This window comes from Streptomyces sp. ISL-11, from assembly GCF_018614525.1.
In the GTDB taxonomy this organism is placed as follows: Bacteria; Actinomycetota; Actinomycetes; order Streptomycetales; family Streptomycetaceae; genus Streptomyces.
Genome location: NZ_JAGGOL010000031.1, coordinates 1 through 41,296, shown reverse-complemented (window position 1 = coordinate 41,296; position 41,296 = coordinate 1). Strand labels below are relative to the sequence as shown.

Here is a 41,296-nt window from a genome sequence, read left to right as displayed (position 1 = left end):
ACGCCATCGGCGACTGCGCCGAACACCCGCGCGCCGCCCCCGGAACGGCCGCCAACGCCTGGGACCAGGCCGACGCCCTGGCCGCGTACCTGGCCACGGGCAGCGGCCGCTACGCCGGTACGCGCGACCTCCTGCGCCTGCGCACGCCCGGCTTCGACCTGCTCACCCTGGGGACGCTCGACCGCGCCGGTACGCGCGTGACGCTCGCCGACCCCGCCCGGGGCCGGCTGGCCGAACTGGCCGTCCGCGACGGGCGGCTGACGGCCGCCACGCTGGTCGGACTGCCGCGCGCCATCGCCGCCGTCACCCAGCTCCACGACCGCGGCCTGCCCGTACCGGAGGACCATCTCGCGTTTCTGCTCGGCGTCCCGTCCACGCTCGGCGGCCCTGTCGAACTCCCGGACGACGCCGTAGTCTGCCGGTGCAACAACGTCACCAAAGCCGCCCTCCGGGCCGCCGTCCGCGACGGCGCCCACGACCTGCCAGCCCTCGCCACCGCCACCCGCGCCACCACCGGTTGCGGCTCCTGCACCGCGACCGTACGCGCTCTTTGCACCGAGGTACGCACCCCATGACCCGCACCCTTGTCATCGTCGGACACGGCATGGCCGGCCACCGGCTCGCCACCGACCTGCTCGCCCGCGACACCACCGGCACCTGGCGCGTGACCGTCCTCGCCGAGGAGCCACGGCCCGCCTACAACCGCGTGGGCCTCTCCGGTTACCTCAACGGCAGGACCGAGGCGGCCCTGAGCCTGGCCCGTCCGGACTTCCTCGCCGACCCTCGCCTCGACCTGCGCCTGGGCACCCCGGCCGCCGCGATCGACCGCGCCTCCCGCACGGTGAAGACCGCCGACGGCACCGTCGTCCCCTACGACGCGCTGGTGCTGGCCACCGGCTCCCGCCCGTTCGTCCCGCCCGTGCCGGGCCACGACCTGCCCGGCTGCTTCGTCTACCGCACCATCGACGACCTCGACGCGATACGGGCGGCCGCCGAGGGCGCCCGGGGCCGGTCCGGCGTCGTGATCGGCGGCGGGCTGCTGGGCCTTGAGGCCGCCAACGCCCTGCGCCTGCTGGGCATGCGCCCGCACGTCGTCGAGATGGCGTCCCGTCTGATGGCCGTCCAGCTCGACCAGGGCGCCGGCGACGTACTGGCCGAGATGATCGGGGAGCTGGGCGTCGACGTGCGCTGCTCGGCGGTCACCGAGGCCGTCGAGGCGGGCCCGGACGGCTCGGTGGCCGCCGTGCGACTGGCCGACGGGACGGTCATCGAGACCGGGCTCGTGATCTTCTCCGCCGGGGTGCGCCCCCGCGACGAGCTCGCCGAGCCGGCCGGCCTGGCCCGCGCCGAGCGCGGCGGCATCCTCGTCGACGGGCGCTGCCGCACGGAGGACGAGCACATCTGGGCCGTGGGCGAGTGCGCGGCGGTCGAGGGGCGGTGCTACGGGCTCGCGGCGCCCGGCTTCCAGATGGCCAAGGTCGTCGTCGATCAGCTCCTGGGCGACGGGGACTCCGTCTTCCCCGGGGCCGACATGTCCACCAAGCTCAAGCTGCTCGGTGTGGACGTGGCCAGTTTCGGGGACGCCCATGGCACCACGCCGGGCGCGATGGAGTTCGTACGGGCCGACAAGGAGGCCGGCACCTACGCCAGGCTGGTGCTGGCCGAGGACGGCCGCACGCTGCTGGGCGGTGTCCTGGCGGGCGACGCCCGCCCGTATCCGATGCTGCGGTCACTGGTGGGGCGCGAACTGACCGCGCCCGTCGAGCAGCTGCTGGCCCCGAAGGGCTGACCGGCCCGGCCGGTTCCGCGTCAGTGACTGAACAGCCGCGCGCCGCGGAGCCGGCGCTCCACCGACGCGTACAGCAGGCTCCATGAGGTCTGGAGCCACTCCACGCCCTCGTCCTCCAGCTTCCGGACGACCGAGCGGTAGGAGATGCCCAGCTCCTCCAGCCTCTCCCACACGAAGCGGCCCGCGTCGTGCGCGTCGGTCAGGGTGTCGCCGCGCAGCGGACAGAGGTGGCCGGCCTTGCCGAGCGTGGCCAGGGACACGGCGCTGGCGGTGCCCCAGGCCACGAACCGCTCCACGTAGCCCGTGGAGCACGGGCCGGACCGCCGGGGCGTGGTCGCGGTCCACATCACCGTCTGCGGGCGCGCCCCGGCGCCCGCCAGGCCCCGCCAGCGCTCGCCGTCCAGCCGCTCCTCGTACATGCCGTAGACGAGCCGGGCGCTGGCGAGCGCGGCTTCGCCTCGCAGGGCGCGCGACTCCTCGGTGCCCAACTCCTCCAGCCTGGTGTCGACTTCGGCGTCGAGCCAGCTGATGGGCAGCGAGGCGAAGGAGACGATGTCCGACAGGTCGTGGCCGGCCGCGCGGGCTCGCTCCAGGCCCTCGAAGTAGGCGTCGACGACCTCGCCGTAGCGGCGCACCGAGAAGATGCCCGTCGCGTGGACGCCGATCTTGCGGCTGAGACACTCGCTGATCGCCTCCAGGCCCTCGGGGGTGGCGGGGATCTTGGCGAGGACGTTGGGCCGGTTGACCGCCCGCACGAGCGCGCCGGCCTCCGAGGCGACCAGGTCGGCGTCGTGCGCGAGCCAGGGGTTCACGTCCACGGAGACATAGCCCTCGCGGCCCGCGGTGGACTCGAAGACCGGCAGCAGCTCGTCGCAGGCCCAGCGGGTGTCGTAGGCGGTCAGGGCCCGGATCGCCGCGTCGGGAGGGACGTCGCGGTAGGACAGGAAGAGCAGCTGGTCGAGGTAGTCGGAGTCGCCGGCCTCGACCGCCGTGGCGAGCGCCGCGACGTTCGACGTGACCCCGCGGATGCCCTCGTGCGCGACGAGCTCGGTGAGGCGGCCCGAGGCGAGCAGATTGCGGCAGACGCCGTCCAGCCAGGGCGAGACGCCCTCGGCGGCCAGCCGGTGCAGTTCGCCGCTCACGGCCGTCAACTCCCGTTCTGTCATGGAATGGTCACGTCTCCTGTGCAGGAAAGGGCAGGGGGTTGGATTCAGGATAAGGAACGTCCAGGATCCGAACCAGAGGCACACCGCGCCGCATTCCACTTCTCGTACACCGTGCGCGACCATAGCCGCCGCGCGCCCGTCGGTTGTGCGACATCACACCGCCAACTTGATGGATACCCACCCTTTTGACGAAGTTCCGTGAACTCCTCGGCCCGCCCTTGGCAGTTTCACCGGTACCCCAGCAGCATCTGGTACATCCAGTCGGCCGGCGCCCCCGTTCTCGTGAGGGCGAGCCGCAACTGTCCACGCGCCAAGGGGCATTACTTCCATGATCAAGCTTGCCGTCATCTACTCCTCGTCAACCGGGAATGTCCACCGGCTCGCCGAGGCCGCGGCCACCGCCGCCGAGAAGGCCGGCGCCGACGTCCGTCTCCGGAAGGTCTCCGACCTCACCAAGGAAACGATCGTCCCCGGTAATGACGCCTGGAACGCGGCCTGGACCGAGCACGTCGCCGCCACCGAGCACATTTCCGAGGCGTCCCTGGACGACCTCGCGTGGGCCGACGCCGTCCTGTGGGGCACCCCGGGCCGCTACGGCCTTCCCTCGGGCCCGCTCAAGCAGTTCATCGACACCACGCTGCCGCTGCACAGCCGGCGGGGCCTGGTGAACAAGGTGATGTCGTCCTTCACCTCCACGGCGACGCTGCACGGCGGCCAGGAGAGCACCCTCCTGGCACTGAACAACGCCTTCTACCACTGGGGCGCCATCATCGTCCCGCCGGGCGTCGCCGACCCGATCCAGCTCGCGCCCACCAACGGCAACCCGTACGGCGTCAGCAGCGTCTCCCGCAACGAGCCGGGCAACGTCGACGACGACAACCTCGCCGCCATCGCCTACCAGTCCCGCCGCGTCGTGGAGATCACCACCGCGCTCCGCAAGGGCCTCGAGGCCGCCTGACATGAGCGTCAGCGATCGACGGCCGCACCCGCCGGGCACCGTGGTGGCACACACCACCGCCGGCGCGGTCGCGGGCGAGCGGACCGGCGGGATCACCGTCTTCCGCGGCGTGCCCTACGCACAGCCGCCGGTGGGCCCGCTGCGCTTCGCCTCGCCCCGGCCGCCCCTGCCCTGGAGCGGCGTGCGGGACGCCACCGCCTTCGGGCCGGCGTCCTTCCAGTCGATCGTGCCCGGCAGCGGCGAGGACTCCCTCCACGCCAACGTCTGGACCCCGCACACCACCGGTTCCCGGCCCGTCCTCGTGTACGTGCACGGCGGCGGCTGGGAACGCGGCGCGGGCCACCTGCCCACCTACGACGGGGCCCGCCTGGCGGCCCGTACCGACATGGTCGTCGTCACCTTCAACTACCGCCTCGGCGCCTTCGGCTTCGGCCTCCACGAGGACCTCACCGACCCGCTGACCGGCTCCTGCGCCAACTGGGGGCTCCAGGACCAGGCGGCGCTCGTGCGCTGGGTCCACGACAACGCCGCGGCCTTCGGCGGCGACCCCGCGGCCCTCACGCTGTGCGGCACCTCGGCGGGCGGCGCGAGCGTGCGCCAGCTCGCGCTGCTGCCGGAGACCGGCGCGCTCGTCCGGCACCTCGTGCCGATCAGCGCCTGCCACATCTGGGCGCCGGCGAACTCCCTGACGCCCGAGGACTCCCGCACGGTCTACGAAGCCCTGGCGAAGGATTTCGGCACGACCGTGGCGGGGCTGCGCGACGTCCCGGCGGGTGCGCTCAAAGACGCATGGGAGCGCTTCTTCTCGGGGCCGCCGACCGGCCGCCGGGTGGAGAGCGGACGCGAATACCGGGGACCGGTCGTCGACGGCCGCTGGCTGCCCGCCCACGACGTGGACATGCCCTCGCCCGCACATCCCTCGCTCGTCGTCCACACCCGCACCGAGGGCTCCTTCTACACCTGCCCGGAACGGCCCACCGCACCCACGGCCCCGGCCACCGAAGCCGAACTGCGGGAAGCCGTGCGCGACGTCCTCCTCAAGGGCACCGCGAAGGCCGACGACGCGCTCGTCGACGCCTGTCTGCGTGCCTACCGGGAAGCCGCCGCGGCGGAAGACCTCCCGGCGGACCCGCTCTCCCTCTGGACGGAGATCTGGGGCGACCTGCTGTTCCGTTTCCAGATCCTGCGACTGGCCGGACGGCACGCCCGCACCGGACGCTCCCCGCAGTACGTGATGGAGTTCGCGCACCCCGTCCGCCCGCCCTATTTCGGCACCCCGCACGAGGCCACGTCCAAATTCGTCTTCGGCACCCACGGTCTGCCCGAGAACGTCGCGGAATTCGGCGACGGACCACTCGAAAAGCGGATCTCCGACACCTTCATGGACCTTGTCGCCTCCTTCGCCCGTACCGGCGCCCCCCGCAGTGCGTACGCACCCCAATGGCCGGCGTTCTCGCCGGAGCGGCCCAGCACGTTGATCGTCGGCGGTGATCGTGTCGCGCAGGTCGCCGCAGCACCCAAGCTCAGGCAGCTGCGGTTCTGGGACGACGCGGGTGTCGTCCCCTGTCCCTGACCCCCCACTCCCGCACGTCACCGCCTGTACGAGCGACCGCCCTGGAGACTTTCGTGAACAACGCCGTACTCGACGCCCGGCCCGAACCCGCCCTTCAGCAACCCGACTGGGGCGACGCGGCCCCGCAGGTCCAGCGCGTGCGGCAGGAGCTCGCCGACCGGCCCGCGCTGGTGCGCGCCGCCGACATCCGCACCCTGAGCGCCCACCTCGCGCACGTGGCGCGGGGCGAGTCCCAGGTGGTGCAGGCCGGTGACTGCGCGGAGGACCCGGCGGAGTGCACCTCGGGCTACGTCGCCCGCAAGGCCGGGCTCCTGGACACCCTCGCCGGCGTCATGAAGATGATCACGCACAAGCCGGTGGTCCGGGCGGGCCGCATGGCGGGTCAGTTCGCCAAGCCCCGCTCCAACCCCACCGAGCGGGTGGCCGGCGTCGAACTGCCCGTCTACCGCGGCCACATGGTCAACAGCCCCGAGCCGCACCCGGAGCGCCGCCGCCCCGACCCGCAGCGCCTGCTCTCCGGCTACCTCGCCGCGAGCGAGGCCATGACCCACCTCGGCTGGCTCAACCCGGCCCGCCGCTCCGGCATCTGCCCACCGGTGTGGACCAGCCACGAGGCGCTGCTCCTGGACTACGAGCAGCCCATGGTCCGCCACGACGAGGAGGGCCGCGCGTGGCTGACGTCCACGCACTGGCCCTGGATCGGCGAGCGCACCCGCCAGGTCGACGGCGCGCACGTCGCCCTCCTGGCCGAGGTCGCCAACCCCATCGCCTGCAAGGTCGGTCCCACGATGGACGCCGACGACCTGCTCGCCCTGTGCGAGCGGCTCGACCCGGCCCGCGAGCCCGGCCGGCTCACCCTGATCGCCCGCATGGGCGCCGCGAACGTCGCCGACCGGCTGCCCCCGCTCGTCGCGGCCGTACGCGCCGCCGGGCACCCGGTGAGCTGGCTCACCGACCCCATGCACGGCAACACCCGGGCGGCCGCCGACGGCCTCAAGACCCGGCTGGTGGAGACCGTCGTCCGCGAGGTGCGCGACTTCCAGACCGCCGTCCGCTCGGCCGGCGGCGTCGCGGGCGGCCTGCACCTGGAGACCACGCCCGAGGACGTCACCGAGTGCGTCCAGGACGAGTCGGCGCTCGACCGGGTGGGCGACAAGTACACGAGCTTCTGCGACCCCCGGCTCAACCCGCGGCAGGCCATCGCCGTGGTCTCGGCCTGGCGGGGCTGACACCGACCCGTAGCAACGACCCGAAGGGGAGGCTCCCATGGAGAACAAGGTGGCCCTGGTGACCGGGGCCGCGAGCGGCATCGGCGCGGCCGTCGCCCGCACGCTGGGCGAGAAGGGCGTACGGGTGGCCGCGGTCGACCGCGACGCCGCCGCGCTCGGGGAGAGCGTGGCGAAGCTGACCGCCGACGGCATCGCGGCCGAGGGCTTCGTCTGCGACGTGACCGACGAGCGCCAGGTGGACGACACGGTCGCCGAGGTCGAGAACCGCCTCGGCCCCGTGGACTTCCTCGTCAACGCGGCCGGTGTGCTGCGCGTCGGCGAGGTGCGGGACTTCACCTCCGAGGACTGGGCGGCGATCTTCGCCGTCAACGTGGGTGGCGTCTTCCACCTGTCCCGCGCCGTGGTCCGCAACATGATCGGGCGCGGGCGCGGCGCGATCGTGACGGTGGCGTCGAACGCGGCCGGCACGCCGCGCCAGGCCATGGCCGCCTACGCCGCGTCGAAGGCCGCCGCGTCGATGTTCACGAAGTCGCTGGGCCTGGAGGTCGCCCGGCACGGCATCCGCTGCAACGTCGTCGCGCCGGGCTCCACCGACACCCCGATGCTCAGCTCCATGTGGACCGAGCGGACCACCGAGCGGACCACGATCGAGGGCAGCACCGAGACCTTCAAGGTCGGCATCCCGCTGGGCAGGCTGGCCCGGCCCTCGGACATCGCCGACGCCGTCGCCTTCCTGCTCTCCGACCGGGCCGCGCACATCACCATGCACGACCTGACCGTCGACGGCGGCGCCACGCTCGGCCGCTGAGCCGGGCGCCCGCGCCCCTCTCCATTCGTTACGCAGCGAACCCCGAAGACGAGGAAGTTCCATGCCAGGCATCCCCCCGATCGAGCCCTACCCGATGCCGACAGCGGGCGACCTGCCCGAGAACACCGCCGGCTGGACCGTGGACCCGGCCCGCGCGGTCCTGCTCGTCCACGACATGCAGCGCTACTTCCTCAAGCCCCTGCCCGGGGAGCTGCGCGAGGAACTGGTGCGCAACGCGGCACAGCTGCGGGAGACGTGCGCGGGCCAGGGGATACCCGTGGCCTACACGGCGCAGCCCGGCGGCATGAGCGAGGAGGAGCGCGGGCTCCTCAAGGACTTCTGGGGCCCGGGGATGCGGGTGGACCCGGCCGACCGGTCGGTGGTCGACGAGCTGTCGCCGGCCCCGGGCGACTGGGTGTTCACCAAGTGGCGCTACAGCGCCTTCTTCCGCTCCGACCTGCTGGAGAGGATGCGCGCGGCCGGCCGCGACCAGCTGATCCTGTGCGGGGTGTACGCGCACGTGGGCGTGCTGATGACGGCGGTGGACGCGTTCACCAACGACATCCGCGTCTTCCTGGCCGCCGACGCCGTCGCCGACTTCTCCGAGACGCACCACCGGCTGGCGCTGACCTACGCGGCGGAGCGGTGCGCGGTGGTCGGGACGGCGAAGGAGTTCGTCGCGGACCTGGGAGGTGCGTCGGTATGACAGCGGCCGAGACGCGTTCCGGCGACGACCTGCTGACGCGGGTGCTGGCCGGGCGGCAAGCGGCGTTCGCGCTGATCCACCGCCCCGACGCCACCGGGGCGGGCACCCTCGACGTGCTCACCGGGGACGTCACCACGCCCGCCACGCTGGCCGGCATCCCGCTGCGGGAGGACGGTACCGCCGGCCACGAGGTGCTCGTCGTCGTCCCGTACCGGCAGATCGCCGAGCGGGGCTTCGCCTGCGCCGACGACGGCGCCCCCCTGCTCGCCATGGCCGTCACCGAGCAGACCACGGCGCCGGTGGCCGACGTGCTGGCCCGTGTCCCCGACACCCGGATCGAGCTCACGGGCGAGGGCTTCGACGTGGACGACGCGGCCTACGCCGACACCGTGCGGCAGGTGATCGCGCGGGAGATCGGCGAGGGCGAGGGCGCCAACTTCGTCATCAAGCGCTCCTTCACCGCCGAGATCGGCGACTACGGGCCCGCGCACGCCCTGACGTTCTTCCGCCGCCTGCTGGAGCGGGAGTCCGGCGCGTACTGGACGTTCCTCGTCCACACCGGCGACCGCACCTTCGTCGGCGCGACCCCCGAACGCCACATCAGCGTCCGCGGCGGCCGGGCCGTGATGAATCCGATCAGCGGCACGTACCGCTATCCGCCGGCCGGGCCGAACCTGGCGGAGGTGATGGACTTCCTCGCCGACACCAAGGAAGCCGACGAGCTCTACATGGTCGTCGACGAGGAACTGAAGATGATGGCCCGCATCTGCGCCACCGGCGGCCGCGTCACCGGCCCGTACCTGAAGGAAATGGCGCGCCTGGCGCACACCGAGTACTTCATCGAGGGCACCACCGACCGCGATCCGCGCGAGATCCTCCGCGAGACGATGTTCGCCCCGACGGTCACCGGCAGCCCGCTGGAGAGCGCCTGCCGCGTCATCGACCGGTACGAGCCCGCCGGCCGCGGCTACTACAGCGGCGTCATCGCCCTCATCGGCCGTGACGACGACGGCACGCGGAGCCTGGACTCCTCGATCCTCATCCGCACCGCCGACATCGACGCCGCCGGCCGGGTGCGCATCGGCGTCGGCGCCACCCTCGTCCGCCACTCCGACCCCGACTCCGAGGTCCTGGAGACCCGGGCGAAGGCCGCCGGGCTGATCTCCGCGCTCAAGGACGGCGGCGGCGGCCGGTTCGGCCGGCACCCCAGCGTCCGCGCCGCCCTGGCCGAGCGCAACAGCACCATCGCCGGCTTCTGGCTCGCCCCCACCGCCGACCGCCGGCACAGCCGGCCGGTGCTCGCCGGCCGCCGGGTACTGGTCGTGGACGCGGAGGACACCTTCACCTCCATGATCGACCACCAGCTCCGCGCCATGGGGCTGAGCGTGACCGTCCGCCGCTTCGACGAGCCGTACGCCTTCGACGGCCACGACCTCGTCGTCATGGGCCCCGGCCCCGGCGACCCGCGCGAGACCGGCCACCCCAAGATCGCCCACCTGCGCGGCGCGATCGACACGCTCCTCGACGAGCGCCGGCCCTTCCTCGCCGTCTGCCTGAGCCACCAGGTCCTCAGCCTGCGGCTCGGCTTCGACCTCGTCCGCCGCGACACCCCCAACCAGGGCGTCCAGCGCGAGATCGACCTCTTCGGCGCCCGCGAGCGCGTCGGCTTCTACAACACCTTCGCGGCCCGCGCCGCCGACGACAAGGCCGACTGCGGCCCCAGCGGTGTCGTCGAGGTCAGCCGTGATCCGCACACCGGCGAGATCCACGCGCTGCGCGGCCCGCACTTCGCCTCCATGCAGTTCCACGCCGAGTCGGTCCTCACCCAGGACGGGCCCCGCATCACCGGCTCGCTGCTGGCCGGCCTGCTGACCGGAATGCCGGTCGCCTGACCACTTTCGTACGCCTTTCCTTCCTCCGAGGAGCCAACTGATGCTGCCGATCACCGCCAGCGACACCGGCCTGTACATGGGGCTCGTGGCCGAGCGCGCGGCCGCCGAGCACGCCGGCACGCTGATCACGCTCGACCACGAGCTCGCCCTGCTGCCGGGCGTGGGCCCGGAGCTGACCTTCGCCGAGTTCGCCGACCACATCGACGACATCGCCGCCCGGCTGTGGGCCGCCGGTGTGCGCGCCACCGAGCACGTCGCGATCTACAAGTCGTCCGGCTTCGACATCAACATCGTGTCGTCCGCCGTCTCGCGCATCGGCGCCGTGCCGGTCCAGCTCTCGCCCGGCCTGGACGGCGCGAGCGTCCTCGCGCTCCTGGACCGCCTCGGCCGGCCCTACCTGGTGACCGACCTGGCCAAGCTCGACGGCCCGCTGGCCGACCCGAGCCTGCCGGGCCTCGCCAAGGAGGTCCTCCTCGTGGCCGGCTCGCGCGAGGGCACGGTCTCGCTGGCCGGCCTCGCCGGCTCGCCCCGGCAGGAGGCCGTGGTCCTGGGCCTCGACGAGCCCGCGCTCATCACGCACACCTCCGGCACCACCGGCCTGCCCAAGCTCCTGGTGCACACCCCCCGCACCCTGCACGGCCGTTACCGCCCGCAGGCGAAGCTGTTCGACATCGTCCGCAAGCACGAGACCGTGGCCCTGCACGTGTCCTACGTGCACTCCCGGATGCCGCTCGCACTGGCGGTGCTGCTGCCGCGCGGCGTCCCGTTCCTCGTCGTGGACGACGCGGACCCCGAGAAGGTCGCCGAGCTCTTCGGCCGTACGCGGCCCGCGTTCATCGAGTCCGCGCCCAACTCCTTCATGGAGTGGGAGGAGCTCGCGGACGACCCGCGCAAGCCGTTCGCCAACGTGAAGTACTTCAGCAGCACGTTCGACGCGATCCACCCCGGCACCATGCACCGGCTGCTGCACGCCTCCGAGCGCCACCACCCGGTCTTCTACCAGATCTACGGCCAGAGCGAGACGGGCCCGCTGGTCGGCCGCGGCTTCACCCGGCAGACGGCACTCGGCGCGGACGGCCGCTGCCAGGGCTACGCGTTCCCCGACGACACGAAGTTCCGCCTCGTCGGCCGCGACGGCAAGGCCCCGTCCAAGGAGCACCCCGGCTACATCGAGGTCCAGGCGGCGGGCCGGGTGCTCACGTACTTCGGCGAGGCCGAACGCTACGGCAAGCAGGTCGACGCCGACGGCTGGTGGCGCGGCATGGACGTCGGCTACCGGACCGAGGAGGGCTGCCTGCACCTGCTCGACCGCGAGGTGGACGTCGTCCCCACGATCCACAGCACGCTGGAGGTAGAGGACACGGTCCTGGGCCGCCTGGCGGAACTCGCCGAACTCGTCCTCCTCCGCGGCCCCGACGACGAGCCGCTGCCGGTCGTGTGCACCCGCAACGAGACCCCCCTGGACCTCGACCGCTGGCGCACGGCCGTGGCCGACTTCCCGCCGATGGCGGACCCGGTCCAGATGCCCCTGTCCGAACTCCCGCGCACGGCGACGATGAAGGTCCAGCGCATAGAGCTGACCCGCCGCCTGCACGAACAGCTGAAGCGGCGGGGCTGAGGGGCCGCTTGTCCCCACCTTCCCGCTTGTCCTCAAACGCCGGACGGGCTGGATGTCCAGCCCGTCCGGGGGCACCTCCCAGCGGTAGCTGGGGGAGATTGAGGACCGGGGTCCGGGGCGGAGCCCCGGTTCGGGAAGGGGCGGGTAGGGGAAAAGCAACCGCCCCCACAACCAGCCGCACCGGAGAGAACAGGAACACCCCCATGCCCACCGACATAGACGTACTGGTCGTCGGCGCAGGCCCCACCGGCCTACTCGCCGCCTGCGAACTCCTCCGCCGCGGCATCCGCACCCGCCTGATCGACCGCGCCACAACCCCCATGCACGTCCCCAAAGCCCTCTCCCTCTGGCCCCGCGTCCTCGACATCCTCGAAGACCTCGGCGTCGCGGACGAGGTCCGCGACGTCTCCGTCCCCGTCCGCGCCTTCAGCTATTTCTCCGACAGAAAACCCCTCGCGTCGTTCACGTTCACCGACGACCTCGCCGCCCGCCAGCTCCCCCAGCCGGAGACCGAGCGCATCCTCACCGAGCGCCTGCGCTCCCTCGGCGGGAAGATCGAGCGCGGCGTCCGCCTCCTCGCCCTCGACGACGTCGACTTCTCCGGCCGCATCGACGCCACCGACGGCGTGACGGCGATCCTGGAGCACGGCGACGGCCTCGTGGAGCGGGTCCGGGCACCGTTCGTGATCGGCGCGGACGGCGCCGGCAGCTCCGTGCGCGGCCAGCTCGGCATCGGCTTCGAGGGCACGACGTACGAGATGGCGTTCGCGCTGGTCGACGCGCACATCGAGGGCTATCTGCCGCCGGACGAGATCATGTACTACCAGGCGCCCAGCGGCACGCTCGTCATCGTGCCGCAGCCGAACGGCGTGCACCGCTTCCTGTCGGTCATGCCGGACGGCGGCGGCGAGGTCAGCGTGCCGATGATGCAGGCGCTCCTCGACGCACGGGGCCCGCGCGGCGTGCGGATCACCGAGCCGGTGTGGCAGACCGTCTTCCGGGTGCACGCGCGGCGGGCGCAGGAGTTCCGGCGCGGGCGGGTCTTCCTCATGGGCGACGCGGCGCACGTGCACAGCCCCGCCGGCGGCCAGGGCATGAACAACGGCCTCCAGGACGCCCACAACCTCGGCTGGAAGCTCGCCGCCGTCATCCGCGGCGAGTCGCCGTCGACGCTCCTCGACTCGTACGGGCCGGAGCGCTCGGAGTCCACGCGGCGGATCGTGCGGGACACCGACATCCAGACGCGCGCGTGGATGTTCAACGGCCCGGCGCAGGTCCTCGCCCGGGACGCGGCATTCCGTTTCCTGGACCGCTCGCACGTGGTGTCCCGCTTCTACACGCCCGTGATGGCCGGACGACGACTGTCCTACGCGCCCGAGCGCGACACCCAGCGGCCCGCCCGCTGGTCGGCGTGCCGGCTGCGGGGCAGGCTGCCGGGCGGCGCGAAGGTCGGCGGGACGTTCCCGCGCCGGGCGGCGCTGGCGGCGGGCGCGGCCGGACCGGAGACGGACCCGAACCGCTGGGTACTGGCCCTGCGCGCCCCCGCCGACGACGGTGCGTGGATGCGCGAGATCGGCCATATAGCAACCCGTTGGCCGCAGTTGCGGGTGCTGCGCCTGCCGCGCGGCGTGGTCGAGACCGGTGCGTTCTGCGGCCGTCAGGGCTACCACCTCCTGCGGCCGGACGGCCACATCGCGGCGCACGGCCACCGGGACGACCTCGACCGCCTGGAAGCGGAACTGGCCGCGGTCCTGCTCAGCCCCTCGAAGCGCTGACGGAGGCAAGGATCAGGCCACGGCAGGGGGGCGCCGAAACCGGTGAACGCCCCTGCCAGGCAGTCGTTTTGCCGTCCCGCATATCGCTATAGCATCGCGGCATGCGAATGAGCGAGGGTGTGGAATGGGCCCTGCACACCTGCCTGAACCTTGCTTGGGTCGGCCCGGAGAAGGCGGTACCGGCGGCCCGGCTCGCCGCCTTCTACGACCTGCCGCCGGCGTATCTGAGCAAGCAGTTGCAGGCATTGGTGCAGGCCGAAATCGCCTCCTCCAGTTCCGGCCCCAAGGGCGGGTTCCGGCTCGCCCGCGAGCCGGAGATCATCACCCTCATGGACATCGTGACGGCCATAGAGGGACCCGAGCGGGCGTTCCGCTGTTCCGAGATCCGGCGGCGCGCCCCGCAGAGCCTGGCGACCCAGGGCTTCCTTCACCCCTGCCATGTCGACTGGGCGATGCGGGAGGCCGAACTGGCCTGGCGCCGGGAGCTCGCCGCGAAGTCCCTCGCCGATGTCCAGCGGACCGTCCTGCGCAGCTCTCCGGGCATACCGGAGCACACCCGCCGCTGGTTCTCCGAGCACTGAGCCGCCTGCGGCGGCGAGCGCCCTGCGGGCGCGTCCTCGATCTCCCCCAGCTACCGCTGGGGGTGCCCCCAACGGGCTTGATTTGCGGCTGAGCTCAGCCAATATCAAGCCCGTCCGGCGATTGAGGACACCACCCGCGCAGCGGTGGTGCACACGCCCCGGCCCGCACCCGCCCGTGTCACGCCCGCCCCCGCCCTCCCACCTCCCCCGACTCCGCAAGCGGCAGCGCCTCGCACAGCGCGTCCAACGCCCCCGCAAACGCATGCTCCGGCGGCGTGCCATAGCCGACGACCAGGCCGTCGTAGGGCGGCTCGCCGCTGTCGGCGTGCCGGTAGAGGGACAGGCCCTCCAGCGCGAGGCCCTGCCAGGCGGCCGCCTTGACCACCGACGCCTCGGTGCCGGGCGGGAGTTCCAGCACGGCGTGCAGTCCGGCGGCGATGCCCGTGACCCGTACGTGCGGCGCCCGCTCGCCGAGGACCTCGATCAGCTGGTCGCGGCGGCGCCGGTAGTGCCGGCGCATCCGGCGCACATGGCGGTCGTACGAGCCCGAGTCGAGGAAGTCCGCGAGGGTGAGCTGTTCCAGGGCGCTCGCCCACGGCTCCCGCTCGCCCTTCGCCTCCACGACGGCGTCGACGAGCCCGCCGGGCAGGACCATCCAGCCCAGCCGCAGCGCCGGCGAGAGGCTCTTGCTGACGGAGCCGATGTAGACGACCCGGTCGGGGTCGAGGCCCTGCACGGCGCCCACCGGCTGCCGGTCGTAGCGGAACTCCCCGTCGTAGTCGTCCTCCAGCACCAGTCCGCCGCCGGCCCGCGCCCAGTCGACGACGGCCGAGCGCCGCTCGTGGTGCAGCGGCCCGCCGGTCGGGAACTGGTGGGCCGGCGTCAGCAGGACCGTTTCCGCGCCGGTCGCGGCGAGTCCCTCCACCCGCGCGCCCCGGTCGTCGACCGGCAGCGACACCGTCTCCAGCCCGGCACCGGACAGCAGATGGCGGTAGTGGCCGAGCCCGTACGCCTCCACGGCGATCGTGCCCGTGCGCACCGAGCCCAGCAGGCGCAGCGCCCCGGCGAAGCCCGAGCTGATGACGATGCGGTCCGGGTCGGCCCGTACGCCGCGCGCACGGGCCAGGTACTCCGCGACCGAGCGGCGCAGCTCGATGCGGCCGCGTGGATCGCCGGGCCCGAAGGCGTCGTTGGGCGCCGCCGTCAGGGCGCGGCGGGCGGAGGCCAGCCATGCGGAGCGGGGGAACGCCGAGGCGTCGGGGGTGCCCTGCACGAGGTTGTAGGCGGGGCGGGAGGCGCGGGAGGGTGCGGTGGGCCGGCGCGGCCGCTGGTCGGCGAGCTGGGCGCGGCGGGCCACGTACGTGCCGGAGCCCTGCCGGGCGTTGAGCCAGCCCTCGGCGACCAGTTCGGCGTACGCCTCGGCGACGGTGTTGCGCGCGAGGCCCAGGTCGGTGGCGAGGGAGCGGTAGGGGGGCAGTCTCGTGCCGGGGGTGAGCCTGCCGGTGCGGATGGCGTCGCGCAATGCGCCCATCAGCGCACCGCGGCGGCCGCCCGGCGGTGAATCGGGGAGCTCCAGGTGGAGATCACTGCCCAGGCTCCCCCCCGGATCAGCGCTCGCATTGACCTTCGATTTCACCCGGGAATTGCACCACACTCCGGACCGATTGGCTGCCTAAAGTCATTCTCATGACGGTTCCCGAGCTCGACCAGCGCATGAACTTCACGAAGGCGGCACCGAAGGTCTTCAAGGCGATGATCGCCCTGGACACGGCCGCCCGCGCCGGACTCGACCCGACCCTCATCGACCTCGTGCAGATCCGTGCCTCGCAGCTCAACCACTGTGCGTACTGCATCGACATGCACACCAAGGAGGCGCGCAAGGCCGGTGAGAGCGAGGAGCGGATCTACCAGCTCAACGCCTGGCGCGCGGCAGGGCTGTTCACGGCGAAGGAGAAGGCCGCACTGGGCCTGACCGAGGCCGCCACGACGCTGGCCGACGGCGAGGTGCCGGACGCGGTCTACGCCGAGGCGGCCCGCCATTTCGAGGAACCGGAACTGGCCCAGCTCATCGCGCTGATCTTCACCGTCAACGCCTGGAACCGCATCGCGGTCCCGACCCGGAAGATTCCCGGTACCGAGTGACCGGCCGCTTCTACCGGTCGGCCCACGGCCTTTACGGCCTTTACCGGTCGCCCCACCGCTTTTACCGATCGCCCCATCGCTTTTACCGGACGGCCGCCCGCTTTTCCTGTCGGACGTCCGGCCGCTCCCCTTACTGACCTGCTCGTGGTCCCCGCGATGCACCGGGCGCGTCAGGCGCCCGGCTCCCGCCTCTCCCCGGCCGGTCACCACCACGGTGCCCGGCGGGCGGGCCGCGGCAATTCCCCCGATCACCGCTCGTGATGAAGGTTGTGAGGACTTGACCACTGTCGAATCATCGACCCCGGCCACCGACCACGGAAGATCACCGGTCAAGGGCTGGTTCGCCGTCGCGGCGGTCACCCTGGGCATCTTCTGCCTGATGACCTCCGAGCTGCTGCCGGTCGGCCTGCTCACCCCCGTCGGTGACGCCCTGGACGTCTCCGAGGGCACCGCCGGCCTGATGGTGACCGTCCCCGGCATCGTCGCCGCGCTCTCCGCGCCCGTCGTCACCGTGGCCACCGGCCGCATCGACCGCAGGCTCGTCCTCGGCATCCTGGTCGGCATGGTGGGCGCGGCCAACCTCGCCTCCGCCTTCGCCGACCACTTCGCGATCGTGCTGGCCGCCCGCTTCCTCGTCGGCATCGCGGTCGGCGGCTTCTGGGCCATCGCGGGCGGCATCGCGCTGCGCCTGGTGCCCGAGGAGCAGGTGGGCCGCGCCATGGCGGTCATCTTCGGCGGCGTCGAGACGGCCTCCGTGCTCGGTGTGCCGACCGGCACCCTGATCGGTGACCTCAGCGGCTGGCGCACGGCCTTCGCCGCCGTCGGCGGCCTGGGCCTGACCGCCCTGGTCCTGATGGTCTTCCTGCTGCCGCCGCTGCCGGCCTCCGAGTCCCTGACGTTCGCCGAACTGCCCAGGATCTTCAAGGACAACCGCGGTGTGCGGGTCGGCATCGCCATCACCTTCCTGCTGATCACCGGCCACTTCGTCGCGTACACGTTCGTCCGGCCGATCCTCCAGGACGCCGGGATCTCCGGCAGCCGGATCAGCATGATGCTGCTGATCTTCGGAGTCGCCGGCATCACCGGCAACTTCATCGCCGGCGCCAAGGTCGCCCAGCACGTCCGCACGATCGTGCTGACGATCTCCGTCGTCCTGACCGCCGCGATGGTCCTCTTCGCGGTCACCGGCGGCGGCATGGCCACCGGCATCGTCCTGCTGATCCTGTGGGGCCTGGGCTACGGCGCCGTGCCCGTGAGCCTGCAGACCTGGATCCTCAAGGCCGCGCCGGACGCCACCGAGGCCGCCTCCTCGCTGTACGTCTCGATGTTCAACTTCTCCATCGCGCTCGGCGCCCTGATCGGCGGGTTCGCCTTCGACCACCTCGCCATGACGAGCGTGCTGTGGATCGGCGCCGGCCTGGCCGTCCTCACCCTCGCGGTGGCGGGCGCCCGGACCAAGGGCCTGCTCTCCACCGAGCCCACCGCGGGTCACTGACCCGCCCCACAGACCCGCCCCCGCGCTTAATCCCCCGGAGCGCGGGGGCGACCCCCTCTCCCCCTCTTGTCCGTCCGCTGTCCGAAAGGCCCGACCATGTCTGCATCAGCGTCCCAGCCGTCCGTCGTGGGCACCGATGACCCGCGTTACGAGGACCTGGCCACGCGGGGCAACAACAAGCGCTTCACCGCCCGCCCCCGGGAGTTCCGGGTGGTGACCTCCACCGCCGAGGTCGTCGAGGCCGTGGGCGAGGCCGTCCGCGACGGCCTGAAGATCGCCGTCCGCAGCGGCGGCCACGGCTACGAGAACTTCACCGGCGACCCGGCCGTCCAGCTGGTCATCGACCTCGGGGAGATGCGGGCCGTCTCCTTCGACACCGGGCGCCGCGCCTTCATGGTCGAGCCCGGCGCCCGCCTCCTGGAGGACGTCTACGGCCCGATGTACGAGCGCTGGGGCGTCGCCGTCCCCGCCGGCAACAGCAACAAGGTCGGTCTCGGCGGCCACGTCCAGGGCGGCGGCTACGGCTCGCTGTGCCGCGCCCACGGCCTGATCGTCGACCACCTGTACGCCGTGGAGGTCGTGACCGTCGACGCGGCCGGCGAGGCCCGCGCCGTGATCGCCACCCGCGAGCCCGACGACCCGCACCACGACCTGTGGTGGGCGCTCACCGGCGGCGGCGCGGGCACCTTCGGCGTGGTCACCCGCTTCTGGTTCCGCAGCCCCGGCGCCACCGGCGACGACCCGGCCCACCTGCTGCCGCGCCCGCCGGCCGAGATGATCATCAGCACCGTGCTCTTCCCCCGGCCCGGTCTGGACAAGCCCGCCCTGCGCGCGCTGGTCGGCGCCTTCGGCCGCTGGCACGAGCGCAACAGCGCGCCGGACTCCCCGTACGCCCACCTCTTCAGCAGCCTGGTGCTGCTCGGGAGGAACCCGGACCCCGAGAAGGACATGGGGGCCGTGCTCGTCACCCACATGGACGCCGGCCGGCCCGGCGCCGAGCGGCTGCTCCAGGACTTCCTCGACGAGGTGACCGGCCGGGCCGGCCTCTCCCCCGTCGTCCTGCCGGCCGAGACCGTGCCGTGGACGGCGTCCAAGAAGGCGCTCGGCGACGCGCAGGACGCGGAGATCGGCCGGCAGAAGGTGAAGTCCGCCAACCTGCGCCGCTCCTTCAGCGACGACCAGGCCGACGCCCTCTTCGACTTCCTGAACGGCGACGGCCACGCCAACGACAGCAGCCTGGTGGCCATCGACTCCTACGGCGGCCGCGTCGGCGCCGTGGCGCCGGACGACACCGCGGTCGCGCAGCGCGACTCGGTGATGAAGGTGCTGTTCATGAACACCTGGCAGGACGCGGAGCACGACGCGGCCAACCTCGACTGGATGCGCCGCTTCTACGGTGCCGTGTTCGCCAAGACCGGAGGCGTGCCCGTACCGGGCGACGACCAGGACGGCTGTTTCATCAACTTCCCCGACACCGACCTGGCCGACCCGGCCCTCAACACCTCGGGCACCCCCTGGCACGAGCTCTACTTCAAGGACCACTACGCCCGGCTGAGGGACATCCGCGCGGCGTACGACCCGCGCGGCGTCTTCGGGCACGCGCTGTCGGTCCGTACGGCCTGATCACAGCGGTCCGGCCGGGCCGAACTCCCACTTGATCGGAATCACTTGCGAGAGGATCATTCCTGGTACACACCAACACCACGACTGTGCGCGGCGCATGACGCCGCCGGGGCAACCGTGCCCGGAGACCGATCGAACTCCGGGCACGGTTGACCGCTGCGCATTTTCTGGACCCGGCCGGATTCAACGGACTTATGAAGCCGTTGACTCGGCCATTACTCAATGCGTAGCTTCCGACATGTACGCCGCGTTCAGACTTTGCGTTGCACCACAGGGGGAGCACAGATGGGAAGCATTGCGTCGCAGGGGAGGATGACAGAGGCCAGTGCGTTCGCCGTCCTGGAGTTGCTGGCCGACGAGGCACCGATCGACCAATTCGAATCACTGGTGGAGGAGGCCCGCTGGCGCGGCACCACCGGTGCCGAACTGGCATTTCTCGAAAAAGCCAAACGGCTCGGCATGGCGATCTACGCCCAGGTCGAGCGGCGCCAGCGAAAGGAGGCCAGGCTCTCCGCCTTCATCGATACGGCACGCAGCCTGGCCAATACCCAGGACCTGCCCGAACTGCTTTCCACGCTGGCCCGCCAGGCGCGCCAGCTCTTCGATGTCGACCTGGCCTACGTCACGTCGTTCGACAGAACTCCCGGCCTTGTTTCCATCAGTGCCTTCGACGGCCACACCAGCGCATTGACCACCGGCCTGACCATCCCCGACGACGCCACCATGAGCAGCGGGCCCACCCCTTTCTGGACCCCCGACTACGCGGCCGACGAGCGGGTCGGGCACAGCCGGGCCGTCGATCGCCTGATGCGGTCCGAGCGCATACGGGCGCTCATGTCGGTCCCGCTGAACGACGGCGCCCGGCCCGTCGGCACCCTGTACGTGGCCAGCCGGAGCATGCGTTACTTCACCGCTGGCGAGGTCTCGCTCATGGGCTCGCTCGGCGAGCTCGCCGGAGTCGCCATCGGCAAGGCGCGGTTCCTGGAACACGCCGCCGACGTGATCACCGAGCTGAGGGAGCACAAGGCCGGGGTGCGCGGCGCGCAGGAGATCACCGCCGTCCACGGCCGGCTGATGGACGTGGTCCTGGGCGGCGGCGACCTGCGCACCCTGGCCGCCGAGGCCGCCACGGGCCTGAACGGCGCGGTGCGGATCCACGCACCCGACGGCGCGGTCCTGGCCACGGCCGGCGAGATGCCGGCGGAGGCCGAGGCCGACGCGGTGCGCGCCCTGGTCGAGGCGCACGTGCCGCGCGAACCCGCGCTCCTGGACGGCGGCCTGTGGGCGGCGCCGGTCCTGGCGGGCGACGAGGATCTGGGCACCCTGCTGCTGAGCCCGCGCCACCCCCTCGGCGAGCATGACGTCCGGCTGCTCGTGCTGGTCACCCAGGCCATCGCGGCCCTGCTGCTCCTGCGCCACAGCCACGACGAGGCCGCCCTGGGGCACGACCGCGACTGGCTGCTGGAGGACCTGCTGGCCAGCCCGCAGCGGCCGGCCGAGCAGTTCCAGGAGCGCGCGGGCCGGCTCGGCATCGACCTGAGCCGGCCGCACGTGGTCGTCGTCGCCCGGCCCGGCGGCGAGCCCCAGGACAAGCTGGCCATCTGGGCCTCCTCGTACGCCCGTCGCCGGGGCGGCCTGAAGAGCATGCACGCGGGCTGCGCCGTCCTCCTGCTGCCGGGCACGGACGCCACCGCGGCCGCCGAGCAGGTCTCGCGGGGGCTGGCGCCGCTCCTCGACCAGCCGGTGACCGTGTGCGCGTCGGGGCCGGTCGAGGCGGGCCGGGACATCGCCGGCGCGTACGAGGAGGCGCTGCGCTGCCTGGAGGCGATGATCGCGCTGGGTGCCACCGGCGGCTTCGCCTCGGCCCGCGAGCACGGCTTCCTGGGCGTCCTGCTCTCGGACACCCACGACGTCGAGGGGTTCATCCGGTCGATGATCGGCCCGCTGGCCGACTGCGACGCCCGGCGCTACACCGAGTACACCCGCACCCTGGACGCCTACTTCGACGCCCGGGGCAGCATCACGCAGACCGCCGAGCGGCTGCACGTCCATCCCAACACGGTCGGCCGCCGGCTGGAACGGGTCAGCGAGCTGTTAGGGGCGGGCTGGCAGCAGTCGGAGCGGGCGTTCGAGATCCAGCTCGCCCTGCGGCTGTCGCGGATCCAGCACGTCCTGCGGCGCCGCCGCCCCGTACCGGCCGGCGGCTGAGGCGGCCCGGGGCCGGGGCGCCGGTCAGACGGCGTACCCCAGTCCCGTGCGCCCGGCCCGGCCCAGCGCGGTGACCGCGTGGGCGGCGGAGGCGAGCGTGACGTGCCGGTGCCACCCCTTGTAGGAGCGTCCCGTGTAGTCCCGCATGCCCACCTGGTCGGAGATCTCGGCGAAGTCGCGGTCGACCCGGCGGGTCATCTTGCTGAGCTGCATCAGGGCGACCGGGTGCAGTGAGGTCATGTCGGTGAGCCAGAGCGCCGTGGGGGACGACTGGCCGTTCTCCCACTCGCCCATCAGCCGCAGGTCCCCCATGCCGGCCGGACCGAGGACGCGGACCGGCCGCGGCACCCGGGCCGGCATCCGCACCCGCACGCTGGCGGCCATGCTGGTGCGCAGCGTCTCGGCCGGGTCGTGGTCGGACCACATCACCGGGCGCCGCATGCCGGCGGCGGCGCTCATGATCTGGTGCGCGGGGACCCCCTCGGCCCGGCAGCCGGGCAGGGCGGGGTCGGCCGCCGTCAGCCGGAAGGTGTTGCTGACCCGGACCAGCAGCGGGACGCCGGCCGCTCGCAGCCGCCGGACGATGGCCGCGGTGTCGGTCTCCGGCGCGTCGAGGACGAGCGGGCGGACGGGCACCTTCCAGTCGGCGAGCATCTCCAGGTAGGCCCCGACCGCGCAGTCGCCCAGGGACTCGGGGACCGTGCCCTCGGGTATCGAGGCGCGGGCCCGCCGCTCGTCGTCCTCCAGCCAGTCCTCCGACAGGTGCAGCCGCCAGTTGACGGGGCTGGCCATCTCGTCGGACGCGGCCCAGACTCCGATGGCCTGCTGGGCGTTGAGCACCTGGCCGAGCGCGGGGAAGAAGCGCCGGTCGACGCCGACGGAGTGCCGGCCGCCCTTCGGGATGACCATCGGACGCACCACCCACGCCTGCGGCGGCGCGATGCGGTTCACGTGCCGCACGAGTGCCTGGCGCACCGGTGCCCAGTCCCAGATCGAGCTGGAGATGAAATGGTGCATGCTCTGTTCGGTGGCCGAGCCGCCGATCAGCGCGGCGATGTTCCGTATGGTTTTCCGGCCCTGCCCGCCGAGAAGTCCCCGGAGATATTCCAGGCCCTTTCGGCGCTGGTCGCTCCGGGGCAGGGTGGCAAAGAGTTCCGAACAGAGTTCGGTGAGCATCGCGTCATAGGCCCCGGCGTACTTCGGTGCGTGCGACTGCCTTCTTACGTCGTCCGGGTACAGGGCAACAGTGCTCATTGCAATCCCTATCTCGACTGATCGGGTATCCGTCTCGAAGTGGCTCCTCCACAGTGTCGGTTTCCGCCGTCGGCGCCTAGGTGCGCGAACCACCGGGCTCACCACGCGGGTGGTGGATGTTCCACCACCACTCACGCTGCGTGAAGAAAACGGGCCGGCTCTGACTCTCCGCCGCCGAAAAAGCATGGAATTCGGCCTTCCGGAAAGCGACTTGACTGACTTCGGTCAGCGCCAGGAATAAACCTGGAGTTCCGCCGACCGGCTGCATACCGTCCCTCCGGATACGCGTTGCCGGCCTTCTCCGCCATGGCCGGAAAGCGCGTTGACACTTTCGTCCCGCACCGCGCGGGGCCCACGGGGGAGGTCTCTTCAAGTGATCAGCAGACGAACGATCGTCGGAGCCGGCGCCGGACTCGGCGCCGTCGGCGTGCTGGCGGCCGGCGCCGCCGGCCTGCCGGTCCTCGGCTCCGCCTTCGCCACCGGCTCCCCCTGGACCCGGCTGCGCGAGAAGCTGACCGGCGATCTCGTCCTGCCCTCGGACGCGAACTACGCGGTCGCCAAACAGCTCCAGCTCTCGCAGTACGACGTGATCGCGCCGCAGGCCATCGCCTACTGCGAGACCGGCGCCGACGTCGCCGCCTGTGTGCGCTTCGCGCAGGACCAGCACCTCGCCGCCACCGCCCGCAGCGGCGGCCACAGCTTCGCCGGCTACTCCACCACCCCCGGCCTGGTCATCGACGTCTCCCGGCTCAACGGCGTCCGCACCGGCCGCTCCACCGTCCGGCTGGGCCCCGGCTGCCAGGGCGTCGACGTCGTCACCGCCCTGGACCCGTACGGCATCCAGGTCGCGGGCGGCACCTGCCCGACCGTCGCCGCCGGCGGCTGGCTGCTGGGCGGCGGACTCGGCCCGCACGCCCGGAAGTTCGGCATGGGTTGCGACCGGCTGGTCTCCGCCCAGGTGGTGCTGGCCGACGGCACCCTCAAGCGCTGTTCCGAGCACGAGAACGCGGACCTCTTCTGGGCGCTGCGCGGCGGGGGCGGCGGCAACTTCGGCATCGTCACGGAGTACGAGGTCCGGCCCACCCAGCTGCCCTCGATGGTGGTCTTCAGCCTGGTCTTCCCCTGGGCCGCCGCGGCCGACACGATCCAGGCGTGGCAGCGGTGGATCGCCTCCGGGGCCCGCGAGCTCGCCGCGGAGCTGTTCGTCCAGCTGTCCACCGACGACCCTGCCGGCACCGAGCCGACGGTCCAGGTCAGCGGCACCTACGCGGGCACGTCGGCGGAGTGCGACCTGGCCGTCGGCAAGCTCCTGGCGGCGGTCGGACACCAGCCGGTCTCCCGTGAGGCGACCGAACTCCCCTACCGTGCGGGAATGATGAAGGTCTTCGGCTGCGCCGACAAGAGCGTGCCCCAGTGCCACCGGGTCGGCTACTCGCCACAGGCCCAGCTGCCGCGCGACAACTTCGTCACCGGCCGCAATCTGTACTTCACCGGGCCCTGGACCCGGCAGGCCACCCAGGAAGCCCTCGCGGCCTTCGGCGCCGACATCCAGAAGGGTCAGTACCGCTTCCTGGGCTTCTTCGCCTACGGCGGCCAGATCAACACCGTGGATCCCAAGGCCACCGCCTTCGTCCACCGTGACGTCCTCTTCGAGACCGACTACCAGATCGGCCTCACCACACCCGCTCCCGCGCAGCCGGCGAAGGACGCCGCACAGGCATGGGTCAACGGCGGCTACGCGGCCCTCGACCCCTACTCCAACCACCGTTCGTACCAGAACTACATGGACCCGGCGCTGCGCAACTGGCGCGAGGCGTACTACGGGCAGAACTACGCCCGCCTCCGGTCGGTCAAGCGGACCTACGACCCGCACGGCTTCTTCCGCTTCGCCCAGGGCATCGACTGACCGACCGAAGCGGCGTACCCGAGCTTAGAGTTACGGGTGTGACCACTGAGCTCGAAGTGATACGCACCCTCGTCCGGGGGACCAACGGCAAGGCCATCGACGTCCACGCACCCGCCGGCGCCGGTCACGCGACCGCGCCCGCGGTGCTGCTCTGGCACGGCATGGGCCCGGACGAGCGGGACGTGCTCGCCCCTGTCGCGGAGGCCGTAGCGGCGCGCGGCCGGGTGGTCTTCGTCCCCGACTGGCGCTCTGACGCCGCCGACGGCGGTCGCGCGCACCTGCTCGACTCGCTCGCCTACGTCCGCGACCACGCGGCCGGCCACGGCGGGGACATTGGGCGGCTCGTGGTCGCGGGCTGGTCGGCGGGCGCCGGAGCGGCGGTGGCCGTCGGCCTGCGCCCCATTCTCCCCGGCGGCCCGCGCCCGGCCGCCGTCGTCGGCATCGCCGGCCGGTACGACCGGCCGGCGCGCACCACGGGGACGGCCCCGGCGGACGACGTGGCCGACGGCCTCCCGGACGGCCCGCCCGTACCCGTGACGCTGGTGCACGGCACGGAGGACGAGATCGCGGAGGTCGGCGTCGCACGGGAGTTCGCGGCCGTGCTGCGCGCGCACGGCAGGCCGGTACGCCTGACGGAAGCGGCCACCGACCATGCCGGGATCGTCATGAGCGCCTACGACCCGGCACGGAACCGCCTGCGCCCGGACACGGCCGGGCACGCGCTGAGCGGCGGGCGGGTCACGATCGAGGCACTGGTGGCGGCCGGCTGAGGCCCGGACGGGGGCGGGAATTCTACCGGCGCGGCAGGCCCCTTCACCCGAATGTCCTCGCTTTTACTTGGAGACGACGCCGAATGTGGTGGAATTCTCTCGGCCCAACTGAATCGAGAAGCACCGAAGAAGACGGAGAAGATCGATAATCAGCTTTCTCCAGGTCGCCAGGCAGCATCCTGAAGAGGACCTCATGAAGGTGCCCACCCGCGTCATGTCCGTCCACTGCGTGGTGACCTTCCCCGACGTGGTCGACATCGAGAACGCACCCGGGATACGCGACGCCCTGCGCACCGCCATTCGCACGCACGGCGATGTCTGCCGCACGCTGGTCGCCGATCTCTCGGCGTCCCGTTTCGCCACGGCGACCGCGCTCTCGGTGCTGGTCGAGGCCAGAAACCTCGCGCGGACCAAGGGAATGGCGCTGTACGTGGTGGCCCCGGCCCCGCTGACGAGGAAGGTCTTCACGCTGACGGGACTGCGTGAGGTCATGCCGCTCTACCGCAGCCTGGACGAAATGCCCCTGCCTCCGGCGGGCTGAGCGGTGTCGTGTGCACCCCCGCTGCGCGGTGGTGTCCTCAAACGCCGGACGGGCTGAAGGTGGCTGAACCCAGCCGAATCAAGCCCGTCCGGCGATTGAGGACGCGCCCGCAGGGCGCCCGCCGCCGCAGGCGGCCACGCGGCAAAGACGGCCCGCAGCCGAAGACCCGCCGCGCACCGCCTAGGCCGGCACACTGCCATCCCGCGGCTCCGCGCCCCCGGCATCAGCCCGTACGGCCGGAAACACGTCCACGACAGTGAACCCGCTCTCGACCCCGGCGATCCGCATGACCCGGGACACCCGTGGCACGCCCCGTACGAGCCTGAGCCGGCCACCGCGGCTGTTCACCCGGTGACGGGCTCTCAGCAGCAGCCGCAGACCGCTCGCGTCCAGAAAGGTCACCCGGCGGAGATCGATGACGATATCCGCCCGGAAGCGTTCCGTCAGCGTGTCCACGCGCGGACCGAGCAGCTGATCCGCCAAAATATCTATTTCTCCGAGCAGTTCAATGATGATCGCACCGCATGCCACGCGCTCGCGCAAGGCAAAGGCGGGCTCGTCCGCGCCCATGTGGTCCCTCACCGACCTCCCTCGGCCGCATATGCCGTCTACCTTTCTGGTGCCCCGGCAGTAGGGGAATCTCACCTTCGTCGCAAAGCTGTGATCGCACCGATGGGACGAACGACGGGAAGAGAGGAAGATCGGCGACCGCCGTCCGGGGGAGACGGGCGAATACCGGGAGCACTGAGGGGCTCAGGCGCGCGGCGGGGTGAGGTGATGCGCGCGGGGCGCGCGGCGCGACCGGCGGCCGGCGGAAGGCGCGGGCCCGGGAGGGGCGGGGCAAAAAGCGCGGCGGCGGGGGCGGGGTCGGGGTCGGAAAGTGCGGGACGGGGGAAGCGGCGTCCGGGGGGACAAGCCGCTTCCCCCGACGAGGACATGCCTCCAAGCACGGGCCGCGGTCGGGGGGAAGCGCGGCCCGGACCCCGCAGTGAGGTCATGTCCCCGGCCCGGCGGATTCCTGCCAGATCCGGGGGCCACGCCCTCCATCCTGCTCCCCCGCCGGAGCGCGACGCGCGGCCGAAGGGCCCGCCTTGCCGGGCCTTTGGTCCTTAAAGGCCCGGTGAGGAGGGCCGCTCCGAGGCCACCTCCCGGCATTCGGCCATACGTGCGGTTAGACTCTCGCGACCGTAGCGACGGCGGTGACAGAAGCGACCGCAGCGACCGTCGAGGCACCGGGGACAACAGGGGAGGCCGCGCGCCGTGGACAAGGCGAAGAAGATCGCGCTCTACGCCGTCATCATCTTTGTGGCATACACGATCATCCACTCCCCCGCCCGGTCGGCCGAGCTCGTCCAGATAGGGTTCGAGGGCATCTCGGACGCCGCCAAGAGCGTCGGCGAGTTCATGACCCAGCTGATCAACTGAGGGCAGACCCGTGATCCGTCACCTCGTCCTGTTCAAGCTCAACGAGGGCGTCGAGCGCGACGACCAGCGCGTCGTCGCCGGCGTGCAGGCGTTCGAGAAGCTCGGCCAGGCCATCCCCGACCTGCGGTTCTGGGAGTGCGCCTGGAACATCTCGGACCGCCCGATCGCCTATGACTTCGCGATCAACTCCGCCGTCGAGGACGCCGCCGCGCTCCAGCGCTACCTCGACCACCCCGCCCACCAGGCGGGCGTCGCGCAGTGGCGTGAATTCGCCACTTGGGTGATCGCCGACTACCCGTTCTGAGCGGTTCTCGCGGTCCCCTCCGACCTCGGTCGACACTCCGTTCCAGACCAGCCACAGCAGGCCCTCCGCCGCCCCGGCGGAGGGCCTGTTTCGCGCCAACACGGCGTTATGCGGTGCTTGCACACAGTGCACATGTCTTGTGATGCTATGACCGCTTTTGCCGGATGAGTTGACCGTGAAGGGTGGCGTGACCGTGTCGGCCCGTACCGTCCCAGAAGCCACTCCCGAGACCGCCGACGGGACCGTCCCCCGGTCCGCCACTCCCGCCGCCGCCACGACCGCCCGCAGGGCGGCTCCGGCGGGCGCTTCCGCCGAGCCCGCGGCCACCGCCGAGGTGAGAGCCGCGGACGCCCCCACGACCCCTTCTCCGGCCCCTCCCGAGGCCCCCTCCGCGGAGCCTCCCGCGACCGCTCCCGGCGACACCGGCGCCAACACCGCGGAGGCCGCCCCGGAGGCCGCCCCGCCGGCCGCCCGCGCCGCCGAGCCCCCCGACCCGTCCGACACCGCCGACGGCCATCCCAGGAGCCGCGGCGCGGACGCGAGGGCCCTGACCCAGGTGCTCTTCAAGGAGTTCGTCACCCTGGAGCCCGGCACGCCGGAGCACACGCGCGTACGCGCCGCCCTGATCGAGGCCAACCTCCCCCTCGTGCGCTACGCCGCCGCCCGCTTTCGCAGTCGCAACGAGCCCATGGAGGACGTGGTCCAGGTCGGCACCATCGGCCTCATCAACGCCATCGACCGCTTCGACCCCGACCGGGGGGTGCAGTTCCCGACCTTCGCCATGCCCACCGTCGTCGGCGAGATCAAGCGCTACTTCCGCGACAACGTCCGCACCGTCCACGTCCCGCGCCGGCTGCACGAGCTGTGGGTCCAGGTCAACGGCGCGAGCGAGGACCTGACGGTGCTGCACGGCCGCACGCCCACCACCTCGGAGATCGCCGAGCGGCTGCGGATCCCGGAGGAAGAGGTGCTGGCCTGCATCGAGGCCGGCCGGTCGTACCACGCCACCTCGCTGGAGGCCGCCCAGGAGGGCGACGGACTGCCGGGACTGCTGGACCGGCTCGGCTACGAGGACCCGGCCCTCGCCGGGGTCGAACACCGCGACCTCGTGCGCCACCTGCTCGTCCAGCTGCCGGAGCGCGAACAGCGCATCCTGCTGCTGCGCTACTACAGCAACCTGACCCAGTCGCAGATCAGCGCCGAGCTGGGCGTCTCCCAGATGCACGTGTCCCGGCTGCTGTCCCGCAGCTTCGCCCGGCTGCGTTCCGCAAATCGAATCGATGCCTAATCCTCAAGGGTGACGGGCCCTGATGTCAGTGGGCAGATATGTCGACTTGACGCTACAGCGTGTTGCCGACATGTGACATTCTGCTGGAACTGCGTTTGCCACAGCCCGGCCTCCGGTATTCAGGTGGAGGCTGAACCCCTCGCACGAGGGTGTTGCTGTGACCCGTCCGCGACCTCAAGGGGGTGGCATGTCCGTAGACCTGGGCAGCGCGAAGGTGCTCGCCAACGACGCACCGCACGCCGTGCTCGACGACTGCGAAGCCATCGACACCCGCACCCTCTCCCGCTCGCTCTTCCTGCGGCTCGCCGCGCTCGACAGGGACAGCGCGGAGCGCACGTACGTCCGCGACACCCTCATCGAGCTCAACCTCCCCCTCGTGCGGTACGCCGCGGCCCGCTTCCGCAGCCGCAACGAACCGATGGAGGACATCGTCCAGGTCGGCACCATCGGCCTGATCAAGGCGATCGACCGGTTCGACTGCGAACGCGGGGTGGAATTCCCGACCTTCGCGATGCCGACCGTCGTCGGGGAGATCAAGCGCTTCTTCCGCGACACCAGCTGGTCCGTGCGCGTGCCGCGCCGGCTCCAGGAGCTCCGGCTGGCCCTGACCAAGGCCAGCGACGAGCTCGCCCAGAAGCTCGACCGCTCGCCGACCGTCCCCGAACTGGCCCTGTGCCTGGGCGTCTCGGAGGACGACGTCGTCGACGGTCTGGCCGTGGGCAACGCCTACACCGCCAGTTCACTGGACTCCCCCTCGCCCGAGGACGACGGCGGCGAGGGCTCCCTCGCGGACCGCCTGGGTTACGAGGACAGCGCGCTGGAGGGCGTCGAGTACCGCGAGTCGCTCAAGCCCCTGCTGGCCAAGCTGCCGCCGCGCGAGCGGCAGATCATCATGCTGCGCTTCTTCGCCAACATGACGCAGTCGCAGATCGGCGAGGAGGTCGGCATCTCACAGATGCACGTCTCGCGGCTCCTGACGCGGACGCTGTCCCAGCTCCGGGAAGGGCTGATCGCCGACTGAGCCGGCGGTACGGCGGTACGGACGACCGGGCCGTAACACGGGGGCCTCGTCCGTATCCGTATCCGCTGCGGGATATGTACACCTGACGGACCGTCAGCCACACTGGGCCGATGCGACGGAAGACGATCGTCTCCGCCTCCGCCACCGCCGGAGCCGCCGCACTCGCCCTGGGCGCACTGCTCGCCGGATGTGGCGGAAGCGACCGCGACGGCTATGTCGCGACGGGGGCCGCCGGACCCGGTTCGTCCCGCTCGGTGGACGGGGCCGTGCCACCGAAGGGGGGCGTGGAGCTGGTCCCGCTGGACGGCGGCACAACCGGACCTTCAGGTTCCGCATCTGCCTCCGGAAGCTCCCCCGCGCCGGACCCCTCGAAGACTTCTCCCCCGCCCCCGCCGAGCCCCTCGGGGCCGCCGACGACCTCGGCAGGCAACCCCGGCCATCCGGCCGCGCGCACACCCGGGCGCCCCGGCGGCACGGCCGACGGCTCCACACCCTCCGCGCCTCACCGCGACCCGGCCGGCGGCAACGGACCGTCGCACCCCTCCGCACCCTCGGACCCTTCGCCCTCGGCGAGCGGCACCCGCCCCGGCCGGCCCGCGAGCATCACCGTGGGAACGCCGCGCCGCACCCCCGGCACATGGCCGTGGTGCGAGGAGGTCACCGTCCCGTTCACCAACACCGGAGACCGCCCGGCCACCGCGGGCACCGTCACCTTCGGCACCCACGTCATCGGCCCGCTCGGCACCGACTGGGCGACGGTGTCCTCCACCCGTCCGCTCCCCGCGCCGATCGACGCGGGGAGGACGGTGGAGAAGACCTGGACGGTATGCGTCGACGTCTGGCGCATACCGCCGGGGATGAGGATCGAGACGCGGGACGTGTCGGCGGTGTGGTCGTAAGGGAAACGGTTCTACGGGGCCGTCAGCCGAGCGCGAGCCACGCCACGGCCGCGATCACCGCGATCGCGACGACCACGCCGACGATCACCCCGGCCCGCGGGCCGGAAGAAGGGGCGGGAGCCGGAGCCGCGGCCCGGCGGGGCGTGCCCTCGTCGACGAAGGCGCGGAACATCTGAGTGCTGCCCGCGGGGTCGTAGCTGCCCTCGGGGTTCTGCTGATGGGGGTTGGCCATAGGCCAGGACCCTAGCGAAGTGGGCGCGGCCCCCGCTCGCCGGGCCACCCCTGCGCCACGACCGCGCCGCACCCACTCCGACCTGGCGCTTTACATCCCGCCGGAGATGTCTTGAGGGTTCCTTTACCCGGAAAGGAACGATTTCGTTTGCCTTCAGCAACCAATCACTGCTTCTATGGTTGCCCTAAGCAACCGAAGCTGGAGGTGTCGGCGTGGCCGCGCAAGAGCAGTACGAGGAGCTCGGCCGGCAGCTCGGTGCCGTGGTCGCCGTCCGGCGCGACCTCGGCCGGCTGCTGCCACCGGAGTGCTCGCCCGCGTCTGCCGGGCTGCTCGCGCTGCTGCGCCAGAACGGCGAGATGCGCATGGGCAGACTGGCCGAACTGCTCGCCATCGACATGTCAGTGACGAGCCGTCATGTCGCGTACGCCGCCGATCACGGCTGGCTGGAGCGGCACCCCGACCCGGCCGACAAGCGGTCGCGGCTGCTGAGCATCAGTCCCCGCGGCGAGGAGCTGCTGGCCGAGGTGTCCGCCCGCTACACGCAGGCGCTCGCCGTGTGCCTCAAGGACTGGTCGGACGACGACGTGAGCCGCCTGAACGAGCTGCTGGCCCGACTGCGCGAGAGCTTCGGCGACTGCCGCGGCAGCGCGCACCAGCCGGCCGCGCACCACGAGCGGGCCGGCTGCGGAGCGGCCCCACCCGCCCGCACACCGGTCGGTGCGTCCGTCGGTGCGTCCCTCCGGGACACCATCCCCTACCAGGAGATACAGGAGTAACGAACTCAATGGCTAAGACCACACCCGCCGGTGTGGGGGGCGGCCACGCCAAGCACGGAGGCCACGCCGGCTCCGACGCCCCCATGACGCACCGGCAGATCATGGAGGCGCTGTCCGGGCTGCTGCTCGGCATGTTCGTGGCGATCCTGTCCTCGACGATCGTCTCCAACGCCCTGCCCGAGATCATCTCCGACCTCCACGGCAGCCAGTCCTCGTACACCTGGGTCGTCACGGCCTCGCTGCTCGCGATGACCGCGTCCACCCCGCTCTGGGGCAAGCTCTCCGACCTGTTCAGCAAGAAGCTGCTGGTCCAGATAGCCCTGATCATCTATGTCGCCGGTTCCGTCGTGGCGGGTCTCTCGCAGAACACCGGCACCCTGATCGCCTGCCGTGCCGTCCAGGGCATCGGCGTCGGCGGTCTGTCGGCCCTCGCGCAGATCGTGATGGCGGCGATGATCTCCCCTCGTGAGCGCGGGCGTTACAGCGGTTACCTCGGCGCCACCTTCGCCGTCGCGACCGTCGGCGGTCCGCTGCTCGGCGGCGTCATCACCGACACCGACTGGCTCGGCTGGCGCTGGTGCTTCTACGTGGGTGTGCCGTTCGCCGTGATCGCGCTGATCGTGCTCCACAAGACGCTGAAGCTCCCCGTGGTCAAGCGGGACGTGAAGGTCGACTGGCTGGGCGCGTTCTTCATCACCGCGTCGGTGACCCTGCTGCTGGTCTGGGTGACCCTGGCCGGCAAGAACTACGACTGGATCTCCTGGCAGACCTACACCATGGTCGCCGGCTCGGTCCTGCTCGGTGCGATCTTCCTCTTCGTCGAGACCAAGGCGTCGGAGCCGATCATTCCGCTGCGCCTGTTCCGCAACAAGACGATCACCCTGTCGTCGGTCGCGAGCCTCTTCGTCGGCGTCGCGATGTTCAGCGGCACCGTGTTCTTCTCCCAGTACTTCCAGCTCGCCCGCGGCAAGTCGCCGACGATGTCGGGCGTGATGACGATCCCGATGATCGGCGGACTGTTCCTGTCGTCGACGATCTCCGGCCAGGTCATCACCAAGACCGGCCGCTGGAAGGCGTGGCTGGTCTCCGGCGGCGTCCTGCTCACGGCGGGCCTCGGACTGCTGGGCACGATGCGGTACGACACCCCGTACTGGCACCTGGCGATCTACATGGCGCTGGTCGGCCTCGGCATGGGCATGATGATGCAGAACCTGGTGCTCGCCTCGCAGAACCAGGTCGCGCCGCAGGACCTCGGTGCCGCCAGCTCCGTCGTCACCTTCTTCCGCTCCCTCGGTGGCGCGGTGGGTGTCTCGGCGCTCGGCGCGGTGCTCGGCAACCGCGTGACGGACTACGTCAAGGACGGCATCACCGCGCTCGGCCCGCAGGCCGCGGCGGCCGCCTCCAAGGGCGGCTCGGGCGGCGGCATCCCGAAGCTGGACGCCATGCCGGCCCCGATCCGCACGGTCTTCGAGAGCGCCTGGGGCCACGGCGTGGGCGATGTCTTCCTCTACGCGGCGCCCTGCGCGCTGCTGGCCTTCATCGTCACGCTCTTCATCAAGGAGGTCACGCTGAAGGGCCGCCCCGGCGGCCACCCGGCGACCTCCGACCAGGCGTCGGCCCCGGCCGGCGCGGAGCCGGCCCGGCAGGCCGGCTGACAGACCCCGTCGGCGGGGTGCGCGCTACGAGCGGAGACGCGCACCCGGCCGGCGGCCCCGGGAACGGAACGGCAAACGAGGTTCCCGGGACAACGGCCCCGGTGGCGGCGCGCGTAAAGGCAGGGGACGGCCTGCGCGCCCCCACCGGGGCCGATGACTTTTCCGGGCCGGGGTCAGCCCTGCAAACGGTCCCGCATGGCCTCGACCCCGGCGATCACCGTGTCGAGCGCGAAGGCGAAGTCCCGTTCCAGGTTCTCGGAGACGCTCTGGCCGCTGCGCTGCTCCAGCAGCCCGGCCGTCTCCTGGTAGGACTCGGTGAACTCCTCGGTCTTCATGAGGGCGTCGGTGACCTGCTGGTGGTACTCGTCCATGGTCACGCCCGTCTCCTGACAGCGCTCCCGGTGCACGGCCTCGACCGAGCTGAAGCCGTAGACGAACTGGAAGACGGCCCCCAGCGCCCCGCCGATGCGCTCGGGCGGCAGGCCGCTGCGCCGCATGACGGCGAGGGCCGCGTCGCCGAACGCCAGGGAGCGGGGACCGACGTTGAGGTACCGGCCGAGCAGCTGCGCCACCCAGCGGTGGGTGGTGAGGACCTTGCGGTATTCCAGGGCGAGCCGGCGCAGCTGTACGCGCCAGTCGACGCTCTCGTCGGTCACGTCGGGGACGGCCATCTCGCCGCACACCTGGTCGAGGGCGAGTTCGAGGAGGTCGTCCTTGTTGTCGACGTACCAGTAGACGGACATGGCGGTCACACCGAGATCGGCGGCCAGCCGCCGCATGGAGAACTTCGCCAGCCCCTCGGCGTCGAGCAGCCGCACGGTGGCGGCCACGATGCGCTCCTTGTCGAGCGCGCCCGCGTCCCCCGCGTCCCCCTTACGCCGAGAGGCGGCCGGAGCCTTCCCCAGCCAGACACTCTCCCAAGGCCGCCCGGCGCCCCTCCCGCTCACGATGTTCTCCTCACAGCTGCTGATACCCCGAATGCTAGGCCCTTGCCGGGCGCGAATTGTCTGGACGGACCCGCGGGTCCGCCGCACGGCGCAGGTCGGCGGTACGAGCGGCCCGAGGCCGGTTGGGCACCGCCGGACACGACCGCGGTGGTGCACCACCGCAGCGGCGGGAGGGGGGTGGCGGGGCACCTCCGAACCGGCAGCGGCGAGGCCACCTCCGGACCCCGCCATCCCGGCCGCGACGGCGCGAACGCCACACGGCGCCGCCCGGCGGTGCCAAGACGGCCGAAGCCGGTCCGGCACCGCCGGACACCACCGCAGCGGCGGAAGAGGGTGCCGGGGTCACCTCCGGACCCCGCCACCCCAGCCGCGACGGCGCGAACCCCCGTACCCCGCCACCACGACACACCCGCACGGAAACCAACCCCGCCACCCCATCCCGCCGCAACGGCGCGAACCCCACACACCGCCGCCCGGCGGTGCCCCGCAGCAGCGCGAGGGACGGGGGGACCCCAAGGCACTCACCCGCCCGCCGGCACGGCCCCCCGCTCCGCCCTGCGCAAAAGCACCGCCGCCAGAACGCCACCCGCCAGCACCGCCGCCGCCCCGACCAGCTGACTCGCCTGCACGCCGGAGGCGAACGCGTCGGAGATCGCCGCGCGCTCGGACGCCGTGCGGGCGTGGGACAGGGCCGCGGGAAGCGAACCCGCCCCGGCCGCCACCGCGGGGATCAGCGCGGCGAAGCGGGAGTTGAGGACCGCGCCGAGGACCGCGACGCCGAGGCCGTTGCCGCATTCCTGGAGCGTGCCGTTGACGCCCGCGCCCACGCCCGCCTTCTCCGGCGGGATCGCGGACATGATCGCGTTGGCCATGGCCGGCATGGACAGCGCGATGCCGATGCCCATCAGGATCAGCCCGACCAGCATCCCGCCGTACCCATCGGCGCCCAGCACCGCGATCGCCGCGAGGCCCGCCGCCAGCAGGCCCATGCCGCCCGCGATCGCGACCGGCGTGCCCACTTTCGGCAGCAGCCGCGCACCCACGCCCGTCAGGTTGAGGACGACGATCACCAGCGCCAGCGGCGACATCCGCAGACCGGTCTGCAGGGGGTCGTAGCCGAGCACCAGTTGCAGGTGCTGCGCCAGCAGGAAGAACGAGCCGCCCATCCCGAAGGCCACCAGGATGGACCCCGAGACCGCGCCCACGAACCGGCTGTTGCGGAAGAAGTGCATGTCCAGCATGGGGAACGGCACCCGCCGCTCCCACAGCGCGAACGCGGCCAGCACCACCGCACCCACCGCGGCGGGCACCAGCACCCGCACCGACGTCCAGCCGTACTCCGGCCCCGAGATGATCGCGAAGGTGACGCCCGTCATGCCGATCGTGGACAGCAGCGCGCCGAGCAGGTCGGGACGGTCACCGGACGGGTTCTTCGACTCGGGTACGAGCTTGACGACGGCCACCAGCCCGAGCAGCGCCACCGGCACGTTGATCAGGAAGATCGAACCCCACCAGAAGTGGTTGAGCAGCGCGCCTCCGATCAGCGGCCCGGCCGCGAAGCCGAGCGAACTCACCGCGCCCCACAGCCCGATCGCCTTCGTCCGCTCGTCCGCGTCGAAGACCTGCACGATCACGGCCAGCGTCGTGGTCATCAGCAGCGCGCCCCCGATGCCCATCCCCGCCCGCGCGGCGATCAGCTGGCCGGTGGTCTCGGATATGCCGGCGCTGAGGGAGCCGAGCCCGAAGAGCGCCAGGCCGACCGCGAGCATCTTCTTGCGCCCGTAGCGGTCCGCGGCGCTGCCGGCGGTGAGCAGGAGCCCCGCCTGGACCAGCGAGTAGGCGTTGATCATCCACTGGACGTCGGAGGTCGCGGCTCCCATCTCCTTCGTGAGGGAGGGGATCGCCACGGTGAGGACCGTGTTGTCGAGGAGCACCGTGAGCTGGGCGAGACAGATGACACCGAGGACCACCCAGCGGACGGGATTGCGCTGAGGTGCTCCTTCGGCGGTGGATTCGAGTGAACCAGCGGACATCGCGGTCACGAGGACGGCCCCCTTGTACGGCGTAGAACAACCAACCGCCGTACACCGTACAAGGCCGCCTCTACGTCGTACAAGGACTATTTCCGGCCATCCACTACCGGCCATCCGCTCCCGGCCGTTGCTACCGGCCGTCCCCCACCGGCCGGATGAGATACCCGACGCCCCGCCGCGTGTGGATCATCGGCTCCCGCCCGGCGTCGACCTTGCGCCGCAGGTAGGAGATGTAGAGCTCGACGATGTTGGGGCGGCCGCCGAGGTCCCGGTCCCAGACCCGGTCGAGGATCTGCGACTTGCTCAGCACCCGGCAGGGATTCCGCATGAGGAACCGCAGCAGCTCGAACTCCCGCCCCGTCAGCCGGATCTCCGCACCGCCCCGGGACACCCGGCGGCCGGCCTCCTCCAGGACCAGGTCGCCCACGACCAGCACCCCACCGCCGGCCGGCGGGACGGCGCGGGACCGGTACGGCGCTGCGGGGCGGGTACGAGCGGCGGTCGAGGTCATGTCGACGAGCGTGCGCGCGGCGACTGAGAGGACCCTTTCGACCATCTGTGAGTCCGCTGAGAATCCCGCCCCTCACCCGGGCGCCCCGGTGGCCGTCACCCGTCCGGCCCGGCGGGGAATAACCGGAAAACCCCTCCGGTTGTCGCGCGCATGGCACACACCACAGAACTGGGCAGGATCGGCATCTGGAGCGTCGCACTCCGGGCGGAGGACCCAGCGAAGTTCGGCGAAGTCGGCGACGCGGCGGCCGAATTGGAGGAGCTCGGTTACGGCACCCTCTGGCTCGGTGGCAGTCCCTCCCTCGCCGAGGCGGCACGGCTGCTGGAGGTCACGGGCCGGGCGGCCGTCGGCACCAGCATCACCTCCATCTGGCAGCACGAGGCGGCCGACGTCGCGGCACAGTACGCCGCGCTCGCGCCCGGCCGCCGGGAGCGCCTCGTCGTCGGTCTCGGTGTCAGCCACGGCCACCTGGTCGAGGGCTACACCAAGCCGTACTCCGCGATGAAGGAGTACCTGGACGCCCTGGACGCCGCCCCCGCGCCGCTGCCCGCCGGACAGCGGATGCTGGCCGCCCTCGGCCCGAAGATGGTGCGGCTCGCCCGCGACCGCGCGGCGGGCGCCCTGCCGTACCTCGTCACGGCCGAGCACACCGCCCGGGCCCGCGAGGCGCTCGGCGACGGCCCGCTGCTGGCCCCCGAGCTGAAGGTCGTGCTCGACCCCGACCTCTCCCGCGCCCGCGAGACCGCCCGCGCCTACCTCGGCTTCTACCTGCCCATGCCCAACTACACCAACAATCTCCTGCGTCTCGGCTTCACCGAGCAGGACTTCGAGGGCAACGGCAGCGACCGGCTGCTCGACGCGGTCTTCGCCCTCGGCGACGCCGCGGCCGTACGGGCCCGCGTGGACGAGTTCCTGGCGGCCGGCGCGGACCACCTCGCCGTCCAGGTCGTACGGCCCGCGTCCGAGGGCGGGGCCGGCGGCCTCCCGCGGGCCGAATGGCGCGCGCTGGCGGAGGCCCTGCCGCTGAACGGCTGACCGCGCCAGGGGGTGGGGTGGGGGACGGGTACCGGGGGCGCATCGCAGCCCGTGCCCCCCCCGTACCCGAAAGGCACCGGCACGCGTGCGGGAACGACACAGGCCCGGCACTCTTTCGAGTGCCGGGCCTGTGTTCTGAGTAGCGGGGACAGGATTTGAACCTGCGACCTCTGGGTTATGAGCCCAGCGAGCTACCGAGCTGCTCCACCCCGCGACGGTCGAGTAATCGTATCCCATTGAAGGGCTACCGAAAACTCGGCTGTGCGCTCGGCAGGATTCGAACCTGCAACCTCTTGATCCGTAGTCAAGTGCTCTATCCGTTAAGCTACGAGCGCTCGGCTTCCCGGCGGTTTTTCCTGCCGGTCGGCGTTGCGTGGACAACATTACATGAACTCCGCCGGGACGCGAAATCCATTACCCGCACCCATGGTGACCTGCGGAAACGCCACTTTGAGCACCCCCGGGCGAGCCCCTGCGCAAGATCCCGGAACGCCGCCCGGGACCGGCCCCCAGACCCGTCCCGAGACCCTTCCTGAGACCCCTCGGGCACCCTCCCCGATCGCCTCGGCCGCACCATGCGAAAAGCCCCGGCCGTCTTACGACGACCGGGGCTTCCGGCACCTGCGGAGGCGGAGGGATTTGAACCCTCGATGGGATTTAAGTCCCAAACCGCATTAGCAGTGCGGCGCCATAGACCGGACTAGGCGACGCCTCCAGCTCACTCACGCATGCGCGAGTGGTGCGTGCAGATGATGACACAGCCTTGCGGCCCGCCACCAATCGCTCCCTACGGTACCGGGCTTTCACCTGCGGGGGCAAAGACGTTTTCCGGTGCGCAACGCGTTGCCGTCCGGCGCGTTAGACGGGTGAAGGGTCCGGTCGGCCCCTTCCGGCCCTCCGGCCGGCCGGATCGTCCGATCTTCTCCCGTGCTCCCCCTCTACCCACCCGACCCCATTCCGACTCCTCCGACTCCCTCCGGCCCCCACCGACTCCCCCGAGCCCCGTCCGAACCCGTCTGGAGCCCCCCATGCCGTTCCGCCGCCTCGCCCTCGCCGCCGCCGCGCTGGCCCCCGCCCTGCTCGCGCTCCCCACCGCCTCGGCGGCCCCCCTGCCGCTCCCCGAACGCGCCGGCGACCACCTCACGGTCACCGTCTCCGACAGCGGCGCCTTCGACGGCACGCACGAGCTCTACTGCCACCCGACGCGCGGCAACCACCCCTTCGCCAAGGAGGCGTGTGCGGAGCTCGACGGCCAGGTCAGATGGGGCCAGGAGCTCTTCGCGCCCGTACCGGAAGGCTCGACCTGCACGCTGATCTACGGCGGACCGCAGCGGGCCCATGTGACCGGCACCTGGGCGGGCCAGCCGGTGAAGGCCGACTTCAACCGGACGAACGGGTGCGAAATCGCCCGCTGGAACCAGTTTTCCACCCTGTTCGGCAAGCAGGAGAGCTCACCCAAGGGCTGACACGAGAGGCATGTCCGGCCTTGCGGCAGGACGCCCCGGAGCGGCCCGTGACGCGCCTCGCCGCAGGCGTCGTCCGCCGTCGCCCCCGCCCCGACAGCCCGTAGACTTCCCACCAGTGACACGCCACGGGAGCGCCACAGCATGACAAATGGTGCCGCCCGGCGCGGTCGGCAAGGTGCGGTAACCAGGGAGGAAGCGTCGTCGTGAGCAGCAGGCCATCCCGAGGCGCTGCTCGCCTCGCAGCCATACTCGACGCCCTCCCCGATGCCCTGTTGCTCGTCAACTGCAACGGCACGGTCGTCAACGCCAACCACATAGCGCTGGAGACCTTCGAGGTCCCCGGCACCGGACTCGTGGGCCGCGGACTGCTCTCGCTGCTCCCCGACTTCGACTCGCGGCGCATCCCCGGCTCGATGCGGCTCCCGGACAGCGACGACGGGCGCACCAAGCCGACCCGGATGATGGCCCGGCGCACGGACGGCTCGGAGTTCCCCGTCGAGGTGACCAGCGCCAACCTGGAGGACGGCCGGACCCCGTACGCCGACCACTCCTCGTACACCGGTGACGAGCTGCTCATGCTCGTCGTCCGCGACCTGACCGGGACGCTCGACACCGAGGCCGAACTCGCCCGGCAGCAGCGCCAGACCGAGATGATCCTGCGCGCGGCCGCGGAGGGCGTCGTCGGCGTCGACATCGACGGCAAGGTCGTGCTCGTCAATCCCTCCGCCGCGCAGATCCTCGGCTACCGCGCCAGCGACCTCGGCGGCAAGGAGCTCCACCCCCTCATCCACCACTCGCGGCCGGACGGCACGCCCTTCCCGTACGACGAGTCGCCCATCGCGGACACGCTGCGCTCCGGGCGCAAGCACCGGGTGCGCGGGCAGGTGCTGTGGGCGAAGGACGGGCGCGCGGTGCCCGTCGACATGACGACCGCGCCCGTGCGCGACGGCGATCAGCTGGTCGGCGCGGTGATGACCTTCACCGACCGGCGCTCGCACGACGCGCTGGCGGCGCGCCACGCCCAGCTGCTGGCCGTCCTGGAGAGCTCGCTGCGCGGGCCGCTGGAACAACTGCGCGGCGAACTCGGCACGCTGGCCGCCGACCCGGCCGGCCAGCTGTGGCCCGAGGCCAACCAGATCCTGCATCACCTTTCCGCCGGATACGCGCGGATGACGGCTCTTGTCGACAATGTCCTGGCTTATCAGCGGCTGGACGCGGGCGAGGCCCGGCTGGAGAAGGAGAAGGTCTCCCTCGACGAGGTCGTGGCGGCCGGGGTCGAGGGCGCGATCGAGCTGATCGGCCCCGGGCGGGCGCAGTTCGCGGTGCACGCGCCGCCGATCGAGGCCGAGGTCGACGCGGAGCGGTTCGCCCAGGCGCTCGCGCACCTGATCGCGGACGTCGCGGGCGTCGACGCGACCGGCAGCACGGTGTCGCCCGCGGCGGGCTCGGGCGACTCGACGATCGTGGTCGCCGCGGCCCAGCGCGGCGAGGTCGTCCGCATCGAGGTCCGCGGCCCGTTCGCCGGTGGCGACCCGGTCCACGAGCCGATCGTGCGCGGCATCGTGCGCGGTCACGGCGGCGTGCTCCAGACGCATGACGTGCCGGGTGCCTCCGGCGGCAGCGCGTACGTCCTGGAGGTGCCGGTCTCGGCGCAGGCCGGCCCGGTGACC

34 protein-coding genes, 3 tRNA genes and 2 pseudogenes are annotated in these 41,296 nt (G+C 72.0%); 28 read left to right on the top strand and 11 right to left on the bottom strand.

The genetic code is table 11. The features are described from left to right. Together J7E86_RS09115 and J7E86_RS09110 are read left to right on the top strand one after the other, a co-directional pair. The coding region (locus J7E86_RS09115; RefSeq protein ID WP_215081039.1) for a (2Fe-2S)-binding protein at window positions 1-575 on the top strand (575 nt) is incomplete at its 5' end. Next, window positions 572-1,789 carry an NAD(P)/FAD-dependent oxidoreductase gene (locus tag J7E86_RS09110; RefSeq protein WP_215081038.1) on the top strand — a complete coding sequence of 406 codons (1,218 nt, stop codon included), beginning with the start codon at window positions 572-574 and terminating at the stop codon, window positions 1,787-1,789. The genes J7E86_RS09115 and J7E86_RS09110, both read left to right, overlap by 4 nt. A 20-nt stretch (window positions 1,790-1,809) precedes the next feature. On the opposite strand, the gene J7E86_RS09105 is transcribed toward J7E86_RS09110, so the two are convergent. Next, window positions 1,810-2,955, bottom strand: a complete 1,146-nt coding sequence (locus J7E86_RS09105) for a transaldolase family protein (RefSeq protein WP_215081037.1) — start codon at window positions 2,953-2,955, stop codon at window positions 1,810-1,812. Window positions 2,956-3,283: 328 nt separating this feature from the next. Between J7E86_RS09105 and J7E86_RS09100 the strand changes: the two genes are divergently transcribed. The 9 genes from J7E86_RS09100 (at window position 3,284) to J7E86_RS09060 (ending at window position 14,095) form a co-directional block, all read left to right on the top strand. After that, window positions 3,284-3,913 (top strand): flavodoxin family protein, encoded by a 630-nt coding sequence (locus J7E86_RS09100; RefSeq protein ID WP_215081036.1) that lies wholly within the window; start codon window positions 3,284-3,286, stop codon window positions 3,911-3,913. 1 nt (window position 3,914) lies between these two features. Then, window positions 3,915-5,486, top strand: coding sequence for a carboxylesterase/lipase family protein (locus tag J7E86_RS09095; RefSeq protein WP_215081035.1), 1,572 nt, complete (start codon window positions 3,915-3,917; stop codon window positions 5,484-5,486). A gap of 53 nt (window positions 5,487-5,539) precedes the next feature. Further along, the gene (locus J7E86_RS09090) at window positions 5,540-6,715 is read left to right on the top strand and encodes a 3-deoxy-7-phosphoheptulonate synthase (protein WP_215081034.1); all 1,176 of its coding nucleotides are present in this window, start codon (window positions 5,540-5,542) and stop codon (window positions 6,713-6,715) included. 37 nt (window positions 6,716-6,752) lie between these two features. Further along, a complete protein-coding gene (locus tag J7E86_RS09085) occupies window positions 6,753-7,523 on the top strand; it encodes a 2,3-dihydro-2,3-dihydroxybenzoate dehydrogenase (RefSeq protein WP_215081033.1) in 771 nt (256 codons plus the stop codon). Between the two features lie 61 nt (window positions 7,524-7,584). Continuing rightward, window positions 7,585-8,229 carry an isochorismatase family protein gene (locus J7E86_RS09080; protein ID WP_215081032.1) on the top strand — a complete coding sequence of 215 codons (645 nt, stop codon included), beginning with the start codon at window positions 7,585-7,587 and terminating at the stop codon, window positions 8,227-8,229. Then, complete coding sequence (locus J7E86_RS09075; protein WP_215081031.1) at window positions 8,226-10,121, top strand: anthranilate synthase family protein; 1,896 nt, start codon at window positions 8,226-8,228, stop codon at window positions 10,119-10,121. The genes J7E86_RS09080 and J7E86_RS09075 overlap by 4 nt, the downstream gene beginning before the upstream one ends. A gap of 40 nt (window positions 10,122-10,161) precedes the next feature. Beyond that, window positions 10,162-11,739 carry a class I adenylate-forming enzyme family protein gene (locus J7E86_RS09070; protein ID WP_215081030.1) on the top strand — a complete coding sequence of 526 codons (1,578 nt, stop codon included), beginning with the start codon at window positions 10,162-10,164 and terminating at the stop codon, window positions 11,737-11,739. A gap of 203 nt (window positions 11,740-11,942) precedes the next feature. After that, window positions 11,943-13,514 carry an FAD-dependent monooxygenase gene (locus J7E86_RS09065; RefSeq protein ID WP_215081029.1) on the top strand — a complete coding sequence of 524 codons (1,572 nt, stop codon included), beginning with the start codon at window positions 11,943-11,945 and terminating at the stop codon, window positions 13,512-13,514. 101 nt (window positions 13,515-13,615) lie between these two features. Further along, window positions 13,616-14,095 carry an Rrf2 family transcriptional regulator gene (locus J7E86_RS09060; protein ID WP_308312529.1) on the top strand — a complete coding sequence of 160 codons (480 nt, stop codon included), beginning with the start codon at window positions 13,616-13,618 and terminating at the stop codon, window positions 14,093-14,095. A 178-nt stretch (window positions 14,096-14,273) separates the two neighbouring features. Here J7E86_RS09060 and J7E86_RS09055 read toward each other — a convergent pair whose 3' ends face one another. Further along, entirely contained in the window at window positions 14,274-15,626 is a 1,353-nt protein-coding gene (locus J7E86_RS09055; protein WP_215081028.1) for a PLP-dependent aminotransferase family protein, read from the bottom strand. A gap of 155 nt (window positions 15,627-15,781) precedes the next feature. Here J7E86_RS09055 and J7E86_RS09050 point away from each other — a divergent pair, with 155 nt between their 5' ends. The 4 genes from J7E86_RS09050 to J7E86_RS09035 all read left to right on the top strand — a co-directional run bounded on the left by J7E86_RS09050 (window position 15,782) and on the right by J7E86_RS09035 (window position 21,563). Further along, window positions 15,782-16,237, top strand: a complete 456-nt coding sequence (locus tag J7E86_RS09050) for a carboxymuconolactone decarboxylase family protein (protein ID WP_251018875.1) — start codon at window positions 15,782-15,784, stop codon at window positions 16,235-16,237. A gap of 277 nt (window positions 16,238-16,514) precedes the next feature. Then, complete coding sequence (locus tag J7E86_RS09045) at window positions 16,515-17,732, top strand: MFS transporter (RefSeq protein WP_215081027.1); 1,218 nt, start codon at window positions 16,515-16,517, stop codon at window positions 17,730-17,732. A gap of 96 nt (window positions 17,733-17,828) precedes the next feature. Next, a complete protein-coding gene (locus J7E86_RS09040; protein ID WP_215081026.1) occupies window positions 17,829-19,355 on the top strand; it encodes an FAD-binding oxidoreductase in 1,527 nt (508 codons plus the stop codon). A 312-nt stretch (window positions 19,356-19,667) separates the two neighbouring features. After that, a complete protein-coding gene (locus tag J7E86_RS09035; protein WP_215081025.1) occupies window positions 19,668-21,563 on the top strand; it encodes a helix-turn-helix domain-containing protein in 1,896 nt (631 codons plus the stop codon). 24 nt (window positions 21,564-21,587) lie between these two features. Here J7E86_RS09035 and J7E86_RS09030 read toward each other — a convergent pair whose 3' ends face one another. Then, window positions 21,588-22,817, bottom strand: a complete 1,230-nt coding sequence (locus J7E86_RS09030; protein ID WP_215081024.1) for a transposase — start codon at window positions 22,815-22,817, stop codon at window positions 21,588-21,590. A gap of 373 nt (window positions 22,818-23,190) precedes the next feature. On the opposite strand from J7E86_RS09030, the gene J7E86_RS09025 reads away from it, so the two are divergent. The 3 genes from J7E86_RS09025 (at window position 23,191) to J7E86_RS09015 (ending at window position 26,034) form a co-directional block, all read left to right on the top strand. Continuing rightward, on the top strand, window positions 23,191-24,723 hold the full coding sequence (locus tag J7E86_RS09025) for an FAD-binding oxidoreductase (protein WP_215081023.1): 1,533 nt from the start codon (window positions 23,191-23,193) through the stop codon (window positions 24,721-24,723). Between the two features lie 38 nt (window positions 24,724-24,761). Then, window positions 24,762-25,493, top strand: coding sequence for an alpha/beta hydrolase (locus J7E86_RS09020; protein WP_215081022.1), 732 nt, complete (start codon window positions 24,762-24,764; stop codon window positions 25,491-25,493). A 193-nt stretch (window positions 25,494-25,686) separates the two neighbouring features. Continuing rightward, window positions 25,687-26,034, top strand: coding sequence for an STAS domain-containing protein (locus tag J7E86_RS09015; RefSeq protein ID WP_215081021.1), 348 nt, complete (start codon window positions 25,687-25,689; stop codon window positions 26,032-26,034). A gap of 180 nt (window positions 26,035-26,214) precedes the next feature. On the opposite strand, the gene J7E86_RS09010 is transcribed toward J7E86_RS09015, so the two are convergent. Then, window positions 26,215-26,604: an STAS domain-containing protein gene (locus J7E86_RS09010; protein WP_215081020.1), complete on the bottom strand. Its 390-nt coding sequence runs from the start codon at window positions 26,602-26,604 to the stop codon at window positions 26,215-26,217. Window positions 26,605-27,294: 690 nt separating this feature from the next. Between J7E86_RS09010 and J7E86_RS09005 the strand changes: the two genes are divergently transcribed. The 5 genes from J7E86_RS09005 to J7E86_RS08985 all read left to right on the top strand — a co-directional run bounded on the left by J7E86_RS09005 (window position 27,295) and on the right by J7E86_RS08985 (window position 30,971). After that, window positions 27,295-27,459, top strand: coding sequence for a hypothetical protein (locus J7E86_RS09005; RefSeq protein ID WP_215081019.1), 165 nt, complete (start codon window positions 27,295-27,297; stop codon window positions 27,457-27,459). A gap of 10 nt (window positions 27,460-27,469) precedes the next feature. Beyond that, a complete protein-coding gene (locus J7E86_RS09000) occupies window positions 27,470-27,763 on the top strand; it encodes a Dabb family protein (RefSeq protein ID WP_215081018.1) in 294 nt (97 codons plus the stop codon). 334 nt (window positions 27,764-28,097) lie between these two features. Continuing rightward, window positions 28,098-29,051 (top strand): RNA polymerase sigma factor SigF, encoded by a 954-nt coding sequence (locus tag J7E86_RS08995; protein ID WP_215081041.1) that lies wholly within the window; start codon window positions 28,098-28,100, stop codon window positions 29,049-29,051. A gap of 187 nt (window positions 29,052-29,238) precedes the next feature. Next, entirely contained in the window at window positions 29,239-30,072 is an 834-nt protein-coding gene (locus J7E86_RS08990; RefSeq protein ID WP_087927110.1) for an RNA polymerase sigma factor SigF, read from the top strand. A 110-nt stretch (window positions 30,073-30,182) separates the two neighbouring features. Then, window positions 30,183-30,971 carry a hypothetical protein gene (locus tag J7E86_RS08985; RefSeq protein ID WP_215081017.1) on the top strand — a complete coding sequence of 263 codons (789 nt, stop codon included), beginning with the start codon at window positions 30,183-30,185 and terminating at the stop codon, window positions 30,969-30,971. Window positions 30,972-30,993: 22 nt separating this feature from the next. On the opposite strand, the gene J7E86_RS08980 is transcribed toward J7E86_RS08985, so the two are convergent. Next, window positions 30,994-31,203, bottom strand: a complete 210-nt coding sequence (locus J7E86_RS08980) for a hypothetical protein (protein ID WP_215081016.1) — start codon at window positions 31,201-31,203, stop codon at window positions 30,994-30,996. Window positions 31,204-31,415: 212 nt separating this feature from the next. Between J7E86_RS08980 and J7E86_RS08975 the strand changes: the two genes are divergently transcribed. Next, on the top strand, window positions 31,416-31,979 hold the full coding sequence (locus J7E86_RS08975; protein ID WP_215081015.1) for a MarR family winged helix-turn-helix transcriptional regulator: 564 nt from the start codon (window positions 31,416-31,418) through the stop codon (window positions 31,977-31,979). A gap of 8 nt (window positions 31,980-31,987) precedes the next feature. Beyond that, window positions 31,988-33,610: pseudogene (locus J7E86_RS08970) on the top strand (MDR family MFS transporter); the annotation flags it as partial. Window positions 33,611-33,807: 197 nt separating this feature from the next. On the opposite strand, the gene J7E86_RS30890 reads toward J7E86_RS08970, so the two are convergent. The 3 genes and pseudogenes from J7E86_RS30890 to J7E86_RS08955 all read right to left on the bottom strand — a co-directional run. Continuing rightward, window positions 33,808-34,584, bottom strand: coding sequence for a TetR/AcrR family transcriptional regulator (locus J7E86_RS30890; protein WP_374223779.1), 777 nt, complete (start codon window positions 34,582-34,584; stop codon window positions 33,808-33,810). A gap of 518 nt (window positions 34,585-35,102) precedes the next feature. Next, entirely contained in the window at window positions 35,103-36,614 is a 1,512-nt protein-coding gene (locus J7E86_RS08960; RefSeq protein ID WP_215081012.1) for an MFS transporter, read from the bottom strand. Between the two features lie 130 nt (window positions 36,615-36,744). Next, a pseudogene (locus J7E86_RS08955) lies at window positions 36,745-37,083 on the bottom strand (winged helix-turn-helix domain-containing protein); the annotation flags it as partial. A gap of 192 nt (window positions 37,084-37,275) precedes the next feature. Between J7E86_RS08955 and J7E86_RS08950 the strand changes: the two are divergent. Then, window positions 37,276-38,160, top strand: a complete 885-nt coding sequence (locus J7E86_RS08950) for a TIGR03620 family F420-dependent LLM class oxidoreductase (protein WP_215081010.1) — start codon at window positions 37,276-37,278, stop codon at window positions 38,158-38,160. A gap of 140 nt (window positions 38,161-38,300) precedes the next feature. Here J7E86_RS08950 and J7E86_RS08945 read toward each other — a convergent pair. The 3 genes from J7E86_RS08945 to J7E86_RS08935 form a co-directional block, all read right to left on the bottom strand. Continuing rightward, window positions 38,301-38,374 (bottom strand) — tRNA-Met (locus J7E86_RS08945). Window positions 38,375-38,422: 48 nt separating this feature from the next. Continuing rightward, window positions 38,423-38,495: transfer RNA gene (locus J7E86_RS08940), tRNA-Arg, on the bottom strand. 289 nt (window positions 38,496-38,784) lie between these two features. After that, a tRNA-Ser gene (locus tag J7E86_RS08935) sits at window positions 38,785-38,875 on the bottom strand. A 313-nt stretch (window positions 38,876-39,188) separates the two neighbouring features. On the opposite strand from J7E86_RS08935, the gene J7E86_RS08930 reads away from it, so the two are divergent. Continuing rightward, the gene (locus J7E86_RS08930) at window positions 39,189-39,626 is read left to right on the top strand and encodes an SSI family serine proteinase inhibitor (protein WP_215081009.1); all 438 of its coding nucleotides are present in this window, start codon (window positions 39,189-39,191) and stop codon (window positions 39,624-39,626) included. Between the two features lie 203 nt (window positions 39,627-39,829). Next, window positions 39,830-41,296 (top strand): PAS domain-containing protein (locus J7E86_RS08925; RefSeq protein WP_215081008.1); only part of this gene is annotated, 1,467 nt, incomplete at its 3' end.

Coding starts and splice junctions, on each gene's coding strand:
- J7E86_RS09110 (WP_215081038.1), top strand. CDS start 572: ATGACCCGCACCCTTGTCATCGTCGGACACGGCATGGCCGGCCACCGG.
- J7E86_RS09105 (WP_215081037.1), bottom strand. CDS start 2,955: ATGACAGAACGGGAGTTGACGGCCGTGAGCGGCGAACTGCACCGGCTG.
- J7E86_RS09100 (WP_215081036.1), top strand. CDS start 3,284: ATGATCAAGCTTGCCGTCATCTACTCCTCGTCAACCGGGAATGTCCAC.
- J7E86_RS09095 (WP_215081035.1), top strand. CDS start 3,915: ATGAGCGTCAGCGATCGACGGCCGCACCCGCCGGGCACCGTGGTGGCA.
- J7E86_RS09085 (WP_215081033.1), top strand. CDS start 6,753: ATGGAGAACAAGGTGGCCCTGGTGACCGGGGCCGCGAGCGGCATCGGC.
- J7E86_RS09080 (WP_215081032.1), top strand. CDS start 7,585: ATGCCAGGCATCCCCCCGATCGAGCCCTACCCGATGCCGACAGCGGGC.
- J7E86_RS09075 (WP_215081031.1), top strand. CDS start 8,226: ATGACAGCGGCCGAGACGCGTTCCGGCGACGACCTGCTGACGCGGGTG.
- J7E86_RS09070 (WP_215081030.1), top strand. CDS start 10,162: ATGCTGCCGATCACCGCCAGCGACACCGGCCTGTACATGGGGCTCGTG.
- J7E86_RS09065 (WP_215081029.1), top strand. CDS start 11,943: ATGCCCACCGACATAGACGTACTGGTCGTCGGCGCAGGCCCCACCGGC.
- J7E86_RS09060 (WP_308312529.1), top strand. CDS start 13,616: ATGCGAATGAGCGAGGGTGTGGAATGGGCCCTGCACACCTGCCTGAAC.
- J7E86_RS09055 (WP_215081028.1), bottom strand. CDS start 15,626: ATGGGCGCATTGCGCGACGCCATCCGCACCGGCAGGCTCACCCCCGGC.
- J7E86_RS09050 (WP_251018875.1), top strand. CDS start 15,782: ATGACGGTTCCCGAGCTCGACCAGCGCATGAACTTCACGAAGGCGGCA.
- J7E86_RS09040 (WP_215081026.1), top strand. CDS start 17,829: ATGTCTGCATCAGCGTCCCAGCCGTCCGTCGTGGGCACCGATGACCCG.
- J7E86_RS09035 (WP_215081025.1), top strand. CDS start 19,668: ATGACAGAGGCCAGTGCGTTCGCCGTCCTGGAGTTGCTGGCCGACGAG.
- J7E86_RS09030 (WP_215081024.1), bottom strand. CDS start 22,817: ATGAGCACTGTTGCCCTGTACCCGGACGACGTAAGAAGGCAGTCGCAC.
- J7E86_RS09015 (WP_215081021.1), top strand. CDS start 25,687: ATGAAGGTGCCCACCCGCGTCATGTCCGTCCACTGCGTGGTGACCTTC.
- J7E86_RS09010 (WP_215081020.1), bottom strand. CDS start 26,604: ATGGGCGCGGACGAGCCCGCCTTTGCCTTGCGCGAGCGCGTGGCATGC.
- J7E86_RS08990 (WP_087927110.1), top strand. CDS start 29,239: ATGTCCGTAGACCTGGGCAGCGCGAAGGTGCTCGCCAACGACGCACCG.
- J7E86_RS08985 (WP_215081017.1), top strand. CDS start 30,183: ATGCGACGGAAGACGATCGTCTCCGCCTCCGCCACCGCCGGAGCCGCC.
- J7E86_RS08980 (WP_215081016.1), bottom strand. CDS start 31,203: ATGGCCAACCCCCATCAGCAGAACCCCGAGGGCAGCTACGACCCCGCG.
- J7E86_RS08960 (WP_215081012.1), bottom strand. CDS start 36,614: ATGTCCGCTGGTTCACTCGAATCCACCGCCGAAGGAGCACCTCAGCGC.
- J7E86_RS08950 (WP_215081010.1), top strand. CDS start 37,276: ATGGCACACACCACAGAACTGGGCAGGATCGGCATCTGGAGCGTCGCA.
- J7E86_RS08930 (WP_215081009.1), top strand. CDS start 39,189: ATGCCGTTCCGCCGCCTCGCCCTCGCCGCCGCCGCGCTGGCCCCCGCC.